Consider the following 54,936-nt stretch of genomic DNA (forward strand, 5'->3'; position numbering starts at 1 on the left):
GAGAAGCTTTGCGGGCACTGCTGGAACAAGAAAAGGCAGTACGCGAGCAGGAACGGACAACCCTTGAGCGCGAGGCCAAAGAGCTGGATCGGGAGCTCCTCGCAATTCGGGAGCGCATCGCCAGGGCATCGGGAGAGCTGGGCCAGCAGGATGAGGTCTCACTGGCAAAAGTACGCGGGGATTACGAGGAGGCGGTCGAGGGGCTGCGCCAACTGCAATTGAACCGGGAAGCGCTCACTCTCGCCAGGGATACGCTGCAGCAGACTTTACACGAATGGAACAAAGAGCTGTCACCCGCGGTCAATCGGATTGCCTCCGACATCATGGCCCAAATGACCGGAGGCAAATATGAGGAAGTCAGGCTGGACCCCCAGGAGAAATTTGGCATAAAGGTCTGGGACAAGCCGCACCAGCGAATTGTCGAGCATGATTTTTGCTCTTCGGGAACGCAGGACCAGCTTTACTTTGCCCAGCGACTGGCGCTTCACAGGCATGTCAGCCAACAGACGGAGCCGCTGCCCCTGTTTTTGGACGACCATTTTGTCCATTACGATCCGGAAAGGCTGGAGCGAGCCCTCCATACGGTCATGCGGCTGGCTGAGGAATATCAGATTTTTTTGTTTACCTGCACAGATCGGGAGAGCAAGCTGTTGCAGCCGCTTCTGCAGGGATCAGACCGCCACTGCCTGCATTCCTTGAGGGAAACGGCCAGCAGCGAGACGCAAATATAGGAAAGATACAAAAAGCCTCCAGACAGGAAAAGGTCCTTTCTGGAGGCTTTTACATGTATTACATTTTTTTACTTCAGTTTAATTCCTTGTCCAGCATCGTCAGGAACAAGCCGACATCGGTTACGACGCCGACGGTTTGGGCGGAACCGCGGTCCATCAGCTTGGTGACAACGGCAGGGTTGATATCCACACAGACGGTTTTGATCCAGCTCGGCATCATATTGCCTGTTCCGATCGCATGCAGCATCGTAGACAGCATGACGACCATTTCCGCGTCGGCGACCTGATCCGCGTATCGGGCCTGCGCTTCGATCAGGTCCATCAAGGTGTCCGGAAGCGGACCGTCATCGCGGATGGAACCGGCCAGCACGAAGGGCACCTGGTGTTTGACACACTCGTACATGATTCCGCTTTTCAAGGTTTGATCCGCTACCGCTTCCGCGATGGAGCCGGAACGATTGATCGCATTGATCGCCCGCATGTGGTTTTTGTGCCCGCCGCGGACCACTGATCCGGTGTCCAGGTTGACGCCGAGGGACGTCCCGAACAGCGCTCTTTCAATATCGTGCACGGCGAGTGCATTCCCCGAGAGCAGTGCATTTACATAGCCTTTGCGAATCATGTTCTGAAAAGCTTCCTGCCCGCCAGTGTGAATGACGACGGGACCGGCGACGAACACAATGCGACCGTTGCGTTTGCGAATGTCCCGCATTTCTTCTGCCAACTGCTTGACGATGACTTCGACACGGCGCTCCGAGCTTACTTCATTGTTCATGAAAGAAAATTCGGAGGAGCGTTCCTCTGTCGGTTGCAGGACGAGACGAACTCCGTTGCTGCCGCAAATGACATGATCGTCCTTTTTAATATCGCGCAGCTTGACGCACTGAACCTCTTCGCCCTTGACCACAAGACAGGCATCCATCCGCTGATGCTTGGCCCGGACCCATTTGCCGTTCAGAAACACTTCGGTGGCATGATTGGTGGTAGAGTAAAAATCGTCAGGCACCACCTTGTCCTTTTCCGCCAGTTTGATCGTTGGAGCCTCTTCCCCGGTAGGAATCGTACAGCCGAGGTTGATCAGCTCGTTTAAAATCAGCTCGAGCTTGTCTTCCGGCAGGTTAAGAGCGATCTTAGCGACTGATTCGTCGTCTACCTGATCGCCTACGGATAATTCCAAAACGCGGTAACGCCCGTTGTACTGTACGACAGAAGCGTCGATTTGCTTGAGAATGTTATCGCGGATAATGTGTCCGCGCACCTCGATGACACGTTCCATGGTTGCTCCCTCCCCATTGTTGTCAGTATTGGTTCTTCTTAGTATATCGGTTGGAGGGACCGGCTAAAAGAGGATGCTGATAAACGGATAATTATACAGGTGTTGCCCCATTCCAGAGCAAACTCTATAATGAATGGAGAGACCCAAGTCCAATGAGGAGTGAGCCCTAATGTCGCAACGCAAGCCGGAGTGGCTCAAGATCAACCTTGTATCAGGAAAAGAACTGGCCAACTTCAGAGAATTAAAGCAAACGATGCGCAGTCAGACGCTACATACAGTATGTGAAGAGGCGAAATGCCCCAACATCCACGAGTGCTGGGCCAATCGAACCGCCACTTTTATGATTTTGGGCGATATATGTACGCGTGCTTGTCGATTCTGTGCGGTAAAAACGGGGCTGCCCACTGAGCTTGATCTGGCAGAACCGGAACGCGTTGCGGAGGCCTCGGAGCAAATGGGCTTGAAGCATGTCGTCGTAACTTCTGTTGCCCGTGACGACCTGGCAGACGGAGGAGCAACTGTTTTTGCAGAAACGATTCGCGCTATTCGCCGGCGCTTGCCACTTGCTACCGTAGAAGTGCTGATCCCTGATTTTATGGGGAACTGGGATGCGCTCAAGGTAGTGATGGATGCCCGTCCGGACGTCCTGAACCACAACATTGAGGCAGTTCGCCGCATGTCCGACCGAGTCAGAGCCCGGGCGAAGTACGACCGTACGCTGGAGCTTTTGAAAAAGGCAAAGGAATTTCAGCCTGACATTCCGACCAAGTCCAGCCTGATGATCGGTGTAGGCGAAACGTTCGAAGAAATCATAGAGACGATGGATGACCTGCGCAGCGTCGATGTCAACATCATGACGATCGGTCAATACCTGCAGCCGACTAAAAAGCACCTTTCTGTTGAAAAGTACTACCACCCTGACGAGTTCGTCCGCTTGAAAGAGGAGGGCATGCGTCGCGGATTTTCCCATGTGGAAGCAGGGCCGCTGGTACGCAGCTCCTACCATGCTCATGAACAGGCGAATGCAGCCAAAGCGACAATTGCACAAGCGCAATGATAAAAGAACCCCTATGCGAGCATAGGGGTTTTACGCATTTATCGGGAGGAGGTTCCCATACCTTGTTTTGCTTTGTTGGTACGATTGTTTTCGGTCGTCATCGTTGACCCTTTTGTGCGCATTTCTTCGCCGTCCACTGTTCCGCCCATCCGCTTGATCAAGGCGTCGATTTGACGAGTGTCTTCAGCCCTCGTAACCGGGCCGTTGGAAGTGCGGCTCGCAATTCGGGAAATCTCGTCAATGTCTTGTTGGTTGTCCGTTACGTACACTTTGTAGTAACGAGGAGAAACCGACATCGCGTTCATTCTCGCCTGATCCTTTGCTGTCCGTCCATCCGGGCCTTGCGTATTGAGACCGACGAATACTTCTTCGTCTGTCACCAGGACGGTGGAACGATCTACCCCAGGGCAGCTGACAGTCACATTGCCCACTGCACGGGCCAGTGCATCGCGATCCACGAAGACGTTATTGGCACCACCGCCAAAGCCTGTGCCATTCGCACCGCCAACACCGGCAGCTTGCATGTCAGCGCGATGTGCCTGGGCATAACCCATGTGCGGCATCGTGTTGGTCGCCATTGTACCAGCACCTTGATTGGTACGGTAAATCGACTGGTTGTTGGTACCGGCGCGATTCAGAGGGCGCATGCCATTGTCCGTAAAGGCGTTGTAGCTGTTGATGCCGCCGTTGTAGCCTGTATCCCCAAAGACAGTGCCTCGGGTTGTCCCGGCGGTCCCGTTCATGGTACCGAATCCAGTTCCGGTTCCGGCAGCCCCGAACCCGGTTCCGGCAGTACCGTTTCCGGTTCCGGCCGTGCCGAACCCGGTCCCGGCAATACCAGCAGGACGGTTGGCGTTAGTATACGGAAAGTTTGTTCTGGCATTGTCCGGCAACCCGGGTGCATTGTTGTAGACACCCGCTTTGTCAGCATTGAAAAGACGCGGAGCGGCTTGATTGACCGTAGTGCCGTTAGGACGATTGGCGTCAGGCGCAGCGTTGTTCGCACATGCGGAAGTCAACAGAGCAATACCTGCAACTGCTTGAAGCAACCAAGTTTTTTTATTCAATGGTTCCACCCCCTACAGCTAGGGTGTCCTCGGAGCTGGTCTCGTTTTCGTGGGAATTTTATCTCTCTCTGCAAAAAATGTGGTAAGATGGACGTAGTATGCATTGGTAAGGAGGAAGCGGCCTTGATTCGCACCCAAGCAGGCACTTATGAGGTCATGGAAGACAATCGCGACGGTTGGAATTCGGAAGCGTTTAAAGAGCGCTACAGCGACATTCTTGACAAGTACGATTATATTGTGGGCGATTGGGGTTACGGCCAGCTCCGCTTACGTGGTTTTTACGAAAGCACCAACCGGAAAGTGCCGTTTGAGCAGCGAATTTCCGCTCTGGACGAGTATTTGCATGAGTTTTGTAATTTCGGCTGTCCCTATTTTGTCCTGAAAAAGGTGAAAGCTACTCCATATACATCTGATCAGCAAGCAGATGATCGCGATGACCTCAGCGGGGATACCGCGAGGGAAAGTCAAGTGGACGATGAGATCTTTGTAGAGCGCAAAGAGCGCAAGCGCGTTCATCCCAGGCAGCACCGCGCAGAGCGAAATGACCGCAATCAGGGGCAGGGAGCGGGAGAGCGCAAAGAACGGGGAGACAAGCCTAAATACAGATCGGATAAGAACGCACGAGACGGTGGAAAGGATCGCCAAAAGCAAAGTCAAGGTCGCCCAAATCGGGAGCGGGACAAAGTCCCAACCGGGCAGGGCCAGCCTAAAAAAGAATAATGCGTGAAAAAGAAGAAAAAGGCACTGCCTCCTGAAAAGGGCAGATGCCTTTTTTACGTTTTCCATCAGTTATTTCAGACCGCTTTTTTGTTTCTATGTCATTGAGATTCTTCCACTCCGGAAACCGGCCAGTAGCCATACGGATAATAGTACGGGTAGGGGGAAGGAAACGGAGGATAGTATGGATAGAAGGGCTGGCGGAATCCAAAATGAAACGGAAAGACAAACGGAAAAACAAAGTCTATTCGAGGTCTCCTGCGTCTTCTCCATTGAACAGGATAAGCATACTCCTCCAGATACGCTTGATAATTGTGGGAGGGATAACCGGCAGAGGGATAGCCGGCAGAGGGATAACCGGCAGAAGGATAACCGGTCGAAGGATCAATTGGCTGCTGGTAATACGGTTGCATGGTGCGAATGACACTCCTCTCAAGGTTTCTATCTGTTTTCCAGTAGCAGTATACGGGGTATTCGCCCTGTCGGAGCATTGTCCGACAGAAATGGGCGGAAAAAACCCCAGTGCCGAAAGGACTGGGGATCAATAAGTATCGAATGTTAAGGGAATCTATCGTGGATGTGATTTCGCTGCTCGTCTAAAAACTGTTCCTTGTAAACGATATTTGCACGTCCCTCATGTTTTACGCTCTCCGACAGACGTTCGCTTCTCCGCTTCTTGTTTATTGTCAGCTCATAAACAATCCCGAAAACCATGAATCCTGCAAAAAGATACAGCAAAAAGGCCCACATTGGCAAGAGAGATTCCTCCTTTACCGGTCTGTATAGAATAAGACGAAAAAGTCGGAAAAATGTTTCCAGCTTCGTAAATAAAAGGGAGTAGATACGGAAACTGCTTTACTTATCTACCATAATTATATACTTACTTTTAGTAACGTAAAAACGCATTCAAAATCCCAGGGACATAGTCAGTAGTGCTGATTACATTTCGTACATAGTTCGTCTTCGGGGAAAAGCAGAGGAGAGAGAACGATGAAGTACCTGGTTTCGGTTATAAAGGAACGACGCTCTGCCAGCAAATTTATAAAAGGGCAGGAGATTTCAAAAAGGAGAACTGGATGACATTTTTGCTCTTGTAAAGTATGCTCCTTCCGCATTCAACCTGCAGCATGCCCATTACATTGTGGTAACGGACCCGCATTTGAAGGAAAAGGTCTATGAGGCCGCTTACCGGCAGTACAAGGTTCAAACCGCATCAGCGGCAATTGTCGTTCTGGGAGATACGCTGGCTTATGAGCAGGCGGGGCGGATTTATGAAGGACTTCTGCATCTCGGCGTATACAACCAACAGGAGTATGATCAAATGGTCAGGGAAACTGTTCAGTTTTATCTGGATCGCGGAGAGGTATTCGCGAGAGAAGAGGCCATCCGCAATGCCAGCTTGTCTGCCATGCAATTGATGCTGGTCGCCAAGGAAAAAGGCTGGGATACCTGCCCGATGATCGGTTTTGACCCCGAGGCGCTCCGAGAGGCCCTCGACATTCCCGAACGCTACGTGCCGGTCATGCTGATTGCACTCGGAAAAGAGGATACTTCCAGCCAGAGACCGAGGGGCTATCGCAAGCCGGTAGGAGAGTTTGTCACCTACGACGAAAGCCCGAAGTAAAATGCAGCCACAGAAAACGTTCATTCATAGAAAAACTGCACCCCATATGTTCGCAATCGCTGACAAATGGGTGCAGTTTCTTTTTTTGCGTTTTTTCAATCGTTCTGAAATAGCTCATCCAGCCAGCTTTACGCTGCTTTGGACTTGCTCAATCCGTCTGTAATGACTGCAATTGCGCCGTCTCCTGTCACGTTGCAGGCTGTACCGAAGCTGTCCTGAGCGATGTACAGGGCTATCATCAAGGACGTGAGCGTGGTGCTGAAGCCGAGCATCGATTCCAGGAGACCGAGCGCTGCCATGACCGCACCGCCGGGAACGCCCGGGGCGGCAACCATCGTGATACCGAGCATGAGAATAAACGGAAACATGACTGAGAAAGATGTGGACATGCCGTTCAGCATCATGACTGCCATAGAACAGGAAACCAGGGTAATGGTGCTGCCCGACAGGTGAATGGTCGCACACAGCGGGATTACGAAGTCGGCAATTTTATCCGTGACTTTGTTTTCCTTTGTTTGACGCAGGGTTACCGGGATGGTGGCTGCAGAAGACTGTGTCCCGATCGCGGTAAAGTAAGCCGGCATCATGTTCTTCAAAAGAACAAACGGATTTTTCCGTCCGAACTGTCCGGCTACAATGTACTGGATGACCAGGTAAAGCAAATGCATCGCGATAATAATCACAAACACCTTGGCGAATACAGACAGGATCATACTGACCTGCCCGCCATAAGTGAGGTTCGCAAAAACGGACAAGATGTGGTAAGGCAGCAGCGGAATGATCACCGAAGAGATCATTTTCTCCACGATCTCCCTCAAGTCAACCATGACCCGCTGGAGCGAGTCTCCCTTGATCACGGAAGCGCCCAAGCCAAGGGTAAATGCCAGCAAAAGTGCGGTCATAACGCCCATGATCGGAGGCATATCCACGGAAAAGTAAGGCTGGACAAGCGCTTCTTCCGGATTGGCAAACGTTTTGGTCAATCCTCCAACCTCCAGAATGTTGGGGAACAGCCCGGAACTTACAAGATAGGCGATTGTGCCGGCAATAATGGTGGAACCGTACGCGACAGCGGTCGTCAATCCGAGGAGCTTCCCGGCTCCTTTGCCGAGCTCGCCAATACCCGGCGCGATGAAACCAATGATGATCAACGGGATGGCAAAACCAAGAAAATTGCCAAAAAGCCCGCTGTATGTAGCCAATGCCTTAATGACTGCCTCCGGTGAAATGGAGCCGATCAGAATCCCCAAAATAATTGCGATAATAACCTTGGGCAACAGGCCCAACCTTTTCATGGCGTAAACCCCCTGTAGAACTGTTTGTTTAAGGTGAACACATATCCGCGTGGAATGGATTAAAGCAAAAGTAACATAAACAGATGTTGATGTCAGTATAAACAGGAAAAATAATAATATTTAAAATATTTAGTGCAAATAAAAAGAACATGCTTTTTTTTGCATGCTCTTTTGGATCATTGACCGTTTTCTTGTGTTTCTTTTCGCAAAGGGTCTTTAGTCGCTGTCGCCCGCCCCTGCTGTGTAGATGATCTGTTCCAGAAACGCCTTCAATTCTGCTGCCTCTGTTTCATTCAAATTAAAGGCGAACTCCAAGTAGCCCTCTTCCTCCAGGTCATCGCTGCCGATGATGGCGGAGCGGCCGTTTTGTATGTTTATGACCAGCTTTTTTCCGTAAAAGCGATTCGTCGTCATGATGGCCAGATCGAAGCGGGTCGACTCAGCCATAAAGCTGACGAACCGGGTCTTCGTTTCCTCTGACTCGTCGTATAGATAAAACAAATCGTTGGACATGTTCTTCCCTCTACCTCCCGATAAGATATTGTTTTTGGGTGAGATTGTGCAATGCCCGAACGAACCGGATGGTTTTCGTTTTGGCACGCATTACGATCGAATCGGTTTCTACCAGGTCATCACCCAGGTAGCGGACGCCCTTCAAGAGCTCGCCGTCCGAAACGCCCGTCGCAGCGAAGATCGCGTCGTCCCCCTTGACGAGATCGCTCAGGGTAAGCAGCTGCTCGGGGTCCTTGAGCCCCATTTTGATGCATCGCTGGCGTTCGGCCTCGTTTTGAGGCCGTAGCTGTGCTTGCATATCCCCATCCAGGCATTTGATCGCAGCCGCGCTGATAACGCCCTCCGGAGCACCGCCGATCCCGAGGAAGAGATCGATACCCGTTTGCGGCATGCAGGCTGCGATAGCCGCACCGACATCGCCGTCGCCAAACAGCTTGACGCGAGCCCCTTTTTCCCTTACAGCGTTGATGATTTCCTGATGCCGCTCCCGCTCCTGGATGATGACGGTAACATCCTGGATTCGTTTGCCGTTTGCCTGAGCGACGACTTCGATCATCTTTTCTACAGGGTCGTTGAGATGAATTTTGCCTGCGGCTCTTTTGCCTACGGCCATTTTCATCATGTACATGTCCGGCGCGTGCAGAAGCGTGCCTCTGTCTCCGATCGCAACGACCGACATCGCGTTGTTGTGGCCTTTGGCGACGATGGTCGTACCCTCCAGCGGGTCTACCGCCACGTCTACCTCTGGGCCCGTTGATTCGGCATGGCCCAGCTTTTCGCCGATGTACAGCATCGGGGCCTCATCCAGCTCGCCTTCGCCGATGACGACCGTTCCCCGCATATTGATGGTGTCAAACATCGTCCGCATGGCGTTGGTAGCTGCTCCGTCCGCTTCGTTTTTCTTGCCGCGTCCCAACCAATGGGAAGATGCCAGGGCTGCCATTTCCGTTACACGTACGACTTCCAATGCCAGTTCGCGTTCCACTGTTTCAAGCTCCTCCTTGTGCCGCAAAAAACTCAAAACTCATTGTAACACAAAAAACCACAGGTTTTCGTGACAGCACGTACAATTTTGGTATACTGTTGGATGAAAAGAGGTGAGTCGAATGAGCAATTCCTACTTGCAGGAAGGGGAATTGGTTCTGGTTGTTTTACTCCTTACTTTTGTCATTACGATATGGTACGCAAAGCGCAAAAAACGGAACAAATAACCATTCGCAGAAAATGATGCCTCTTCCTCACTAGTTATTCCCAGTTTACCCGGGTTGGCTTTGCGCAAATATCGGAAGAGAGGCAGTATCGCATGAGGGGGATTGTCATGTACGACGTAAATACAAAGCGGATCGATGAGGTATTGGGGCATATGTCGCAAATGCTCGCGCTCCTGGAAACATTGGCATCTCGCAGGCAAGATGCTTTGCTTGAAGACAGGGTGGCGGTTGCAGCGATGGAAAGAGCCCTGCATCTGTCCATTGAAGCGATCCTGGACGTCGGCAATGCGCTGATTGACGGATTTATTATGCGCGATCCGGGGAGCTATGCGGATATTGTAGAGATTCTGCGGGACGAGCAGGTCATCAGTGACGAGCAGGCGCGCGTTTTGACTGAGATAGTCGAATTCCGCAAGTTTTTGGTCAATGAATACGCAAAGATTCCACACGAAGCGATGATTCCACTGGCCGCAAATGGTTTGCCTGTGCTGCGGCAATTTGAGCCGGCAGTCCGGGCCTATTTGGAAAAAGAGCTGTTTTAAGGGCGCTCGTGGATTTTATATACAAAACGATTTCTTTTGTTTACTAAAGTGGCTAAGTTCGGTACAATGGAGGAAAGGGCGGTGATACAATGAGTACCGAAAACACATCTACCCGCGACCAGATTTTGAGTATGCTAAAGGTGAAGGGGTCGCTTTCTGTCAGTGACATGGCCGTAGATCTGGGGATTACGGAGATGGCCGTACGGCGCCACCTGAACACCCTAGAGCGGGATAACCTGATCAAGTCGACGTTGGTTCGGCAGGCTATGGGACGCCCGACGAATGTGTATTCCCTGTCGCAAGAGGCTGATGAGCTGTTTCCGCGCAATTATTCCCATCTTACCTTGGATTTCTTGCGCGATTTGCAGGATATAGATGGAAATGGAAAAGTAGAAATGCTGTTCCGCCGTCGTGAAAACCGACTGGAGGAGGCGTATCGCAACCACGTCCAGGGGAGCCTGGAAGAGAGAGTGGCCAAGCTGGCTGAGCTGCAAAACGAAAAAGGATACATGGTAGAATGGGAAAAGGCGGATGAGGAAGGGCATTATCGCATCCGCGAGTTCAACTGCCCCATTTCACAGGTAGCCCGTGAATTCAACCAGGCTTGCAGCTGTGAGCTCTCTTTGTTCCGCCGGGTTTTGAAGGCAGATGTCGAACAGACCACCTGCATGGCCAAAGGCGGGGAGAAATGCGTGTTTGAGATTCGCGAAGCGAACAAAGCATAATCTCGGAAAACAACAACGACAATCATCCACTCGGTTTCGGGTGGATTTTCTTGCATAGAGGAGGATATTTTGTGAAGACATACCGAGGCTACTTGCTTGATCTTGACGGAACCATTTACCGGGGCAAGGAAGTCATACCCGGTGCAGCAGAATTCATTTTGCATCTGCGTAAGGCGAAAGTGCCGTACCTTTTTCTGACCAACAACTCGGCTGCCACATCGGAGCATGTAGCTTCGCGTCTGCAGGCCATGGGAATTGCCGCAGCGGCAGATGATGTGTATACCTCTGCCATGGCAACGGCTCATTTTCTGGCAGAACATGCCTCACCGGGCACGCCGGTCTGCGTCATCGGCGAGGAAGGCTTGCGAACGGAGTTGACGCGTCAGGGCTTCGTCTTGACAGAGGAAAAGCCGCATTACGTCATCGTCGGAATTGACCGGGCCTTTACCTATGAAAAACTGACAGTCGCCGCACGTGCTATCCGCGACGGGGCTACATTTATTGCAACGAATAGAGATGCGGCCCTGCCTTCGGAAAATGGACTGTTTCCCGGGAACGGTTCACTGGTAGCCGCTGTTTCCGTCGCTTCCGGAAAGGAGCCGATTGTGATTGGGAAACCGGAGCCGATCATTGTCCGCCTTGCCCTGGAAAAGCTGGGAACAGCAGCGGAGGAGACCCTGATCGTCGGTGACAACCTCTTTACCGACATCGATGCAGGGGCCGGAAGCGGGATCGATACGCTTCACGTCCTGACCGGTTTTTCCAGTGCAGAGGATGCGCAGAACCATCCCAATCGTCCCACGCATTCGGCAGCCGATTTGTCGGAGTGGCTTCGCCGTATCTCCTCGTAGATCATTCGCAGAGTCGCAGCCTCATAGACAGGACTCTTCCTCCTGTTTTTGCCGATGGGCAATGCGGCTGGAGGCTGCCGCTGCGACTGCGCCTACCAGATCGTCTAAAAAGGTATGGACACCAAAGCTTTTGTCGTTTAACTGCTTCAGTTTCCCGTACTTCAGTTTGTCTACATAGCCGTAGTTGGTAAATCCGATGCTGCCGTACAGATTGACGATGGCCAGCGCCATCACCTCGTCGATGCCGTAGAGGGATTCATCAGTTTCGATAATTTCTTGAAGCGGGGAAAGAAGCTGCTTTTTTTCCGCAAGCATGTCCAATTGAATCCCGGTCATCAGCGCATTTTGCACCTCGCGTTTTCTCAGGACGGCGGCTACGCTTTCTCTGCAAGCTTCCAAGGTCAGATGAGGGAAGTAGTCCTTTTGCAGGAACAACACGATTTCTGCGATATCATCCACCTGTACTCCTCGCTGCTTCAACAGCTCCAGCGTGACTTCATAGCAGGTCATGCTGTTGAGCGGACTGTATTCTTTCATCAACCGGACCTCCTCGCACGCTTATTCGTGGCACGAAGGTAGTATTTACAAGGAAGTAGGCACCTATCCCGGTGTTCTGACATACCTTGCTTCATGAGAAGGTGTGCAGGGAGGGTTGTTCTGATGGAGTATCATACGATTTTGCAGGAGGCATACGGACTGTCTCTCGTCAACTACAGTCGAAGCGGAAACGCTGCGCGGTTGAAGACAGACCAGGGATTGTTCTATCTCTATGAAGCTCCAGCTGTTTACAAATACAAAAACAAGTTCATTGAAAAGGTAAGAAAACATCTCAGCGGGCAAAAAGTGCTGAAGCCTCTTGCGCTGATCAAGACGGTCAAAGGCCAGCAGCACGTCGTCCACGACGACCAGATTTTGTATGTGTACCGGGGACTTAGGGAAACGGTTCCGGAAAATCAAGCATTCCAGTGCGGGCAGGCACTCGCCCACTTCCATCAGGGGACGGGATCGCTCAAAGGGGATAAGCTGTTTTTGCCCTACAGCTCGCTTGGTACCTGGCCTGCGATGTGGCGGAAAAAGCTGCGCCAGTACGAAGGATATCGCGATGATATGGACGAAGTTGATGTGGAGATCACTGCTTTTGACGAGTACCTCTTGACCAGCTACACCTATGTTCATCAGCTCGGAGAGACAGCGGTCCAATATTTGTACCACGCCGATTACGACAAAGTGGTCAAGGAAACATCTGCCTGCGGGAAAGTGGCGTACCAGAATTTTGAACAGGACTTCATTCTCTGGGACGAGGAAAGAGGCGCCCATCTGACAGGAGAGTGGAACTGGGTCTTGGACATGCGCTCGCGCGACATCGGGCAGTGGATCAAGGCCGAGGTCAAGCGCAGCGGATGGGAAGAAGAGCGGATCGCGAGCTTTCTCGACGGGTACAACAGCGTGACGCCCCTTTTGGAAAGCGAGTACGCCGTCATTTACGGTTTGATGCTGTATCCGGGGAGATTTCTCAAAGTGGTGGAAGCCTACCGGGAGCTGTCCCCCGAAGAGAAGCAGGAAGTCGACTGCAGCGGATGGCAGGAGCAACTGGATGAGGAACTGATAAAAATGGAAGAGGCGCTGCTAGCATACCCGGTGTTCATTCACCGGCGGTACGGCGTTTCGATTCCGCAAATTGATTGGTTGTGGAGGCCAGAAGATGAAGAAACCGATCGTGTTCGTGACGAGGCAAGTAGCGAATGAAGCAATCGCGTATGTAAAAGAGATAGCTACGGTCGACGTATGGGAGGAGGACCGTCCCTGCCCGCGGGAGATTTTGCTCGAAAAAGCGGAGCGGGCTGACGGACTTCTTGCCATGCTGACTGACCGGGTCGATGAGGAACTGCTGTCCCGGGCCAAACGGTTAAAGGTTGTGGCCAATATGGCGGTAGGATACGACAATATCGATGTTACGGCAGCGAAAAAGCGCGGCATCCAGGTAACCAACACGCCTGATGTGCTGACCGAGGCAACCGCCGATTTGACCTTTGCCCTGTTGATGGCGGCAGCCAGACGAATCACGGAAGCAAACCGCTTTTTGTTGGCGGGTCAGTGGACGTCGTGGAGCCCGACATTGCTGGCGGGGCAAAATGTATTTAATGCGACGCTGGGGATTGTCGGCATGGGGCGGATCGGGGAGGCTGTAGCCAGACGAGCCAAGGGCTTTGGCATGAGTATTTTGTACTGCAACCGCCACCGGAAGCCGGAAGCAGAGCAAGCGGTCGGTGCCCAGTATCGCGAGCTGGATGATCTCTTGAAACAGGCGGACTACGTCGTCATGCTGACGCCGCTGACTCCGGATACGGCGAAAATGATCGGGGAGCGGGAGTTTTCCCTGATGAAGCCGACGTCGGTATTCGTCAACGTGTCCAGGGGCGGTACAGTTGACGAAGAGGCGCTTTACAAGGCACTGGCAGAGAAAAAAATCTGGGCCGCCGGATTGGATGTATTCCAGAAGGAGCCGGTTCCGTTGGATCATCCGCTGCTCACACTGCCCAATGTGGTCGCCCTGCCCCATATTGGCAGTGCTACATATCAGACACGCATGGAGATGGCAAAGCTGGCCGCGGTCAATATCCGGGCAGTTTTGGAGGGAAAGGAGCCTGTTACACCAGTATGAACATCATGATGATCGCAGTCGTGATCGCAGTGGCAGCAATCGCGGCTGCAGCAGCGGTAGCCCTGCGTGTTACCTGGAAGCTGACTCATCCCCGCCGAAAGCCGGTGGAAAGCAGACCGGAGGAGTATTCGCTGCAGGCCTATGAGTCCGTCTCCTTTCCGAGCAGAGAGAGCGGGATAACGATTCGCGGCTGGTATATTCCGGCAGAAGGAAACGGGTTTGAGAAAAGCGACAGGACGCTGATTTTTTCTCATGGCTATGGACAAAATCGCCTGGAGCCTCATCTTCCCGCCTTGTCGCTTGCCGCCGACCTCGTCTCGAAAGGATACAATGTGCTTCTGTTTGACTTTCGCAACAGCGGGGAATCCTCGCCGGCATTGACGACGATCGGTCTTAGGGAACAGCAGGATTTGCTGGGTGCAATTGACTTTGTCAAAGAGACGCGGCCCGAACAAAAAATCGGCCTGGTCGGCTTTTCCATGGGGGCAGCCACCTCCCTGATGGTGGGAGGACTGGACGAGCGGGTAGAGACGATCATTGCTGATTCGCCTTTCTACTCCCTGCAGGAGTATCTTGAGGAAAATTTGCCGCAGTGGACAGGCCTGCCCCGCTTCCCGTTCAACTGGCTGATTTTGACGCTAAGCCCGCTCATGCTTCGGGCCAACCCCAGGCACGTCAGGCCGTATGAAGCTGTGAGACAGGCGGATAAGCCGATTTTGTTCATCCACGGAACGAAAGATGCGACTGTGCCGTGCTCCAACAGCGAGCAATTGTATCGGCTTGCGACTCACGAAGCTTCCCGTCTCTGGCTCGTACCGGGAACGGGGCATGTGCGGAGCTATCCGCATGATCCGGAAGCGTATATAGACCATGTGATCGATTTTTTGCGGCACGCCTGGAATAGCGAGGCGGAGACGAAAAGCTTCGCACATGCAAAAAAGCCCTCGCCGATCGACTGACCGGAAAGGGCTTTTTCAGCTTAGAATACTTGTTGTACTTCCTTCACGCCTGGAATCTCTTCCAACAGTGCGCGCTCAATCCCTGCTTTCAGGGTGATGGTCGAAGAAGGGCAGCTGCCGCAAGCTCCCATCAGACGAAGCTTGACAATGCCATCTTCCACATCGACGAGCTGTACGTCGCCGCCGTCGCGTTGAAGATAAGGACGCAATTTATCGAGGACTTCTTCTACTTGGTCGAACATGTTATCCATGGGTACTCACTCCTTTCATTCCTACCTCTATTATAATCCTCGTGTCAAAAGAAATCCATGACCGGTTCCCCGGCCGCTGCACTTTGTATAAATTGGGCGGCTTGCGCTCCGCGCGTGGACTTTTTGTTATGGCCTCATGTTATAATAAAACGGAAACGAAACAAATACGATGAGGGGTCTGGTGCCGTGAACGTATATGGAAATATTAAAGAACTGATCGGAAATACGCCGATTGTCGAATTGACGAAGTTTTCGCTCCCGCAGGGCGTCCGCTTGTTTGCCAAGCTGGAGTATTTCAACCCTGGCGGAAGCGTCAAGGACAGGCTGGGTGTCGAGCTGATTCGTGCTGCTGAGGAAAGCGGCCAGCTTCAGCCGGGCGGCACGATTATCGAACCGACTGCGGGAAATACGGGGATTGGCCTGGCTCTGGCGGCCGTCGGGACTGAATACCGCGTGATCTTTTGCGTTCCGGAAAAATTTTCCGAGGAAAAGCAAGAGCTGATGCGCGCACTTGGCGCAGAGGTCGTCAATACGCCGACCGAGCTGGGCATCAAGGGTGCCATCGCGAAAGCGCAAGAGCTGGCCGCAAGCATCCCGGGCTCGTTCGTCCCGCAACAATTCGCCAATCCGGCCAATCCGGACGCACACTACAAAACAACGGGACCGGAAATTTGGGAACAAATGGAAGGGAATGTGGATGTGTTTGTAGCGGGAGCAGGCTCCGGCGGTACGTTTATGGGGGCAGCCCGGTACTTGAAAGAGAAGAATCCGCAGGTCAAAACCGTGATTGTCGAGCCGGAAGGGTCCATCCTGAACGGCGGCGAGCCCGGTCCGCACAAGACGGAAGGCATCGGCATGGAGTTTTTGCCGCCGTTTATGGATACCGGCTATTTCGACGCGATCCATACCATCCTGGATGTGGAGGCCTTCAAACTGGTGAAGGAGCTCGCTGCGAAAGAAGGGATTCTGGTCGGCAGCTCTGCAGGTGCGGCCATGGCAGCGGCACTGCGGGAAGCGCAAATCGCCAAGCCGGGGACGAATATCGTTACCTTGTTCGCGGATGGAAGCGAACGCTATCTGAGTAAAAAAATCTATCAAGGGGGCATATAAGATGCGCATCAAAACGCGCCTGATTCACGGAGGAATCGAGGGAGATCCACACACAGGAGCAGTTTCCGTCCCGATTTATCAAGTGAGCACATACAAGCAGGAAGCGATCGGCCAGCACAAAGGCTTTGAATATTCCCGGACGGGGAACCCGACCCGACATGCCCTGGAAACGTATATCGCCGAGCTGGAGGGCGGTGCGCGTGGACTGGCGTTTGGCTCCGGCATGGCGGCGCTTTCCACGATACTCTCCATGTTCAACAAAGGCGATCACGTGGTAGTCGGGGACGATGTGTACGGGGGAACATACCGCGTCATTACCCGCGTGTTCTCGCGTTTGGGCCTGGAAGCCACCTATGCGGATACGAGTGACGGAGCTGCTGTAGAAGCAGCCATTCGCCCGGAAACAAAGGCGATCATCATGGAGACGCCGACCAACCCGCTCCTGAAGGTAAGCGATATTGAGTCGCTGTCGAAGGTTGCGAAGAAGCATGGCATTCTGTTGATCGTCGACAATACGTTCATGACGCCGTATTGGCAAAATCCGCTCGACCTTGGAGCAGACATCGTCTATCACAGCGCAACCAAATACCTTGGCGGCCACAGTGATGTCGTCGCCGGTCTGGTCGTAACCAAGGATGCGAAACTCGGGGAAGAGCTTCATTTTCTGCAAAATGCGATTGGGGGCATTCTCGGTCCTCAGGACTCCTGGATTCTGCTGCGCGGCATGAAAACGCTCGGCATCCGGATGGAAGAGCACGAGCAAAATGCTCGTACACTGGCCGAATGGCTGGAAAAACGAAGCGATATTTCTCGGGTGATTTATCCTGGATTGGCCAGCCATCCGCAGCATGAGCTGGCGAAACGCCAAGGTCGCGGCTTTGGCGGCATGATCTCCTTTGACGTGGGAAGTGCGGCTCGTGCAGATGAAGTGCTGTCCCGAGTGAAATATTTTACGCTCGCCGAGTCTCTGGGTGCTGTCGAAAGCTTGATCAGTGTTCCGGCACGGATGACGCACGCCTCGATCCCGGCAGAACGCCGCGCCGAGCTCGGAATTACCGATGGCCTGGTCCGCATCTCTGTCGGAATCGAGGATGTACAGGATTTGATGGAGGATCTGGAACAAGCGCTCTCCAAGTGATAAGATGGAGAAAATGTGGAGGGGGCGGAAAGCGTGAGTGTGGAGATAAAGGTGTACGGTACAGAGCAGTTGTGTGCAAGCTGCGTCAATTTGCCTTCAGCCAAGGAAACGGCTGAATGGCTGCAGGCAGCGGTTGGCCGCAAGTACGGGAACGACAATGTCCGCATCACGTATAGCGACTTTCAACAGCCGGAGACAGAAGAAGACAAAAGCTGGGCGAAGCGCATACTGGAGGAAGATTTGTGGTATCCGCTTGTCGTAATTTCCGGGGAAATTGTCGGCGAGGGAAATCCCAAGTTGAAAAGTGTTTATGAAAAGCTGGAGAGCATGGGCTTGCAGCCTTTGGCTGCTCCTGTTGACAGCGATGAATAGATCAATGGTTTAAATAGCAGTAGGAAGCGGTCAGACGAGATTTACGGTCTGGCCGTTTTTTTGTTTATGGAAACGGAAACCGATCGTGCTGTTGAAATGTGAGAAGACGTTCGACAAATGGAAGGGATGCAGGAAATAAGGTAAAAGTAGAGGCAGAGATAGATGGAGATTGAGTTTTTCTTGCTTGCATCAATAGGTCCGGATGATTACATAGAGGAATACGCCTACGAAAGATTATTTGATTTCATCACGTTTGTTTTGCTAGGAAGGAAAACGGCCAATGGCTGGGAATACTACCGCCTCCAGCTCAAGCCGGAAATGGTTCCGATGCAATACCGGGATGTATTGTTCATCAACGGAAGAGCGTATCAGGAAGGCTCAGACCCGTGGCCATCCGATGATAGAACCTATACCATACGAAAAAAAGTAACGGAATTTGCTGTTCCGCGCTTTGACCAAATGCTTGCGCAGGCAAGAGCGGACGCGCTGAAGCCGCGGGCCTGGGACTGGAGCCGCGACCTGATCCACCATCCGAAGTTTACCAAGCAGGTAGCTGCCTATCGGAAAAACAAGACAAGCAAAAATTTGAATGCCGTCTATCAAGCGGTGCGCAAGCATTATAATCTGAACCGCAAGCAAGATTCGGTCGAAGTGATCAAAAGCGTGCTGAATCATGTGAAATAGCAGATTTTTACCTCTTTGTTTTTGTTTCGTCATCCGTTTGTAACGAAAGATAAGGGGTTTCGTCCTATAGTTATGAATGTAACCATCACCAAGGAGGAAATCACAATGAATAACAAATGGATGAAGCCCGTTACATTCCTGCTGCTTGCCGGCGTAATCGGAGGTACTGGTCTGACGGTGGCCCATACAAAAGTAGCTCATGCGGACGCAGAGAAAGGAAAGCCGTTTGCAGCAGCAGCAGAACTGAAGCTGGACAAGAACACCTATGTCATCGACCAAAAATCTGCTGATGTCAACGGCGATAAAGTAGCGGACACGGTATACCTGGTAGGAGTAAAGGAAAAGGCGGACGATATATACGCCGCCGATATGAACATCGTGGTTCAGGACGGAAAGACAAAAGCCTACAGCAAAACCGAGATGAAGGACCTTGGCGGCTATGAGGGCGAGCTGACTCTGCTCGACTTTACGGGAGATCACGTCGCCGATGCCTTTGTCAAAACGGCGACAGGCGGCAGCGGAGGCATCTACAACCATGTCATTGCGACATTTGCGGACAACAAGGGGAAAGTAATCTTTGGCGAAGAAGAAAACGAAGGAATCCGCTACGAGGGCAAATTCGCAAACGGTTTTAAGGTGGAAGGAAAGGGGACCCATCTGCAGCAGCCGTTGATTCTCGATGTACAGGCAAACAAAGAGCTTTATCAGATGGCCAAGCTGTACGACAAGGACGGCAAGCTGCTGAAAAAAGATGACGACTTGTCCGTCTATTCCTATCCGTTCGGCTCGCTGCAGCCGATTGATATCGACAACAACGGAACGTTTGAACTGATGGGCGAGCAGCGGATCGTCGGGTTGAACAATACGGATACCGTTTCCACACTCAAGTCGATCTGGGGCTTTGGCAGCGAAGGCAAATGGGCACCATGGGAAGTGGAATACTCCACCTTCCTCTTGAAGCATCCGAATGAAGCGATCAATGTCACGCCTGATGCAAACGAATAAGACAAGCTGCGACCTGCTCAAAAATCTGTAGCAGGCAAGGAAAAGACGCGGTGACTGCCGCGTCTTTATGCTGTTATCAAGTTGTTTTCTGAAACCAAGTTTTTTCTGTTACCAAGAATTTTTCCTGTCGCCAAATTGAATGAAGCCCGCTAAACCCATCTCTGTCTAACCCGAAATAAGCTGCCAGTCGCTGTTCTACCCCTCCTGTTTTGTTCATATATATCGACCGACATGGACAAAGGGGGAGACGATGGAATGGAAGCGCGGTTGGCACGCTATTATCAGCTAAAAGAAGAGCAGAAAAAAATCGAGGAAGAATTGCAGGGGATCAGACAGGAAATCCTTGAAGAATACCCTGACGCGGGGTCCGTAATCCTTGGTGATTACAGGTTGGCGATCAGCTTTCAGGAAAGGCGCGAATATTACGACGACAGACTGTACAACGCCCTGCCTGAGGCTTCTTTGTGGAGGCTGGTGTCGAGAGCGGATGCAGGAAAAATATCCAGCTTGCTAAAGCTGAACGTCATCCATGAAGGAATATTGGAAGGGACGTATGAACTGAAACGAGTCCCGGTCGTAAAGGTTCAAAAAAACTGAATAAATGAGGCTAACCACGGAACCACTGGTGGATTAAACATTTAGGCAACTTCCAAAGAAATCATTGTAGGGTGACGGATTATTGGTAAAACCAAGAAGGTATTTGTTCTATAACGAATAATAATATTTGTTATCGAAAGCTTCCTATGACACAAATAATAATGAAGGAGAAGATCGGATGGAAAAATTGATCGAGGATTATAGCCAAGACTATGCGCTGCTGCGAGAAGCCGTCGAAGGATTGTCTGAGGAAGAACTGCGTTTCCAACCTGGACCGGACAAATGGAGCATCCATCAGATTGTGATCCATGTGACGGATGACGAAATCCTGTCGACACATCGGCTAAGAAAAGTCTTGGCTGAGGAAGAACCGCTTCTGCTATCATTTGATCAGGAAGCCTGGACGGATAACCTGGGATATGGACGGTTGGACCGAGAGCAGCATCTGCTCCTGTTCCAAAATCTGCGGGCCAGCATGTTGCCACTTCTGGAAAATCTGACTCCCAAGCAGCTTGAGCGGGTCGGGAAATATCCCGATGGAATACGGTACACGTTCAAAGAGCTGCTTGAATTACGCGTCCAGCATGTCCGTGACCACCTCGCTCAGATCGAGCGAGTAAAGCAGGTATTTCGGAAAGATAGGGGATAACACGATACTAACAAAGAGCTCTCGTTTAACAACAAAAGCCGATCATTCTTCTTTATAAAGAAGACCGGCTTTTACTTTTTATCCATCCTTATGCCATTCAATTTTTGAAAATAGGTTTTTCTCGTCAGTCTGACCGGAGCGATGCTCCGGTTTTTGTGTCTTGCATGTCTGAAGCCAGTTTAAGAGAAAACGATGGCTGCAAGCAGTTGCTACTCTTTACTTCGCAGCGTATTTATTCGGTTTGTCCTTTCCCTTGCTGAAGAAAAGCATCCACCAAACCAGCAAATACAAGTAACCCGCGCTGACATACACAGACCAGACAGCACCTTCTTGCAGTTGACTGATCAAATGATTCAATTCATGGGTGCCCTCTGCTCTTCCGATGCTGTTGACCAAACTGACAAGAGGGACGGTGATTGCGAAGATGATAGCGACAATCGACGCGCTTTTCATTTTCTTTCGAGCAAGGCTCCACAGGCCCAAGGCTAATGTAGCAAACAAAAAAAGGTAATAAATCGCCCAAAACCAGGCAGGGAGGGTTACCATACTCATTTTTTTGCACCTCTTTCCATTCGACTCTCTTTACGATCGATGTCCGATACAAACAGGGAGCTATCCTGCACTGCAATTTCCTTGCATAGAGGATGGATCATTGCCCTTTCCTTTTCACATAGCTGAGATAAGCAATAAAAACAGCCGCAATGGAAACCAACAGTCCGATTATCCACACGTTTTCTTGCTTTTCCCAAAAATCGCTTGGTTGGCTATTTTCTAATGGTGGCGGGTACGCGGTTACAGGCGTTCCCGGGCCGATGGCAAGCAAATCACCCGAGGCATCGGAGAGAAGCGCCGTTCTAGTGCAGATATTGGTCGCCAGCCCGCCTGATTCACTGTAGTACGTATCCGGGTGGGCGTACACAAGATAATCATTGCCTGCTTGGAAGGCGATGCCGCAGTCGCCGTCACCGCTGCCCGTTGCAACGAGTACCTGGGATTGACTCACTCCTTTCCACGTAGTATTGACCTGAAATTGCACCTCATGTCCATACTCTGCGGAATTGACTGCTGTAACCGTACCTGCAAAGACGGCTTCGGCCTGTTCAAGCGCTTTTTTCGGAGTCGGAGGCTCGGCGCAGGTACAGGCATAAACGTTTGAAGGAGTGAAGACAAACGACAGGAGCAGCAGGAGAGGAAGCAATCCGAATGCAAACCACCTTGCCATACAATCACCTCGACGTAAAGACGCAGCAGCAGCAATGCACGTTACATAGGCGAGGAAAAAATGTCATGAAATCCCTAAAAGTCAGTAATCGGGGGAGTTTTCCTTGCAGCTCGGCGAGAGAACACGAAGAAGACAACTGAAGAACAGAGACGTGAACTACATGTTGAGAATAATAATCTCGATTTTGCCTATTTACAGAAGTCGAATAAAAAGTCATAATTTGATTATGTGATCAATAATTTGGTTAATCGATCAAATCATTTCATCCACTTGTCTCGCTCCTCAGACCTGAGAGTTAGGGAGATGTAATATTGGGTGTCTGTTGCACTCCCATTCTCTAGATTCAAAGACGTTTCTTATGAAAAGGGGTAAGGTAGTTTATGTTCAAATCTCAACAGAGCAACAAGCATATGACAGTTATTGGACTTGCGCCAGTCGAGCGCGTTCTTGTGATGCTTACTCCACCCGTTTTGGGAATGATTCTAGGGTATTTCTTGCCGTCAATTGCTGATTGGGTTGCCGGATTGCCTTGGTTCCCACTTCAAGGTCCTTTGCAGTTGGTCGCTTCCTTTGATGAGAAGTGGGTGGCGATTGTAACGACTTTTTTAGGTTTGATTGCAGGTGTATGGCTCTCTGCTGTGGCGATAAAAGAAAGCCTTGTAATCGCTGTTTCCGATGATGAAGTAACAATGAAAATCAATGATGGTACTCAACGGTATTCCAAATCCGAAATTGCGTCGGTGTTTATTGACGGCAAGGAGCTTGTCCTGCTTGGAAATACCGGTCAAGAGTTAGCGCGCGAAGCTTATGAATCAACGCCTGCCACTATCGCTGATGCGTTTGTCAAGCACCGTTATCCATGGTCGGTAGAGGGGGACCCCTATGAGGCAGAATATCGCCTTTGGGTGGATCAAACGCCAGATTTGTCCCCAGCCTTAAACGCTCTTTTGAAGGGCCGCGAGCAAGCATTGCAAGAGAAAGACGTGGAATCGGCCAAAGAGATGCAACGCGAAGCTTGTAAATTTGGCATAATGGTAAAAGACAGAGGGAAGTTTCAGTACTGGAGAAACCTAAGCAAATAAACGAGGTCGATCAGGATGAGAACGAAAAAAACGGATGAAAAAAAATCTTTTATTTCCGAGGCCAGGCGCGCGCAAATCGTTGATGCGGCGATTAAGACCCTGGATGAGATCGGGTACATCCACGCCAGCATGGCCCAAATAGCAAAAAAGGCTGAAATTAGCACGGCATTGATCTCATACCATTTTAAGGACAAAAATGATTTGATGGACTATACATTAACGCAGCTTTTATCTGACATGTCCTCTTATGTTTTGGAACGTACGCAAACAGCAACCACTCCCCGCGACAAGCTCCGCGCCTACATCGAAGCCAGTATTGCCTATCATGCCAATAAGCCTGAATACAATATAGCTTTGATTGAGATCGTCTTTCATGCGCGGACGGCTAATAATGTCCCCTATTATAAGCTGGACGACGATGAAGAGAATCCTCTGGAGAGCGAGCTGCAGCAAATTCTGGTTGCGGGACAGGAGAAAAAGGAATTCGGCAAGTTCAACGTTTTGGCAATGGCAAGCGCAATTCGAGGAGCGATTGACGAATATATATTCAACAGGAAGCTGAACGGCAGTATCGATCCGCAGTCGTATAGTACCGAACTTGTGAATCTTTTCTACCGTGCGGTTTTAAGAGAATGAAGGAAAATTTCTTTGAACACTTACTGCACGAACCAGCGGCATCGGTTTTTATATTCGTCCTCGGAAAGATTCCGCTGCTTTTCAATTCCGGTCAGGCTTACGAGGTCCGGACGATCCCGTACGGTTAGGGAGACGAGACCATACGGGGGCTGTCCAAATGCCTCGCCGAATGTAACGACTTCGATGACTACCTCGAAGGCCGGGAGTCTGGGGTCGCCCAAACGCTTGATGCCGGCGATTTTTCCGCAGCCAAAAGGCCTTTGAAGAGTGCTGCCGATCAACTCCAGGTAGCGGTTTAGCAGGGCGCCTTCGAGAAGCTGCTCGCGGCCAGGTGCGGGAGATGCAAATGAAAGCCGTACTTTCTCCGACGCGGCGGCGGCAGCTTGTAGCTGTTCTTGCCCAAATGCCGCGGCGGTAGTGTGAAGTGGCACTCGCTCAGATTCCGAAGCAGAAGTGTAATGCGGCACTCGCCCGGCTATTGAAGCGTCAATGTATCTGTAAGTAAATGTTACAGGGACCAACAAAAGGAAAAGGAGTGCATGTTTCATTGACTCACCTATACGGGGGAAGACTTTGCGTACGAATATGCCGTTAGTATGAGGAGACCATCAACAAACCATGCAGCAGAGCAAACAAAAAAGCCCTCGGCTTACGAGAACCGATAGGCTTTCTATTGCCGGGCTAGCCCAGATGTTTCTTGTACATCCAGAGAATGCCGCTTTTTATGACACGAGGCATCTGGCCGACCAGGGATACTTTTCCGAGGACGCCGAAGCCTTCTTTTTTACCCAGAGAGCCGAACATTCCCTTGTGCTTGATAACAGGCAGCGAGGCAGGATAATCTTCGCCTTTCATATCCTTTTTCAGCATGAGTGCAATTTGCTCTCCCTGCAGTTCCGCTGTTTGTGCGCTCGGCGCATAAGGAAGGCTCGCACAGTCGCCCACTACGTATACATTGGGGTAGTTGGGAACCTGGTGGTAGGCGTTCAGCTTGGCTCGTCCAATGTTATCCGTTTCGATCGGCAGCCCGCGGACGATCCGGTTTGCTTGAATACCTGCGGTCCAGACGATGACATCGCTCTCAACCGGTTCGTTATGGTTGTACACCACACCCGGTTCGACGCGATTCACATTCGCCATCGAGACCAGTTGGACATCGTGCTCAATAAACCATTGGGAAGCGTATTCTTGCAGCTTTTTGGAGAACGGGCTGAGAATGCTCTCGCCGCGGTCCACGATGCGAATGTTCAGATCGGCACGGCTTTCCCGCAGTTCGGAGGCAAGCTCAACGCCGCTAAGTCCTCCACCGACGATGGTAACCATACTATATGGGTTGAGGTTATTGATTGCCGCATACGTATTTCTTGTTGCGGCCATGGTCTGGATCGAATTGGTGAACTCTTCGGCTCCGGGAATATCGTGATAACGGTCTTCACAACCCAGTGCCAACACCAGCCAGTCATAGGAAAGCGTATCGCCGTTGTCAAAATTGACGATTTGTTCGTCCAGGTTCACTCCTGCTACTTCTCCGTACTTGATTGTTAAACGAGGATCGCTGGGAAAAGCGACGCGTACGGCCATTTCCGGCTCCGTACCTGCAGCCAGAGCGTAATACTCCGTCTTCAATCCGTGAAACGGCATCCGGTCCACAAGCGTGACAAAGACGTCATCTGGTAAATCAGGGGACAGGATGCGCTCAATAATTCGCAGACCCCCGTATCCTCCGCCAAGGATAACAAGTCGTTTCATAGAAGGTCTATCCTTTCTTCTGTCCGTTATTTTACAGCACCCACTCTATTGTTGTTCTCTTTCGCTTAAATTGCAAGCAGAATCTTTTTCCCAGATAACGGTGCACTTGTGTACTGAATTTTTCCTTGATAAGCGGTACAATAAAGAACGAAATACGAAGCCAATAACTATGGCAGGTGAGAAATAGATGAAGCCCTTAGTAGAATTTTGCGCGAGTAACGTTTCTTCCTATACAAAGCCAGTAATGGAAGCGCTCGAAAATGACCCGGAGCTGGATGTCGACGTGCTGGAATACGGCTGCCTCGGATACTGCGGCGAATGCTACATGCAGCCCTTTGCCTTGGTAAACGGGGACCTGGTGCAAGCGGAAACGGCCGATGAGCTGTTGGAAAAAATCAAAGCGAAGCTCAAGGCAGATGAAGAAGAGCAGGAGGACTTTCCCTTTTGAGCAATCGGGAAGGGAAATGAGCAGCTTCGTTTGACCTGTTGCGATAGTGAAGGGCTGTCCCCTCGTAAGTCTTTACGAGCGGGACAGCCCTTTTTCATTGCATGCGAGTGCTTTTTATAGGAAACGGCTACTCGCTGCCTGCGCTTGCTTCGGCTGCCCTGTCGCGAAAGAACAGCCTGGCGAACGGCAGATGGGTGACCAGCATAAATCCGAGGCACACTAGCAGTACAGAGAATATCGGCAGTGTAGTGAGGAGCGCACCCGATAACATGATGCCAGCCGCATAGCATGTATCCAGTACCGGCAAGGTCATGCTATTGAACAAACCTTGCTGCTCATACGGAATCCGCGTCTGTATCACTGAAAAGTAAATGATCGTCGCCACGATTTCAAACACAGCAGCCAGGACGAGGACGAAAAGGGTCCAGGTAAGCCCGAGCGGAAAGGCAAGGCCGGTCAAAAGGACAGCTTCCCCCAGTCCAAACAGGAAATAGACCCAGGTCAGGGAGTACGTCCGTGTCAGCCGGTTTACAACCCTGTCGCAGACAAGTGCTCCTGCGAGCGACCCCAACCCCTGTGCTGCCAGAAGCAGCCCCCAGTATTGCTGGGGATCTCCGTACAAGCCGGCAAGTGACAGCAGAAAGATCTTCAGCATTCCCAACAAAAGGGAATACCCGATGGCTGTCACGACAAAAGCAGCGATCATCCGGTCACGAGAAAGCAATCCGAAAAAGGCAGGGAGCGCCGAGAAAATCGCTTTTGTAAAGCCATTTTCGTTCTCTGCCTGCTTTTGGCTTTCCGCTGCCGGAAGCATGTAAAACAGGGCAAATGCAGCAAGTCCGGCAAAGGAGCAGAGCAGAAGCATCGTTCCGATGCCAAAAACGAGGATGGCCATGCTTGCGGCCAAGGGCCCGATGATTTTGCAGAGGCGCTCGATACCCATGATTGCTGCGTTTCCCTGAATCTCCAGCCCTTTTGGGATGACCCTGGCCCGCAAGGTGAGCGAAGCGGGAGACCCTGCTGTTTTCGCGATGCCGATGCCGAGCAGAATGAGCTGCACCTGCCACAGCGAGGATGACAGGGGCAAGAGCGTGACCAGGATGCTGTAAGCCGCGATATCCAGGGTCGTCACTCTTTTTGCGCCCCAGCGGTCAATCCAGGAGCCGATGATTGGACCGAGCAGGATGCCGGGCAGCAGTTCAATGACAATACTGAAGACAAATTCTTTCCCCAGTCCGTAGCGTTGGTGCAGAAACAGCGGGATAGCGGTAACCAGCATCCACTGCGTCCACTCCCACAGAAACAAGGCAGCGAGATAGCGTCGGAACATCTTTTCATTTTTTGCTATTTTCCAGAAAATCAATTGAGATCCCCCCAAGTTATGAATTGCCTAACCGGGGGGCTGCAACAATTAAGAGCGGCACGGTTCACACCTCCTGAACATTTGAAAATGTCTTACAATCAGTAACGTAACAAAAATGGCTGATAAAAACAAATAAAAAGACAGGACACCGGTTAAGGCGTCCCGTCTGCAGACTTCAACAGCGTATTCGTTTAGTGTTCTTTGACAACATTGTAGAAGGTGTCGCGTTCCAGCGCGCGTTTGCCGGCGCCCTTGATCAGCCAGACCAGCTCATCGACAGTGAGCGCTTGCTGTGTAAGCGCCCCGGCGGAGTGGCTGATGCGCTCCTCGATCAGCGTTCCGTGCACATCGGACATCCCCATGGTCAGGGACAACTGGGTCAGCTGGGTGCCGATGTTGATGAAGTAAGCCTTGATGTGCGGGAAGTTGTCCAGCATCAAGCGGCTGATCGCCATTGTTTTCAGGTCGTCGATAGCAGAGTTGCGGCGTTTGATGCCGGCTGTCGCTTTGATCGGCTGGACCGCCAGCGGGATGAATACCAAAAATCCGTTGGTTTCATCCTGCAATTCACGCAGGCGGAGCATGTGGATCACGCGTTCTTCCAATGTTTCGATCGATCCGTACAGCATGGTGGAGTGAGTTTTCATACCCATTTGATGGGCAGTACGGTGCACTTCCAGATACATATCTGTCGATGCCTTTTCCGGACTCATTTTCATGCGGTACCGCTCGGTCAGGATTTCCGCGCCGCCTCCCGTCAAGCTTTCCACTCCGGCCTTGCGCAGCTCCTCGAGCACTTCACGGATGGACAGGCCAGAGATGCGGGAAAAGAACTCGATCTCGGCACCGGTGTACGCCTTCATCGTGACATGCGGATACGCTTTTTTCAGCGTGCGGATGTTGTCGAGATAGTAATCAAACGGCACATGCTGGTTGTGGCCGCCGACGATGTGAAACTCGCGGATGCCTTCGTGGTAGCGAGTCTCTACATAGTGAAGCAGCTCTTCGGTGTTCATCGTATAAGCGCCGTCTTCGCCCAAGTCGCGGCGGAACCCGCAGAATTTGCAATGAGCCTCGCAGACGTTGGTCGGATTAATGTAGAGGTTTTGAATAAAGTAAACATTGTCTCCGTTTTTCCGTTGGTTGACCAGATTGGCAAGCTGGCCGATCGTCAGCAAATCATTAGAATTAAAAAGGGTGAGACCGTCCTCCAATGTAAGTCGTTCACCGGCAATTACCTTGTTGGCCACTGTGGACAAATTTTTGTCCTGAAGAACAAGGGTGTCGAGTGCCATCATAAACACTTCCCTTCAGCTAGAATTACTCGCAATCCTGTGATGTTGTTCGAAAGGGTATCAGTCTCTGCCGGGCACTAAAAGCCAAGGAACACTCCTCCAGATGAAGCCTTCCGTTCAGCGAGAGCGTCCACAATCAGCGCCCCGTAAGCAACGACAATAGTTCTACTCTTCACATGAGCAGTCTGGTGATCTGTAATCAATGATTACCCTTTTCCTCACGATAACAAAAGCACCTATATTATAAACCTCTTCAGGAAGGGGAACAATATGAGAAGTTTTGAGAAGTATTGTTTGTAAAAATATAACAAATGTCGCCAAATTTCCAGATCTTTCATGGTTATAAAAGGAAAATTTGTTTGCCTAATGTCTTATCATCTTGTAAAATAAAGGTACGAAAGCCTTAATGATCTTTAGGAGGAGCTTCAGCAATGCGGGACGTTTTGCTTGAAAAAATTGAACTCCTTCGACAGCGTATGGTTAGTATGGGGTTAGAGTTTGGGTTGGATCATCCAGAAGTACTGGAATACAGCAAGAAGATTGATCAACTTCACAACGAGCTGAACCAAATGGATCATAATCTGTCCAAGGTAGGTAAAAAGAAGCAGTCCTACTGCTTTTATATTTTGGATAAAAAGGCCTATTTTGCATAAGAGGGGGCAACCCTCTTTTTTTGCTGCCTTTTTAGGCCCGCCAAAGTGCAGCGCAGTCTTGAGAGCACAGGTGCTTCTTCGGTATACTGTAAGGAGAACGCCGCATCATAGTAACAACGGCTGACAAGGAGGGAAACGAATGATTACCATGTCCGAGCAAGCCGCCCTGAAGGTAAAAGAAATGCTGGCGGCAGAGAACAACCCTAACCTGTTTTTGCGCGTAGGTGTCCGCCCGGGTGGGTGCAGTGGCTTTACCTACGGGATGGGTTGGGATCAGGAAATCAAAGAAGGCGACCAAACCTTTGAACAAAATGGAGTCAAGATTGTTGTCGACAAAGACAGCTACCTATATATCAAAGGCACGGAAATCGACTACAAGGAATCGATGATGGGCGGAGGGTTTTCCATTCATAATCCGAACGCGGTCGCTTCCTGCGGCTGCGGTTCTTCTTTCAAGACCGCGCTGGCTGAGGGGAAAGCGGAGAAGTGCGACGACTAAGGAAAGACAAAAGCTGAAACGAGAGACCTCCTTGGGCATATGCAGAAGCTGGATGCATAGCCCAGGGAGTTTTTTTTGTACCAATCATGCAGATCTATCTCTACGACATGTCCGGTTGGCAAAAGGAAAAGATCGGTCTTGCAGGGGAGGGGAATCTGAATCTTATGATCTACATGATCACAATGCTGAGTGTGGCGATTGTTTTTGTTATCTGGAGCTATGTGCTTTCGCATAAGTACAAATGGAACAGAATCACCTTGGTTCCAACCATCGTTACACTTGTTTTGCTATTTTACTTGCTGGGAAATTTTTTAAGAATGTAAAGGTTTCACGCGAGTCCGTTTTTTGTAGAATATCGTTTTGCTCCTGCAGTCTTATAACCTCTAAACGAAGACCTTACGGGACCCCTTGACTCTCATTGAATGTAGTGTTTGCGTTCTCCCGCAATACCAAGGAAAAGGCTACGGCCATGATATGCTTGCGCGTGTAGGGAAACTCCTGGCAGAGCGCTGCAAACAGGTTCGTCTGGGAGTGGTCACTCATCACAGGCGTGCTTTGAACCTCTATCAGTCGATAGGTTTTGAAGCTGTTGCCGAGTTTCACTATTACGTCATCGATCTCAAAGACATATAGAGAAAGGGTAGGGCGCGAATACCCGCCTTTTCCTGTTTCAGCAAGCCACCCCACGAGCTGCGATCAGCCTTTCGGCGGGGGCGCAGCAGCATGTAGATACTCCATCACCTCTCGATCTGCAACATAGCTGTCCACCAGCTTCACCTGTTTCTCTGTTACCTCGTAGGTCCAGTAGCTAGGGATCGTCATTTGGCGATTGTCGCCACCCTGAATCGTCCACATCCGTTCAAATGTAACGAGATAGCTGTCTCTCGTCTGCAGCTTGACCTTCGTTCGCAGGCTGGTGGTTGCCAGTGTCTCGGGTATTCCTTCGACACGGACTTGCCTGGTTTCACCTGTGCGGGCAGGAAACTCCGGCTGCTCCGACAGCGCCCGCTCAATCGCTTCCTGGACGGTAAACTCTCGATCCCGGTATAGCTCCTCCAATGCCTCTTCACCTCCTTGCAGCCCCCAGATGAGGATGTAGCGGCCGTCCCAGTTTTTCGTCAGACCGAGCCCAAAGAAGGGGCTCCATGCCGAACTCGTTCCCGATTCAAGCGCTTCTTCTTTTGGCGAGCCAAAATCGCTTGCATAGAACGTCTCCAGCTCGGCTTTTTTCTGCATGATCCTCTGTTCGTCTTTGCTTTCGATCTGGTATCGGGCAGCATAGAGGAAGCCGTGTTCAAAAGAGAGCGTCAGCTGTACCTGCTCGTCTCCCAAGGTGACGGGCATGAAGGCTTCTTGCAAGCCGTCCGCACCCAGGCTTTCAATTCCCCCAAGCGGCTGCAATTCTCCCAATTCGGGGAAGAGCGCCTTTGCTTCGTCATAGGTCATGCCGAGCGAAAATACGCGGTAAAAAGCCAGTTTATCCGCTTCTGTCTGCCAGGCGACAGTCTGTTTGGGTGCTTCGGGCAGTGCAGGGGCTGGCGTCTGCTGGTGATTGGGCGTCGTCACAGGAGGAGAAACCAACTGGCTTGGATTTTCTTCCGGAAGCTGAGCGAGCGGACCGGCCCAAAGAAGGATGGCGGCCACTGCCGCGACGCCAGCTATGGCACATGTGCGGACAAGGAATCGTTTTTTTCCACTTTTAGCCATTGCTTGGGAAGCGAGCGTTCTTTGCTCCAGCCGGGACACTTCCTCCTGGGTCAGTCTGAGCGAGTCGTGTACCAGTTCCTTTCGTTGTTTCAGCTGTCGGTCAAGGATGTCCAATCCTGATCTCCTCCTTTCAGCAATTGCCTCAGCTTTTCCAAGCCTCGCGAAAGCCTGACCCGCACTGTTGAATCCTTCAGTCCCAAAAGCTCGGCAATGTCGGGCGTTCGCATCTCTTCAAAGTAGTAGAGCACAATGACTTCCCTGTATTTGGTCGGAAGCCCCATGACGTTTTGGACCAGCTCGTCATTTTGAAACTGCTGCATAACCTGCTCCTCGATAGACTGAGAGGAGCTCCTTTCAAAAAAAACGGAAGTAAAAAAAAGATGCCGATGATTCCATGATCGCAAATAATCCTTGGCGGTGTTTATGGCAATCCGGTAAAGCCAGGTCTTCGGATTGGCGTCTTCCCGAAAGGAATCAAATTTTTGAAAGGCTTTCACGAACACCTCCTGGGTCAAATCCTCGGCGATTGCTCTATTTTTTACATAGTAATAGGCTGTTCGAAAGATCAGGGCATGGTGCGTGGCCACCCACTCCTTGATGACCTGCTCTCTTCTCTTGGCTAGCGGTTCGAAGGGAATCACCTCCTTGCTCATTGCTTATTTGACGAAGCTGGAGGCAAGAGCGCTACAAAATCCTCCATTTGCATATTCGCAAAAAAGGAGTAGAATAAGAACAAATGTTCCTGTTGGAGGGTACCGGAATGGCTAAGAACATCGAAGACTTTTCAGAAAGTATGGAGATGGCAGTTTTGAAACACGCGTTGTCGCTGACGAAAGGCGGCGAGGAAAGCCCGGCGCTGCCTCTTGTTGGACGCCCGGTCGTGGACGAAGACGATTTTGGCGAAATGTGCTTCCGCGTCTACGATTCGACGCAGTACGACTACGCGATCACCGTTTCCTGGTTTCGCGAAACAGCCGGGGGACTGGGAGTGGTCGAGACAGCCTGGGGGGTCGTGCGGAATATCGATGTGGGACAAAAGAAATTCAAGCTGGTCAACGACTGGGAGGCGCAGTGGATCGGGGTTGAAGATCTGGTGCGCGTCGTTAAAACAAAAAGGGCGAGCTTTTAGGATGTACAGCTCAGTGCGTGGTTTGCTATAATAAGGAAGAAACTCGTGAAGTTGTGTCGAACTTGATTTGCGATCAAATCTTGAGGCTCACTCTCTTCTTTCGGCTCAGGGACAGCCCTTTCGCTGGAAGTGCTTTCCCGAAATGACCGTCTTCTATATCTCTCCTGTCGCAGAGCAGGGAAACATAGTAAAAGGTAAGGGCTTTCCTAGTTTTTGCCAAAGTTCACCAATCGTTCTCAGGTTCGTCAAGATTCATTCACAGACTCCCAGATTTTGGACGGCCTTCTTTCGTTATAATGAAATTGTAGAACTTGCAGAAATTGCATGAAAGAAGGGTGCCTTATGAAAAAAACGTGGGGTTTACTGATTTCGGCAGTGGCCATTTCCGCTATGCTTGCGGGCTGCGGAGGAGACAAAAAAGAAGCAGCGGCAGGAGGCGAACAAGCGCCTGCAGCAGCCACTGAAAACGCAATCAACATCGAAGCTAGCAACTGGAAGTTTAACCAGGAATCTTTCGAGGTGAAAGCAGGAGAGCCGTTCACGATCAACTTCAAATCGACTGAGGGCTTCCATGGGATCGGCATCGAAGGCCTGGATGTAGATATCCAAAACGAGGGCAGCAAAACGATGACCATCGACAAAGCAGGAGAGTACAAGATCTTCTGTAACGTGATTTGCGGACCTGACCACGGCAAAATGATCGCCAAGCTTGTCGTGAAGTAACAACTGGCCAAAGCGCCGGCAACGATTTGAATAACAAAACCCAAACACTCCGGCCGCTTTCGGTCGGGGTGTTTTTTGTTGATACAGCGCATTTGGCCTGGACGGTTGCTCGCAAAATAGTTTCAAAGATGCATAGAGAATACAGTCCCAACTGGAAAGGCTTATTTGTCCCGAAAAGACGAGCCTTTCTTTTTTTGCGAAAAAAAGGGTGACAGAATGCTATTGAGTAAATATAATCAAAACAGAAACTATTTTCACAATTCGGAAAAGTATATGTATGCGTTTTCATGATTTGATTATTCACCACGAATTACCGGAAGGGGGGCAAGCACAAAAATGATTGAAGTGAAAAATTTGTACAAGTCGTTTGGCTCGCTTACCGTCTTGAAAGGCGTAGATCTGCAGGTGGGCGAGAGAGAAGTGGTAGTTTTGCTGGGGGCCAGCGGCTCGGGAAAAAGTACCTTGCTGCGATGTCTGAACTTTTTGGAAATGCATGATCAGGGGGAGATTCACGTCAACGGCCAGAGGATCGACCCGAAGACGACGGATTTGAACAAATTCCGGACAGAAGTCGGGATGGTCTTTCAGCACTTCAACCTGTTTCCGCACAAGACGGTCCTGGAAAACGTGATCGAAGCGCCTGTCCACGTAAAAAAGACTCCCCCCGACAGGGCGCGGGAAGAAGCGTACGCCCTGCTGGAAAAAGTGGGAATGAGGGACAAGGCCGACGTTTATCCGGACATGCTCTCCGGCGGACAAAAGCAGCGCGTCGCCATCGCGCGGGCACTGGCGATGAAGCCGAAAATCATGTTGTTTGACGAGCCGACCTCGGCGCTCGATCCCGAACTCGTCGGGGAGGTACTGCAGGTGATGAAGCAGCTGGCGAAGGAAGGCATGACGATGGTCGTGGTCACGCACGAGATGGGCTTCGCCCGCGAAGTGGCCGACCGGGCTGTTTTCATGGACAACGGGCAGATCCTGGAGCAAGGGGAGCCGGAGCATTTCTTTACCAACCCGCAGCAGGAAAGAACCCGACAGTTTTTAAACAGCATTTTGTAAAGCAAGGAAAGACAACGATAAAAGGGGGCATCACGATGAAAATGAAAAAGAAATGGACGATGGGGGTACTCTCCACCTTGCTTTTTGGCTCGCTCGTATTGTCGGCCTGTGGAACGTCCCAGAGCACGGGGGGAACAGCCGGGGAACAGGGGGCCAAAGACCCGAACAAGAAAGACTTTACGTACGCGATGAGCGGTGTGTACAAGCCGTTTAACTTTAAAGAAAACGGGGAGCTGATGGGCTTCGACGTGGAGATCGGGCAGGCGCTGGCAGAAAAAATGGGGATGAACCCCGTGCCGATCACCAACCCGTTTGAAACGATCATCCAGGGGCTGCAAGCGAAGAAATACGATACGGTCATCGGCAGCTTGACGATTACGCCTGAGCGGGAAAAAGCCGTTGCGTTCTCCAACGTATACTATCGCTCCGGCGCTCAAATTTTCGTCGCGGCCGGCAACGACTCGATCAAGTCAGCCGACGATTTGAAAGGCAAGCGAATCGGTGTCCAAAAGTCATCCAGCTATGAACAGCAGGCGCTGAAATTGACAGACAAAAGCAACATCACGACGTATGACAGCGATGTCACGGCATTGATGGATCTGCCGACAGGCCGCCTGGACGCGGTGATCACGGATCAGATGGTCGGCTTCCGTTACATGAAGGAAGTGCCGGACAAGATCAAGGATGTCGGGGAGCCGCTCAGCCATGACAATCAGGGGATTGCGCTGCGCAAGGACGATAAAGAGCTGCTGGAGAAGGTGAACAAGGCTCTGGACGAGATCATCAAGGACGGCACCTATCAGAAGATCAGCGAGAAATGGTTTGGACGCAACATTTTGGGAAGTGAATAACCCTTTCCGCGGCCAGTGGGCGTCTGTTACGGGCGCCCCTATTTTTAAAAATGGGGTGAACCAATATGTTTGACATCCTTTTGTCCAGCTATCCCATGTTTTTGGAGGCGACATTCTTAACACTCCGGTTAACGGCGATCTCCCTGATCATGGGGTGTGGCGTCGGTCTGCTGATTGCCTTTTTCCGCATCTCTCATTCCAAGGCGCTGCAAACGATTGCCCACGTGTATATAACGGTCATCCGCGGAACGCCCCTGATCGTACAAATCATGGTGCTCTACTTCGGGATAACCGAGATCGTCACGCTCTCTTCCTTTTGGGCCGGCGCTTTTGCGCTCGCCATCCACAACGGGGCCTACATTGCCGAGATTTTTCGCGGCTCTATCCAGTCCATCGACCGCGGACAGATGGAGGCAGCCAAATCGCTGGGGATGTCCTATCCGCTGGCGATGCGCCGGATCATCCTGCCGCAGGCATTCAAACGGGCCATCCCTCCGCTCGGCAACCAGTTTATCATCGGGTTGAAGGATTCGTCGCTTGTCGCTTACGTCGGGATGCAGGAGCTCTGGGGTACCGGGCTGGGCGAAGCGGCATCAAACTACCGGCAGCTCGATACGTATTTGGTAGTCGGTCTCTACTACCTTGTGCTGGTCCTCATTTTCACCTACGTGGTAAATCGACTGGAAAACCGCTTGAACACGGGGGCGGCAAAGAAAAAGAGCAAAGGCTATGATTCGGCATCTCAATCCGTGTGAGGAATGTCGGTACAATCGGGGTAAGGATGGGGAGTTTAGCCAATGGTACAGTCAATTGACAGGGCAATGGAACTTATCAATGTGCTTGTCTCCGATGAAACGAAGTCGGATTGGTCCATCTCGGAGCTAGCACACGCCACCTCTCTGCCGCTCAGTACGATTCATCGCATCCTCGGGACGCTGAGTTCACATGGATTGATCAGTCAGGACCCGGTGACCAAGCACTACCGGATCGGTTACACCTGGATGACCATCGGCATGCGCATGCTGGACAAGATCGATATTCGCGTCGTCGCAAAGCCGGTGATGGAGCGCCTCGCCCGGGAAGTGGAGGAGAGCATCTGCCTGAACATTCCGAGCGGCCTGGATGCCATTTTGATCGAAAAGGTGGAGAGTCCGCTCAAGCTGCGCGTGGCGGAGGATTTGGGCGACCGGATTCCGCTCACGATCGGTGCTCCCAACAAGACGATGCTGGCTCATATGCCGCAGGCGGACATGGAGCGGATCGTCAGCCAGCTGCTTCCTCGCCATCAGCAAAGCGAGTTTATCGAACAGTTGGCAAAGATCCGGGAAAACGGCTATGCCATCAGCTCTGGAGAACGGACGGAGGGAACGACGGCGATCGGCGCTGTGATCATGGGACGGAACCAGAAGGTAGCCGGCGCCCTCTCGATTAATGCCGTTGCTTTTCGCATCACCGACGAAAGGCTTCCCATGCTGATCGGGAAAGTCAAAGAGGCGGCGGAGGAAATCTCGCTGCTGAGCGGGAATAGATGACCCGAGCGGCAATATTGTGACTCGAACGGGGACTGCATGGCGGAACGGACTTCAAGACCGGAACAAGTCTACACGACCGGGGCGGGACTGTATGGCGGAACAGGTCTGCAAGATCGGAGCAGCACAATATGACCGAAGCCAGTGGCCATATTTGGCCGCCTATTTTTTCACCATCGTTCAGAAAATGATTCCATGATACGGAAAGTAGAGGGGTTCCATTATGGGAAATGCATGGAAATGGCAAACAAAAGAACAACTGATCGAGCTTTTGGGCAAGCTGGTAAGCTATCCGTCCGTCACGGGCTCTAAAGCTGAAATCGAGCTGGCCCGATTTGTCGCCGGAGAAATTGCAGCGCTTCCCTATTTCCAGGCCAATCCGGGCCATGTGCAGCTTCATCCGACAGGCGACGGCCGGTTTTTCGTCACGGCGCTGGCGAAAAAAGCGGAAGGGGTTCAGCCTACCGTTGTCCTGGTCAGCCACTTCGACGTGGTAGATGTACAGGACTTTGGCGAGTGGAAGCCGCTTGCTTTTGATCTCACCGCATTGACCGATGAGTATTTGCGGCACCGGGATGAGCTACCGCAGCATGTCCAGCAGGACCTGGCTAAAGGTCAATGGCTGTTTGGACGCGGCTCGATGGATATGAAAGCAGGACTGGCCCTGCAGATGTCGATGCTGGAGCGGGCTTGTGCCGGCGAGTTTGACGGGAACGTGCTGCTTTTGACAGTACCGGATGAAGAGGTGAACTCACTCGGCATGCGTGCGGCTGTGCCGGTATTGCTGCAGCTTGCCGAGCAGCACGATCTCGACTATCGCGCCTGCCTCAACTCCGAGCCCGTCTTCTCCACGTATCCGGGGGATGAGAACACGTACATCTACAGCGGATCGCTGGGAAAAGTGCTGCCCGGCTTCTACTGCTACGGCAAGGAAACCCATGTGGGCGAGCCGTTCTCGGGATTGAATGCCAACGCGATGGTATCCCGGCTTACATGCGAACTGGAGCTCAACACCGATTTTTGCGAGGTGGTGGAAGGAGAGGTCACGCCGCCGCCAACGAGTCTGCTGCAAAAGGATTTGAAGAAAGAGTACTCGGTGCAAATCCCCGACCGTGCCGTCGCCTTGTACAACATGTTCGTGATGGAAAAACCGATCGACGAGGTGACAAAACAGCTCCGTCAGCTTGCGGAGAGGACCGCAGACAAAATCGAGCGGGAGTACGCAGAGCGGGCGGCAATTTTCGCCAGTCTGAACCAGTCGCAGCCAATCTCGATGAAAGTAAAGGTATTGCAATACGAGGAGCTGCTTGCCTATCTCATCGGGAAAGTCGGACGGGAGCAGGTGGAGAGCATCCAGGAGCAGGTCATGGCAGGCCGAGGCGAGCTGGACGACCGCGAAGTGACGATCCGCCTGATCGACGAGCTCGGTCTGTTGTGCAAAGAGCTGGCGCCGATGATCGTGCTGTTTTATGCGCCTCCGTACTATCCGCCGGTCAGTTCGCGGAACGATCCGCTCATCCAGCACGTGATCGGGGAGGTCAGCGCCCGAGCCGCTGCAAGCCACCAGTTGGAGCTGAAGCACCAGCACTACTTTCCGGGTCTCTCCGATCTGAGCTACACCGGTCTCCCGGAAGCTGCTCAGGCCATCCAGCCATTGGTGGACAACATGCCGCTCTGGGAAAAAGGGTACGCGCTGCCGATCAAGGAGCTGGTCGCCCTGAATATGCCTGTGATGAATCTCGGACCGTTTGGCAAGGATGCCCACAAATGGACAGAGCGGCTGGATGTTCACAGTGCGTTTGAGGTGCTGACCGACCTGCTGCCGTTTGCGATCGAGCAGCTTTTGCAAAAAGGAAGCGACGTAAAAACAGGCTGACGCTTACAACTATGCTGCCGTCAAGAACAACGCTTCAAGCATCATACATGCTGGCAAAGAGGCAGGCTCCCGCAGACACCTCAGCGGAGAGTGATGTCCATCCCGCTACCTGCAAAAGGAAGAATGGGAAGGATCGCGGAGAAAAGCAAGTGCTCCAGGTTCGTTGAACAGGCGGGGAGCTCCGAGCCCTCCAAAAGGCAAAGAGCAAAAAGGGAGAAAAATGCGAGGGCCGGAAGAAGCCCATGCGTTTTTCTCCCCTTTTCGATGGAAGGAAGTCTGTTGGTCAGATTACTTTTAAAATTATTGCCCGGTCGGCAATATACGAGGGTTCAATGGCAAGTAAACAAGCGAGGGAGCAGGAGTTCCTTTGGGCCAAACGTAAACAAGTGAAGCCGGATGCTTGCTCACAAATTCCCGCGCGGCTTCCCCGGCCGACTGCAGGCTTGCATCAGCCCTACGCTCACGGTTTTTTCGGGAAAAGTCTCCTTTAAACCCGGTTACCTTTCCGGATGAAGGATCGACATCTACCGAGTAGGTGTCATCCCATATAGGAAGCTCCCGGTAAACCCCGGTGAACGTAATCCGGGTAAATGACGGTTCTTTTTCCACCTTGGCTATCTGCAGCATTTTCGTATCGGAATCAAGGTATGTTTCAAGAAAGGAGGCGGCAATTTCGGCAGCTTTTTCTGCGGTCGTTTTGGTATCTCCGACAGGGTGATGATTCACGTATTCGATTTCAACAATTTCTCCCGATGATTCCTTTGTCACGACTGTGACTGCGCTGTCATTCCCTACGGCCCAGCGATACTCTTTTACATGATTGATCCCATCGTTTAAGCGCTGCGGCTTGCCCCCAACCGCAATGCCAAAATCCGTTTCCAGCACGGCAGCAGCCTCCTCTGCTGTTCGGGCAATCAAGGGCTTTTCGGCAGGCACGATTTCCATCCGCTTTCCGAGCAGCCGGGAATGTTCCTGTCCGGACCCGGCTGGTTGGCCGTCCAGTGCATGTACATAGCCCATCAGGCCGGGATCGTAAACCATGGCCGAAGCGCCCGCCGGCGATTGTTCTCCGGTTTGACCGGCGTAGAAGAGCCTGAGTTTGTCAGCGATAAGCTGCTCGGCTTTTTCCCTGGGAATCGCCTTGGCCGGATCGGGAAACACGCGCTCGTCCGTCCATTTGCGGTTGCTGCTCGACTGCAGCTTTTGACCCTGATTGGAATTATCCAGGGTTACGACAAAGCAATCATCAAGAAACGGAACGCCATTCACCATTCGGGTGAAGACATATTGCCGCTTTGCCGGATCGGATAATGCCTCGATGAGCCGGTAATGCCGGCTCTCCCGGCCGATCATTTGCTGGAGGTACGCTGCCGCCGGATGATTGTCAGTCACTGCGCTGTCGGTACCGTCTCCGGGAGAATCTGGCAGGCTTGGTGCTGTTGCCGAAGGTGTGTTCCCGGATGCATTGCCCAAAGGAGAGATGGATGGTCTGCGGCTTTGGGGTGGCTGCGGATTTGCTGTTTTCCTTGAGGCGTCATCCAGCTCTTTTGTCTCAGTCTGCGAATGCTTCTGATCAGCCTGCTGCTTCTTGGGAGCCGCAACGGAGAATTCGGGCCCCTGCTTGTCATGTACTGAGGAGTGAGGAGTGGCCATCGGTATTTGTTCCGCAGAGGGAAAGGCGAGTACAGTCCCCAATGCGGCGACAAACAGAAAGCAGGCTGCTTTCAAGGCGAAGACAGCATACGCTTCGCTGCCTTTTGCCTGATCCATCCTTCTGGCTTTTTCGGCCAGCATCGTCTGCAGCTGCTCTTTGGCCTCTATTCTGGGGGCTGGAACGCGGCTGTTCAGTTCCCTTAATTGCTGGTGCAAGCTGTCGTTATTTTCCCAGTGCATTTACGACCCTCCCTCCGTGGCATTCCGGGCCGAGCTTCTTTTGAATGAGCTTGATGGCTCGGTGAAAATCGACCTTTACTTTCGCTTCGGAGATTCCCAATATTTCAGCCGTTTCCTTTACGCTGCATCCTTTGATGGAGCGAATGATAATGACCAGCCGGTACTTGGCCGGAAGCGCGAGGATCGCCTCTCGCAGTTCCCGCTCCTGTTCCTTTTCGGCAAACTCTTTTTCCGGCAGTCCGGTTTTGGCAGGCAGCCCGTGAAACCAGCTGTCGACGAATATTTGCTGAAATCGTTTCCGGCGGTATTGATCGATGGCGACGTGCTTGGCGATCGAGAATATCCACGTTTTGAGCGTCACGCGCCCGTCATAGCGAGGGAGCGCCTGCAGCACACGGGCGAATACCTCCTGCGTAATATCCTCCGCATCGCTTCGATTTCCCACAAAGTGATATAAAAAATAATAGATTTCCTGGTAATAAGCCTCGCAAATTTCGCGGATGCGCTGTTCGCAGCTTCCAGACATCCCGTTCCTCCTTTCAGAGACGGTGCTTGCCTCCAGGTAATGGAGAAGCAAGCACCGGCGCGGTTGCCTTTCTTAACGCGGAACGATCTTTCCTGTGACCGCATCCACAAATTCGAGCACGTCGGGATTGATCCGGGCTTTGTACACGAGAACGGGCTGATCTGCTTGCTTGGATTGGTTGATCGGATAAAAATACGTCAGCTCGAGCGGATGGTATTTGAGATATTCTTGCATGGCCTGTTCCGCGCTGATCGCGTTTTTGGGGTCGGGAAGAGTGAATTTGTCGCGAACGGAAGGGCCGATCAAACGAATGGGCTTGCCTGTATCGCTGTTGATGGTTACCTGAAACGCTTTCTCCACGAAAGGTATTCCGTTTGTCGCAGGATAAACCGCGAAGTTGAAATGCCCCTGTGGTTCAATGTACAAGCGAGTCTCCATCACAACGGTCTTGCTGTCTGGATCAAGGAATGGCTGAATCAACTGAACAGCAGCCTTTTTCGCGTCTTCCAGAGAAATTTTGCTGCTGGCTGGCGGCTGTACAGAATCTTCGCCGGTATCGAGTCCTGCGGAGAAGACCAGTCCGCTGGTTGGATCGACGGTTACGAAACGGTTCTCATTGTTTTTCGTCCACCTGTACTCTTTATAGCTTTTCCCCGCCGCAGAGCCGTTTTGTTCCGAAAAGGAAGCGCCAGCGAGTTCAAAGCCGAAAACGTTTTGCAAAATGGACGCAGCTTCTTCTTTGCTGCGGGCAGCCAGTGGCTGGCCAGGCGGAGCAACAGGTATATCATAAAAGAACTCTCCGGTGAAGCTCTTGAATTTTGCATGCTCAGTGTCCACCCAGGAGCCTGTCTTGGCATCCATGTACCCGGAGCCGACAACCTGATAGACCAGGCTGGGTGTTTTGTCAGGGCCGGTCAGACGGTAAAACGGCTTCATCATGTTGGTCATAGCTTGCTTGGCTTGTTCCGGGGACATGGCCTCAGACGGGCTCGGAAGCTTGGACGGATCAGGTGAGCCGTTCAGTGAGGCTTCGTTGGAAAACTCCACAACATTTCCTGCTCCATCCAAGGACACAAACACTTTTTTCTGTTCGACGGGGATGCGGTTGATCGATCTGGCGAACACGGCTCCATTCAGGCTCTTTGACGACGCTTCGTTGTATTGCAATTCCGCCAGGCTGCAGTCAACCAATCCCTTTTGATGAGCGGCAGTCAAAAACGCCTCCGCCTTTTTCTTTTGTTCGCCGAGTGAAAGCTCCTGGTCCATTTCATTAGCGCCGCTATCCAGCGAAAAGCTTTTGATCTCTCCGGTTTTCTGCATAAAGATGGTCATTTCCGGCAATTTTGCTTTTTCGGCTTTGCGGGTAATCACGACCGTGCTGCTGTCCGCAGCCATTTCCACTGTTTGAACGGGGAGCTCTTTCATGTAGGGCAGCAGCGTAGATAATTGCTCCAGGTTTTTTTGGATGACGTCATTCAAAGGGGCTGGGCTGCTGGCATAGACTGCCGATGTCCCGGCAGCCCAAAGAGGGCTTGCGCTTAAAAGGCTTGCTGCCGCGATTGTCAGCATTGCTTGATTCAGCTTTTTCATGCTTCGAACCTCCTAGGTTTTCTTTTCTCACCTGCGTTATTCGCATGAAACAGCAAAAGGTTACAAAATTTTTCCGGATTTGTTTGTTTTTATTCCAATTTTGCTGTTCGGGCAGACTGGCGCTCCATGAGCTGCTTCAGCTTTTCCTCCGTCGAGGAATCCGGAGCGGGGGTGTAGATGCTGCAGCGCAGATCGGCATCGCCCTGTACCTGCAGAGACGTCAGATGGAACAGCATTTTGCCTGCTTTGGCGTGCCTGAATTCAATCAAGACCTCCGGGGCAGAGCTCACCCGGCTTTGCTCCCACAGCGGATGGAAGTCGGGATGGGTCCTTTTCATCTCGTCGAGGAACTGCTCGTACCATTCGTCCTCTACGTACTGGCCGTAATACGCGCGGAAAATGGACAAAAAGCCGCTGACGAAGTGCTCCCAGTTCACCGCCAATCGGCGAAGCTCTCTTCTGGCAAACAGTAGACTGATGAGATTCCGTTCCTTGGCGGGAATTTGTTCAAAGTCGAGGAAGACATGGGAGGCCGCCTGATTCCAGCCGACGATCTGGCAGCGCCTGTCCGAGATAATCGTCGGGCAATAGCGCAGCTCCTGCAAAATCCTTTGCAGCGACGGACTGATTTTGGGCTGCTCCTCCTGTGAAAGAATGGGTCCTGTTCCGCTCTCGAACGCGAGGGCATACAAGTATTTGCGCTCATCGACGGTCAATTGCAGGGCGTTGGCGATCGCATCGAGCACGGATGCCGATACGCGAATGTCCCGCCCTTGTTCCAGCCATGTATACCAGGTAAGGCTGACTCCGGCCAGTTGTGCGACTTCTTCCCTGCGCAGTCCTGGCGTTCTTCTGCGCTTCCCGGCGGTCAACCCGACGGACTGGGGCTGCACCTTGGCTCTCTGCGTTTTTAAAAAAGCGGATAATGCCTGCAATCTGGTCTGGTGGTTCATCATCGATCCCTGCCTTGTTTTAGTCGGTAAGGTGGTAGTTGTTATACTAGTATAAACGACAACTTGTAATAGGATAACGGGTGTGACAAGATTACTTCCAGAAAGACATTTTCAGGGAGGAATCAAACGATGGAACGAGTTGTGATCACAGGTATGGGTGTCATCTCGCCGCTCGGCAATGACGTCCAGTCTTTTTGGAGCAAGCTGATCCGGGGAGAGTCGGGGATCACGCGGATCGATACGTTTGACACGGATGGACATAAAGCAAAAATAGCGGGCCTGGTCCGGGATTTTGATGCCGAAGCGCGATTCGGGCGCAAGGAAGCGCGGCGGATGGACCGTTTTTGCCAGTTCGCCCTGGCGGCGGCAGAGCAGGCCTTTGCGGATGCCGCACTTGATCCGGAAAAGGTGGATCGGGAGCGGATGGGCGTATACGTCGGCTCTGGCATCGGGGGGATTCAGACGCTGCTGGAGCAAGAAGCGCTGCTCCAAGAGCGGGGACCTGGACGGGTCAGCCCGACGCTCGTGCCGATGATGATCGCCAATATGGCGGCCGCGATGATCAGCATCCGGTTTGGCGCCCACGGTCCGACAATGGCTCCGGTGACGGCGTGCTCCATCGGAAACACGGCGATTGGCGAGGCATTCCGGCTGATCCGGGCCGGAGGGAGCGACGTCGTCCTGGCCGGGGGGACGGAAGCGGCGATTACCGATATTTCGCTCGCCAGCTTTGGCAATGCCACAGCGATTTCCACCCGCAATGACGAGCCTGCCAAAGCGAGCCGGCCGTTTGATCTGGAGCGTGACGGCTTTGTCATGGCCGAGGGAGCGGGCATAGTGGTGCTGGAGTCTCTCACGCACGCGCTCAAGCGAAATGCGAGGATTTATGCAGAGGTCATCGGCTATGGAGCCAGCTCGGACGCCTATCATATGGTAGCCACGCATCCGGAAGGCATCGGGGCGTATCTGGCCATGAAAGCGGCGCTGAAGGAAGCGGGAATAGAGCCGCAAGAGGTCGATTTGATCAGCGCCCACGCGACGAGCACGGAGATCGGCGACAAGACGGAGACAGCGGCGATCAAAAGACTGTTCGGGGAGGCCGCCTACAAAATCCCGGTAACGGCCAACAAATCGATGATCGGCCATATGCTCGGGGCGGCAGGCGGAGTGGAAGCGATCGCTCTGGTCAAGAGCCTCGGGGAGGGCGTCATTCCGCCGACAATCAACCTGGAGAACCCCGATCCCGCATGCGACCTCGACTACGTGCCCAATCGGGCGAGAAGGGCCGACCTTTCCATTGGCATTTCCAACTCCTTTGGCTTCGGCGGCCACAATGCGGTGATTGCGCTGAAAAACTTTGCCGAATAAATACATGTTTTTCCTCCGAAACGAGCATGGTAAAAAGGAGAAAAGCTGGAGGCAAAAGGAGGGATGTGCGTCCGTGGAAAAAAAACGGTACTACATCACGCTGCAGTCCGGCACGACAGTGGCCGAGATTCGGGATGTGAAAGGGGAATCCACCTACGATTTTGAAATCGAGGCATCCCCGATGGAAGCAGGAATGATGCGCGATTTGTTCGAACACTGCGCACATGGCGACTTTATGATGTGGATGCATGGCCACACGTTGTGGACCGACATGCCTGACAGGGACAATGACGAGTACGACGACAACCTCCGGGAGATTTATCGCATGATGTATCGTCTGGGGACGCCGAAGACGAAGCAGGATCTCGAACAGATGGGTCTGGTGAAGGCACTGGGGCTGAATCAGGACGAAATGCCGCAAGAGCTGAAAAATCCGGCTGCGGGCCAGGTGGAAGACCCGCCGCAAGGACCTTTGGAAGGCATTTTGGAGCGCTAGGACAAGACTTTACTGACAGCATGAAAAGGAGTGGTCCTCGATGAAATGTTGGAAAAGCAAGCTTTTGGCAGCAACACTTGTGATCGGGCTGGCGGTGCCGAGTGCAGCTCTGGCGATGGAAAGCCGCTCGGATGGATTGTCGCCCCAAACCAAACAGCAGCAGGAGCATGGTGAACACGGCGGGGGACATGGCGAGCATTATAAAATGAAGCGTCTGCATCATTCCCACATGGGGGTTCATCGCCAGATGTACTTGACGCTGCTCGCGGAAAAGTACACCCCGGAGAGCGCCGAAGAGTGGAAGGCTGCCCTGGCAGAACGCAAGCGGCTAAAAGAGGCCTACAGGGCGCAAAAAGCGAAGCAGCAAAACGATGCAGGGCAGCATCAGGAGCACAAAGAAGCGATGCACGCGTTAAAAGAGAAGTACAGGGACACTCATACAGAGTTTCACGCGGCGATCGAATCAGGGGATGCCGCGAAGATCAAGATCGTCCTGCCCAAGCTTTTGGCTGAGGTAAAAGAGGGAAACAAGCTGCTTGCAAAAAAACTGGAAGAAAAGAAAAACTAGCAGAGCCCGAACTCGCTTCGTACAATAAAATAGCGTATGGCAAAAAGGACGTGTCCCGTGCGCGTCCTTTTGCTTTTACCAGGAATTGCTTTTTACGAAGAAGATTGCCCTTGCAGAAGGCTGCGACATAGCTGAAAAAAGCCTTGCTAGCAAGCACAATACGTTCACATGGTCAGGCAAGGGGAGAGGAACATGAGCTACTTGATTTATCTGGTGGAGGATGAGGAGAATCTAAACCAGGTTCTGGCCTCCTACCTGGAAAAGGAAGGCTGGCAGGTGCGCTGCTTTTCCGACGGGAATGCAGCAAGGGCTGCGATCATGGAGGCGCCGCACCTCTGGATTTTGGACATTATGCTTCCTCATGTGGATGGATACCAGCTGATTCGCGAGATTAAAGCCCGCCAGCCACATACTCCCGTAATCTTTATTTCTGCACGCGATGCGGAGCTGGACCGTGTCATCGGTCTGGAAATGGGCAGCGACGATTATTTGCCCAAGCCTTTTTTGCCGAGGGAGCTGGTGATTCGGGCCGGAAAGCTGCTGCAGCGGATCTATGCGGCAACGAGCTCGCCAGCGGCCAATCAGACAGCAGCGGCTCTTGGCCGGTCTGTGCGGATGCTGCCGCCTTACGAAATCGACGAAGGCTCCCGAATGGCCCGAATCGACGGGCAAAAGATTGAGCTGACCACCAAGGAGTTTGATTTGCTCTTGCTGCTGTCCGCTCATCCGGGACAAGCGCTGTCGCGGGAACAGATTCTGCTGCGGATTTGGGGAGAAGAATATGATGGCAGTGACCGCGTCGTCGACGATTTGATGCGCCGGCTGCGCAAAAAGCTGCCCAAGCTGCGTGTGGAGAGCATTTACGGGTATGGATACAGGCTGGTGGAGCGATGAAAAACTATCCGTTGGCTGTTCAAATTTGGCTCATTTTTGCCAGTATTACGCTGGGGGTGACCTTGCTGCTCGCGCTGCTGTTTCCGTGGGCGCTGCGCAGCTTCTTTACCAAAGAAATTTATGCGCAGATCGAAGCCTCCCAAGACGTATTCCTTGCATATGCGACCTCCTCCGTGGACGGCTGGGAGGACAAGGGGCTCTTGAAGCGGGAGCTGGAACGCCAGAATGTTCGGGCCGTCACACATGTCATTTTTCGCGAAAATGGAAAGGTGATCGGCGGGAAGGCACTGCCCGAATCGCTTGTAAAGATGCTGAACGAGGATATCGGAGAACAACTGGCCGATGTCCAGCAATACGTTCGGCCTGTGGAGGACGAGTCGATCTACTACGTAATCCGGCGAGAGACGCTGGCCGGAAAGACAATCTATCTGGTCTCTTATGTTTGGAACTCGTATTTGAACGGATTGGTAAGTACCTTGTTGTGGCGGCTTATTCTCATCATGGCGGCGGTGCTGCTCATAAGCTGGCTTCCGTGCTTGTGGCTGGCCCGTTACTTGACCAGACCGCTGGTGGAGATGGAACAGCGGGTCAAGCGAATCGCCGACCGGGATTGGAGCGAGCCGTTCGTGCTGGAGCGTGCTGACGAGATCGGCCGTTTGGCGGGCTCCATCGAGCGGATGCGCGAACGGCTCGTATCGCAGAACGAGAAGCAGCAATCCTTTTTGCAGCAGGTTTCGCACGAGTTGAAAACGCCGGTTATGGTCATCCGCAGCTATGCCCAGTCCATCCTGGACGGCATCTTCCCAAAAGGAGATATACCGGGGAGCGTACGGGTGATCGACGAAGAGGCGGAAAGGCTGGAGGAGCGAATTCGGGGACTGCTGTACATAACGAAGCTGGAATATTTGGAGCAGCAGTCCTCCCGCAAGCTATTTCGCCTTGATGAACTGGTCGTAGAGGTGTGGGACCGGCTCAAGTGGAAGCGGACCGATGTCGACTGGAGCTGCTCTGCGGAAGCCGTGACCATATCAGGGGACCCGGAGCAGTGGAAGGTAGCAGTGGAGAACCTTCTGGACAACCAAATGAGGTATGCGCAGAACAAAATCACGCTTGCTTTGGGACAAAAGAACGGAAATGCCGAGCTTCGCATCGGCAATGACGGACCGCCGATCCCCGAGGAAAAAACGGAACACCTGTTTAACCGTTTCAGCAAAGGGGAATGAAGCGGTAGCGGCCGGGCTGGTAGTTCCGATGCCTAGTCGCTCGCAGCCTGCATATAGCGAAACAGGGTGTTTTCGTCCCATTCCTCTACGGCCAGGATGTGTTCCTCCGAACAGTTGGGGCACCAGCCGAGATGCAGGCAGCGATGTTGCAGGGCATCGGGCACGCCATTGCTCAGCTTTGAATCTTCGATCTCCCTGTACGGGCTGTAGTCCCCGTAGTAATCATAAAGCCGGCCGCTGTCATCCAGAGGATGGGAGCATAGCGGACATGCCTCGCGCAGATCGAGGAGACCGTTGCATACGGGACAGAGATGATCCATCAGGCGCATAACTCCTTTTACGTGTCTGGTTCTCTCCCTACTTTGCACAGGGGAAGCGGTGTCTATACAAAAATGCGAAAGGTCTGCTGCTTGCCGGGGAACCGGCAGCATAAAAAAGCTCTGCGGCCCTTCAACAGGGTGGCAGAGCTTTGATCTTGTCTACGCCTTGAAATTGTCCATGCTGGAGGAGTGGCCGGGCTGCAGCTTCGCATCCGGATTGATGTAGCCCACGGCGTTGTTCACCGCTGTCGGCGCTTCGCCGAATCCGACGGCGATCAGCTTTACTTTGCCCGGATAGGTCGAGACATCGCCTGCCGCGTAAATGCCGGGAATGTTGCTCTCCATCTTGGAATTTACGACGATCGCGCCCTTTTCCAGCTCGAGTCCCCAGTTTTTGATCGGGCCAAGCGATGAGATGAAGCCGAAGTTGACGATGACGGCGTCTACTTCCAGTTCCTTTTCTTCTTTTGTGGTGCTGTTTACGAGTGTGAGGCGTTCGATTTTCTCGTCTCCGTGGATGGCTGAGATTTCGTATGGTGTTGTTACGTTTACTTTGGAGGACATGAGCAGCTCGACGCTGTGCTCGTGTGCACGGAATTTATCCCGGCGGTGGATGAGTGTGACTTCCTTGGCGATCGGCTCGAGCATCAAGGACCAGTCAACAGCAGAATCCCCGCCTCCGATGACGGCAACGCGCTGCCCTTTGAAGGAGTTTAAGTCGGTAACGAAGTAATGCAGATTGGTTTTTTCGTATTTGACGGCGTCTGGATGCTCTAACTTTCGAGGTTCAAATGCGCCGACTCCGGCGGTAATAATGACGGCACGCGAATAGTGTATGCCTTTGTCTGTCGTAAGCTCGAAGATGTTGTCTGCTTTCTTTTCGACATTTTCCACCTTTTCCTCAAGGCAGATCGTCGGATTGAATCGGGACAATTGCTCTTTTAGATTGTTAATCAAATCTTGCGCAAGCACTTTCGGAAACCCGGCCACATCGTATATGTATTTCTCCGGGTAAAGAGCGGAAAGCTGTCCGCCCAGTTGGGGCATACTTTCAATAATTTTTACGCTTACCTGACGCATTCCGCCGTAAAATGCAGTGAACAGGCCAGCAGGGCCTCCACCGATAATCGTAATGTCGTATACCTGCTCGTCCTTTTGCAGAAGATTCAACCTAAGCACCTCCGAAATATTCTGAAAGCATCCTTTCCTATTATACCCATACTTGAAAATGAAAAAAAGCAAAGAAAAGAACAGCGTAGGCAAATATGGCTTGCAAAACTTGTCGATTCCCCTTAATATGATCTTGAATGTAAAGAAATTGACACATTTTTTTATCCCAGCGTTTGTGCCATTTTTCACAGATTGCCGCATAGGATGAGACATGGCAATAATTCCGTTTATTCATTGGCGATCAAAAAGGGAACCTTAAAGCGTAGCCAATCACGTGAAATTTCGCACAAACCTTCAGGGATTACTATCATTCATGAATGGAAGGGATATCCATGAGTACACCCAAAATCCTCATCCTCGGCGCCGGGTACGGGGGCCTGTTGACCACTCTGCACCTGCAAAAAAAGCTCAACTACAATGAAGCAGAAATCACGCTGGTCAACAAGCACAACTATCACTACATCACGACCTGGCTGCATGAGCCGGCTGCGGGAACAGCACCTGCGGATCATGCCCGCGTGCCTCTCGATCAAATTATTGACATGAACAAAATCAATTTTGTCAAAGATACCGTCCAATCGATCCAGCCGGAAGAGCGTACGGTTACACTGGATAGCGGAAACGTTTTGAGCTACGACTACCTCGTGATCGGCCTCGGAAGCGATCCGGAAACCTTCGGCATCGAGGGCCTGAAAGAGTATGCGTTCAGCATCCGCAGCATCAACGCTGTTCGTCAAATCCGCGAGCATATCGAGTACATGTTTGCGAAATATAAAAATGAACCGCATCGCACGGATTACCTGACATTCGTCGTGGGCGGAGCCGGATTTACGGGCATTGAGTTCAGCGGCGAGCTGGCTGACCGCATTCCTGAGCTGTGCCAGGAATTCGACGTTGACCCGAGTTTGGTAAAGATTTACAACATTGAAGCGGCTCCAACCGCACTGCCAGGATTCGATCCGGAACTGGTTTCCTACGCGGTCGATATTCTGCAGAAAAAAGGCGTCGAGTTCATGATCGGAACGGCGATCAAGCAATGCACGCCTGAGGGCGTAGTGCTCGCCAATGGAGAAGAAATCAAGGCTGCTACAGTTGTCTGGGCCGCAGGTGTTCGCGGCAACAGCATCGTGGAAAAATCCGGATTTGAAGTCATGCGCGGACGTGTCAAAGTAGACGAGTTCCTGCGTGCTCCAGGGTACGACAACGTATTCGTCGTCGGCGACTGCGCCCTGATTTTCAACGATGAAGGCCGTCCTTATCCGCCGACTGCTCAGATTGCCGTACAAGAAGGGGAAGCGCTCGGTGACAATCTGGCGGCTCTCATTCGCGGCGAAGTGATGATGCCGTTCAAGCCAGCTCTCCAAGGATCTCTTGCTTCGCTCGGAAAAGGCGAAGGAATCGGTATGGTCGGCACGAAAAAACTGTTCGGCACCTCGGCCGCACTGATGAAAAAAGCGAGCGATCTGCGCTACCTGTACAAAATCGGCGGCGTTGGTCTCGCTCTGAAAAAAGTGCGCCTGTAAAAGGAGAAACCTATGCGCCACGCCAGTATCCAGGTCAGAGGATTGATGACCCGCGAAGAGATGGAGCGCTACAACGCGCTGATGGACGTAGGCGCCTACCTGGAAGACCAGGGGCGCCACGATCTCGCCCATCATATTCAGCGGGAAGTGGACATACTCATCCTGCCAGCGATTGATCGTTTGAAGGAAAAGGGCCGCGAACGCGACCGGGAAAACCTTCGCTACATGATTGACAACGGACTTCTGGATGAGGACGACGATTGACCAAGCTAGCGAATAGATGACTCGAAGATGCCCTCGGCGAACCAGAAGCCGGGGGTTTTTCATTGGAGGAACGAGCCAAATGGGCCGGCTGTTACTTGAAATGCCTCACACGGAGCTTCCTTGTTTTGAAGACATCCGGGCTTGCGTTTCGGTGCCAAATCGTATGTTCCGAGCTGGCGCTGTACAACCGGTTTCGCTATACTGACGAAAGAAAGGTGGGAGACCGTGTGCGAAAGACGAATGTATGGCTGGGCGCCTGCGGAATTGTGATTCGCGGCGAAGAGGCGCTGGTCGTGAAGAAAACGTACGGGGGTCTCAAAGGACAGTGGTCCTTTCCGGCCGGATTTGTGGAGCCGGGGGAGACCGTAGATGAAGCCGCCGTGAGAGAAGTTTGGGAGGAGACTGGAATACGCGCGGAAATACGGCGGTTGGCAGCCGTCCGCTCCGGAGTCATCCGCGATACGATCAGCGACAATATGGTGGTCTTCTGGATGGATTATGTCAGCGGTGAACCGCGTCCGCAGGAAGGGGAAATCGAGGTGGCAGCCTTTGTGCCGATCCGGCAGCTTCTGGAAGATCCGCTTTCCTCGACCTATTTGAAAATCATCCTGCCCACGTACCAGAAGCGAGAACAGAGCTTGGCCGGAGACGAATACCCGATCGACCCCGTTTTTCAATACACACGCTATAAAATCTTCTCGCAATCGTGAGTATACGCTAGATAACAGCCATTGTTGCCGCTTACATAGCGGTTTTTTTCTGTTTTTCCTCGCTTTTTTCAGTTGAAGAATGCTGTCTTTTTCTGATATAGTTAGACACATCCAAAAAATCAGAATTTTAAAAAATGTCGGTTATGCGAACCCGGCGCCATGGGAAAGGAGCGATCATCATGAGAAAAGAACAGGAACAATGCCCATACTGCAATGGACAAGGCTATTTTCAATTGCTGCTGGGTGGGACAGAAAACTGTCCGGGATGCGAGGGCTCGGGTGCCCACTCGGAGGAGATGTCCGCAGCTGCCGGCAATCGATGAGGGAAGTCTTTGAGAAGCCGATGAAAGTCGGCTTTTTTTGTGCGCCGCCAAAAGCGAGGCAAGCCCCAGTTTCCCAATTGACCTTATGCTTTGATTTCGATAGACTAGAAGCGATAACGGGCCGTCGGCTGCCGCGGTCCCATTTCTGTCGGAAGAGAGCAGGAGGTCTAAAAGCTCATGAGCTTGCTGCAATTTGTGGTGTCTGTTGTCTTGTTTGCTGTGCTTGGATTCGGGATCGGCTTTATTATAAACATGATATTGCGTACCACCTGGATGCCCGTCATCCTCGTCTTCGGAGTGGTCGTGGGCGCATTGATCTACAAAAACATCGTTCCCGGCCTTTGGGACTCCATCATTCTCGGCGTCGGCCTGATCGGAGCGGTGGCCAGCGGCTGGACGATCCAGACACTTCGGAAAAAAGGATATCGGATGTTTTAACTGACTTAGAAAGCGGACCTTACTCGGGTTCGTTTTTTCTTTTTTTAAAAGCGCTTGGAAAGCGGCTGCGGGGGAGAGAAGCATATTTCCAGTCCTGCGCTCCGGTCTTCGTCCTGCGAGGAAGCGCAGACTGTCCGCTACACAACGATTCGCGGGGGAGCGTAAAAGTGGCAGCCGCTTCGTAGCGGAATCAGGTTACGCTCCTGATTCCCGCGAATCGTTGTTCCGCTGGGATGGACTTCGCTAGTCGCTTTGACTGGAAATATGCTTCTCTGTAGCGGTTGATTTACGAATGATCAGGAAGCGGGAAAGACAGGACAGACAGGTAATTTTTGATATTATTTATGTACATGAAACAAAACGAATAACCCATTTAAGAGGACGCGAATAAGGAGGAGTTATGAAAAGGGTTATATCGATTGTAACGTTAACTACCTTCACACTCCTGGCAACAGGATGCTCAAATGATAAATCTACAGTCGAACGTAAAGGTCTTACAGGATTCGTCGTAGAGGCAGATTACCAAAAAAACAGACTTCTTGTAGTTGAAAGTGATGAAACAAAACAGGGTGAGGATTATGAAGCTGAATGGTACTCGTTGAACAAGGATGCGATAATCCTTGACAATAATAGTAATCCAGCTTTGTTTACCGATGCTGAAGTAGGGTCTAAGGTCGAAACGTGGTCAACTTCACATTCTTTAGAATCGTATCCAGCGTCTACAGACCTGAGTAAATTGATAATTGCAGATGATGTGAAGCATCCTGATTCCCCCATGCTCCAAAAAACAGCCATACAAGCTGCTATCATTTATATAAAGAACCTTACAAATAGACCGGGAACGATCATTATCCAGAATGTGAGCACAAACGAAACAGAGTGGATCATTCAAATCTATCATTACATTTACAATGAAGAGAAGAGTTATAAGTTAGGAATTGATGCAACAACCGGAGAGGTCAGGGAGATCCAATAGTAGTAGTTCATCAATTCAGTGATGAGGGGCAGTTTTTCCTTACTTCTTAGACGAGACGATTCCCCACTTTTTTAACTTTCTAAGAAAAGCAACGAAAAACCCAACAGCTGTAGAGATGAAAAAGGAGAAAACCGCAAAGGTCTTTGGGACACCTGCCCAGGCTTGCGAGCAAAAGTGGAACGGCATTTGCGTCCAACCTGAGAGACTTCGAGGAATGGGCTGCTTTTGGACGCAGTTCCGCTTTTGCTCGCAAGCCGGACAGTATCCGCATCCAAGAAGTGTCCCACCGAACCTGCCGCGGTTTTCTCCTTTTTCATCTCCTCCACAACAGTCTGAACCAACCGTTTTTCCACCGATGAAAAGCCTCAAAAAAGAAACGCAAACCGCCCAAACTATCCCGAATATTTCAGCTTCTGGTTGAATTTGTGTATAGTTTCCTCCTCTCCGGGACAAGATTAGTAGCGAGAGGAGGTTTTTTACAGAATGAATGTGAAGCGATTGGTTAGTGTCATCGTTTTGGCTGTAACCGTCCTGACAGGCTTTGCGAGCGATGGATTGGGCTACAACGCGATCGGTGATCGATCTGTCCAGACCGCTTATGGAATCAGGGAAACCAGGGAAGGGCAGCAGGTCGTGAAAAAACGGGCTGTCTCCACCAGTTCATTTAGCCAGGTCATCGACAAAGCAGATGCGATGCTGGAGCAATATCCGAAAATCCGCGTTGTCGCTACCGGATACTACGCCGGATATGAATCAACGGGGAAACATCCGAGTCATCCATCCTACGGGATTACATATTCAGGCGTGAAGGTCCGTCGTGGCGAATACTCCACCATTGCTGCTG

General features: G+C 51.9%; 63 protein-coding genes and 1 pseudogene (2 of these 64 cut by a window edge). 42 read left to right on the forward strand and 22 right to left on the reverse strand.

Annotated features, from left to right (window positions below):
- On the forward strand, positions 1 to 731 hold the 3' portion of the coding sequence (locus EDM54_RS16225; protein ID WP_122958457.1) for an ATP-binding protein. Its footprint begins 1,489 nt before the window's first position; 731 of the gene's 2,220 nt are visible here — the last part of the coding sequence; the start codon falls outside the window, past its left edge; it ends in the stop codon at positions 729 to 731.
- 73 nt (positions 732 to 804) lie between these two features.
- Here EDM54_RS16225 and EDM54_RS16230 read toward each other — a convergent pair whose 3' ends face one another.
- The gene (locus tag EDM54_RS16230) at positions 805 to 2,007 is read right to left on the reverse strand and encodes an ornithine cyclodeaminase, nickel-pincer nucleotide-dependent (RefSeq protein WP_003392315.1); all 1,203 of its coding nucleotides are present in this window, start codon (positions 2,005 to 2,007) and stop codon (positions 805 to 807) included.
- 169 nt (positions 2,008 to 2,176) lie between these two features.
- On the opposite strand from EDM54_RS16230, the gene lipA reads away from it, so the two are divergent.
- Positions 2,177 to 3,064 (forward strand): lipoyl synthase, encoded by an 888-nt coding sequence (gene lipA / locus EDM54_RS16235; RefSeq protein WP_024983080.1) that lies wholly within the window; start codon positions 2,177 to 2,179, stop codon positions 3,062 to 3,064.
- Between the two features lie 38 nt (positions 3,065 to 3,102).
- Here lipA and EDM54_RS16240 read toward each other — a convergent pair whose 3' ends face one another.
- Complete coding sequence (locus tag EDM54_RS16240; protein WP_024983081.1) at positions 3,103 to 4,140, reverse strand: YhcN/YlaJ family sporulation lipoprotein; 1,038 nt, start codon at positions 4,138 to 4,140, stop codon at positions 3,103 to 3,105.
- A 114-nt stretch (positions 4,141 to 4,254) separates the two neighbouring features.
- Here EDM54_RS16240 and EDM54_RS16245 point away from each other — a divergent pair, with 114 nt between their 5' ends.
- On the forward strand, positions 4,255 to 4,851 hold the full coding sequence (locus EDM54_RS16245; protein WP_003392309.1) for a YutD family protein: 597 nt from the start codon (positions 4,255 to 4,257) through the stop codon (positions 4,849 to 4,851).
- A gap of 98 nt (positions 4,852 to 4,949) precedes the next feature.
- Here EDM54_RS16245 and EDM54_RS16250 read toward each other — a convergent pair whose 3' ends face one another.
- Positions 4,950 to 5,261, reverse strand: coding sequence for a hypothetical protein (locus EDM54_RS16250; protein ID WP_122958458.1), 312 nt, complete (start codon positions 5,259 to 5,261; stop codon positions 4,950 to 4,952).
- 577 nt (positions 5,262 to 5,838) lie between these two features.
- On the opposite strand from EDM54_RS16250, the pseudogene EDM54_RS16260 reads away from it, so the two are divergent.
- Positions 5,839 to 6,472, forward strand: a pseudogene (locus EDM54_RS16260) (nitroreductase family protein).
- A gap of 128 nt (positions 6,473 to 6,600) precedes the next feature.
- Here EDM54_RS16260 and EDM54_RS16265 read toward each other — a convergent pair.
- The 3 genes from EDM54_RS16265 to glpX all read right to left on the reverse strand — a co-directional run bounded on the left by EDM54_RS16265 (position 6,601) and on the right by glpX (position 9,265).
- Positions 6,601 to 7,767, reverse strand: coding sequence for a dicarboxylate/amino acid:cation symporter (locus tag EDM54_RS16265; RefSeq protein WP_003389731.1), 1,167 nt, complete (start codon positions 7,765 to 7,767; stop codon positions 6,601 to 6,603).
- A gap of 216 nt (positions 7,768 to 7,983) precedes the next feature.
- On the reverse strand, positions 7,984 to 8,280 hold the full coding sequence (locus EDM54_RS16270; RefSeq protein WP_003389730.1) for a DUF3055 domain-containing protein: 297 nt from the start codon (positions 8,278 to 8,280) through the stop codon (positions 7,984 to 7,986).
- A 10-nt stretch (positions 8,281 to 8,290) separates the two neighbouring features.
- Positions 8,291 to 9,265 (reverse strand): class II fructose-bisphosphatase, encoded by a 975-nt coding sequence (glpX, locus tag EDM54_RS16275; RefSeq protein ID WP_003389729.1) that lies wholly within the window; start codon positions 9,263 to 9,265, stop codon positions 8,291 to 8,293.
- Between the two features lie 333 nt (positions 9,266 to 9,598).
- Here glpX and hepT point away from each other — a divergent pair, with 333 nt between their 5' ends.
- The 3 genes from hepT to nucF all read left to right on the forward strand — a co-directional run bounded on the left by hepT (position 9,599) and on the right by nucF (position 11,609).
- A complete protein-coding gene (gene hepT, locus EDM54_RS16285) occupies positions 9,599 to 10,033 on the forward strand; it encodes a type VII toxin-antitoxin system HepT family RNase toxin (RefSeq protein ID WP_024983086.1) in 435 nt (144 codons plus the stop codon).
- A gap of 89 nt (positions 10,034 to 10,122) precedes the next feature.
- A complete protein-coding gene (locus EDM54_RS16290) occupies positions 10,123 to 10,758 on the forward strand; it encodes a helix-turn-helix transcriptional regulator (protein WP_003389726.1) in 636 nt (211 codons plus the stop codon).
- 71 nt (positions 10,759 to 10,829) lie between these two features.
- Positions 10,830 to 11,609: a 5' nucleotidase NucF gene (gene nucF / locus EDM54_RS16295; RefSeq protein ID WP_003389725.1), complete on the forward strand. Its 780-nt coding sequence runs from the start codon at positions 10,830 to 10,832 to the stop codon at positions 11,607 to 11,609.
- Between the two features lie 21 nt (positions 11,610 to 11,630).
- On the opposite strand, the gene EDM54_RS16300 is transcribed toward nucF, so the two are convergent.
- Complete coding sequence (locus tag EDM54_RS16300) at positions 11,631 to 12,146, reverse strand: phosphatidylglycerophosphatase A family protein (RefSeq protein WP_003389724.1); 516 nt, start codon at positions 12,144 to 12,146, stop codon at positions 11,631 to 11,633.
- Between the two features lie 123 nt (positions 12,147 to 12,269).
- Between EDM54_RS16300 and EDM54_RS16305 the strand changes: the two genes are divergently transcribed.
- Genes EDM54_RS16305 through EDM54_RS16315 form a run of 3 tightly spaced genes read left to right on the forward strand, consistent with a single transcriptional unit; the run spans position 12,270 to position 15,230 of the window.
- Positions 12,270 to 13,355 carry a YutH/CotS family kinase-like spore coat protein gene (locus tag EDM54_RS16305; protein WP_122958459.1) on the forward strand — a complete coding sequence of 362 codons (1,086 nt, stop codon included), beginning with the start codon at positions 12,270 to 12,272 and terminating at the stop codon, positions 13,353 to 13,355.
- Entirely contained in the window at positions 13,312 to 14,271 is a 960-nt protein-coding gene (locus EDM54_RS16310; protein WP_031932715.1) for a 2-hydroxyacid dehydrogenase, read from the forward strand. Before EDM54_RS16305 ends, EDM54_RS16310 begins: the two co-directional genes overlap by 44 nt.
- A complete protein-coding gene (locus tag EDM54_RS16315) occupies positions 14,268 to 15,230 on the forward strand; it encodes an alpha/beta hydrolase (protein WP_122958460.1) in 963 nt (320 codons plus the stop codon). Before EDM54_RS16310 ends, EDM54_RS16315 begins: the two co-directional genes overlap by 4 nt.
- Before the next feature lie 20 nt (positions 15,231 to 15,250).
- Here EDM54_RS16315 and EDM54_RS16320 read toward each other — a convergent pair whose 3' ends face one another.
- Positions 15,251 to 15,472, reverse strand: a complete 222-nt coding sequence (locus EDM54_RS16320; RefSeq protein ID WP_003389720.1) for a NifU family protein — start codon at positions 15,470 to 15,472, stop codon at positions 15,251 to 15,253.
- A 195-nt stretch (positions 15,473 to 15,667) separates the two neighbouring features.
- On the opposite strand from EDM54_RS16320, the gene cysK reads away from it, so the two are divergent.
- The 7 genes from cysK to EDM54_RS16355 all read left to right on the forward strand — a co-directional run bounded on the left by cysK (position 15,668) and on the right by EDM54_RS16355 (position 21,036).
- Positions 15,668 to 16,591: a cysteine synthase A gene (gene cysK / locus EDM54_RS16325; protein WP_003389719.1), complete on the forward strand. Its 924-nt coding sequence runs from the start codon at positions 15,668 to 15,670 to the stop codon at positions 16,589 to 16,591.
- A 1-nt stretch (position 16,592) separates the two neighbouring features.
- On the forward strand, positions 16,593 to 17,729 hold the full coding sequence (locus EDM54_RS16330; protein WP_024983091.1) for a bifunctional cystathionine gamma-lyase/homocysteine desulfhydrase: 1,137 nt from the start codon (positions 16,593 to 16,595) through the stop codon (positions 17,727 to 17,729).
- A gap of 33 nt (positions 17,730 to 17,762) precedes the next feature.
- Complete coding sequence (locus EDM54_RS16335) at positions 17,763 to 18,101, forward strand: YuzD family protein (RefSeq protein WP_003389717.1); 339 nt, start codon at positions 17,763 to 17,765, stop codon at positions 18,099 to 18,101.
- A 162-nt stretch (positions 18,102 to 18,263) separates the two neighbouring features.
- Complete coding sequence (locus EDM54_RS16340) at positions 18,264 to 18,785, forward strand: hypothetical protein (protein WP_003389716.1); 522 nt, start codon at positions 18,264 to 18,266, stop codon at positions 18,783 to 18,785.
- Positions 18,786 to 18,890: 105 nt separating this feature from the next.
- Entirely contained in the window at positions 18,891 to 19,790 is a 900-nt protein-coding gene (locus EDM54_RS16345; RefSeq protein WP_024983092.1) for a YybI family spore inner coat protein, read from the forward strand.
- A gap of 255 nt (positions 19,791 to 20,045) precedes the next feature.
- Positions 20,046 to 20,387 (forward strand): hypothetical protein, encoded by a 342-nt coding sequence (locus tag EDM54_RS16350; RefSeq protein ID WP_003389713.1) that lies wholly within the window; start codon positions 20,046 to 20,048, stop codon positions 20,385 to 20,387.
- 178 nt (positions 20,388 to 20,565) lie between these two features.
- A complete protein-coding gene (locus EDM54_RS16355; protein ID WP_122958461.1) occupies positions 20,566 to 21,036 on the forward strand; it encodes a DinB family protein in 471 nt (156 codons plus the stop codon).
- A gap of 216 nt (positions 21,037 to 21,252) precedes the next feature.
- Here EDM54_RS16355 and EDM54_RS16360 read toward each other — a convergent pair whose 3' ends face one another.
- Together EDM54_RS16360 and EDM54_RS16365 are read right to left on the reverse strand one after the other, a co-directional pair.
- On the reverse strand, positions 21,253 to 21,588 hold the full coding sequence (locus EDM54_RS16360; RefSeq protein ID WP_003389710.1) for a hypothetical protein: 336 nt from the start codon (positions 21,586 to 21,588) through the stop codon (positions 21,253 to 21,255).
- A gap of 97 nt (positions 21,589 to 21,685) precedes the next feature.
- A complete protein-coding gene (locus tag EDM54_RS16365) occupies positions 21,686 to 22,258 on the reverse strand; it encodes a hypothetical protein (RefSeq protein ID WP_122958462.1) in 573 nt (190 codons plus the stop codon).
- Positions 22,259 to 22,638: 380 nt separating this feature from the next.
- Between EDM54_RS16365 and EDM54_RS16370 the strand changes: the two genes are divergently transcribed.
- Together EDM54_RS16370 and EDM54_RS16375 are read left to right on the forward strand one after the other, a co-directional pair.
- Positions 22,639 to 23,340: a YqeB family protein gene (locus EDM54_RS16370; RefSeq protein ID WP_003389706.1), complete on the forward strand. Its 702-nt coding sequence runs from the start codon at positions 22,639 to 22,641 to the stop codon at positions 23,338 to 23,340.
- A 15-nt stretch (positions 23,341 to 23,355) separates the two neighbouring features.
- The gene (locus EDM54_RS16375) at positions 23,356 to 23,976 is read left to right on the forward strand and encodes a TetR family transcriptional regulator (RefSeq protein ID WP_170208332.1); all 621 of its coding nucleotides are present in this window, start codon (positions 23,356 to 23,358) and stop codon (positions 23,974 to 23,976) included.
- Between the two features lie 20 nt (positions 23,977 to 23,996).
- On the opposite strand, the gene EDM54_RS16380 is transcribed toward EDM54_RS16375, so the two are convergent.
- Both EDM54_RS16380 and EDM54_RS16385 read right to left on the reverse strand, forming a co-directional pair.
- Entirely contained in the window at positions 23,997 to 24,407 is a 411-nt protein-coding gene (locus tag EDM54_RS16380) for a hypothetical protein (RefSeq protein WP_003389704.1), read from the reverse strand.
- Positions 24,408 to 24,657: 250 nt separating this feature from the next.
- Positions 24,658 to 25,725: an NAD(P)/FAD-dependent oxidoreductase gene (locus EDM54_RS16385; RefSeq protein ID WP_024983099.1), complete on the reverse strand. Its 1,068-nt coding sequence runs from the start codon at positions 25,723 to 25,725 to the stop codon at positions 24,658 to 24,660.
- Positions 25,726 to 25,912: 187 nt separating this feature from the next.
- Between EDM54_RS16385 and EDM54_RS16390 the strand changes: the two genes are divergently transcribed.
- On the forward strand, positions 25,913 to 26,173 hold the full coding sequence (locus EDM54_RS16390; protein WP_003389702.1) for a DUF1450 domain-containing protein: 261 nt from the start codon (positions 25,913 to 25,915) through the stop codon (positions 26,171 to 26,173).
- 127 nt (positions 26,174 to 26,300) lie between these two features.
- Here the strand turns inward: EDM54_RS16390 and EDM54_RS16395 are convergent, their stop codons facing one another.
- A complete protein-coding gene (locus EDM54_RS16395; protein WP_122958463.1) occupies positions 26,301 to 27,536 on the reverse strand; it encodes an MFS transporter in 1,236 nt (411 codons plus the stop codon).
- A gap of 191 nt (positions 27,537 to 27,727) precedes the next feature.
- Positions 27,728 to 28,831, reverse strand: a complete 1,104-nt coding sequence (gene mqnE / locus EDM54_RS16400; RefSeq protein WP_003389698.1) for an aminofutalosine synthase MqnE — start codon at positions 28,829 to 28,831, stop codon at positions 27,728 to 27,730.
- A 431-nt stretch (positions 28,832 to 29,262) separates the two neighbouring features.
- Between mqnE and EDM54_RS16405 the strand changes: the two genes are divergently transcribed.
- The 3 genes from EDM54_RS16405 to EDM54_RS27400 all read left to right on the forward strand — a co-directional run bounded on the left by EDM54_RS16405 (position 29,263) and on the right by EDM54_RS27400 (position 30,616).
- Positions 29,263 to 29,484, forward strand: a complete 222-nt coding sequence (locus EDM54_RS16405; protein WP_003389697.1) for an aspartyl-phosphate phosphatase Spo0E family protein — start codon at positions 29,263 to 29,265, stop codon at positions 29,482 to 29,484.
- Between the two features lie 139 nt (positions 29,485 to 29,623).
- Positions 29,624 to 29,983, forward strand: a complete 360-nt coding sequence (erpA, locus tag EDM54_RS16410) for an iron-sulfur cluster insertion protein ErpA (protein WP_003389695.1) — start codon at positions 29,624 to 29,626, stop codon at positions 29,981 to 29,983.
- 408 nt (positions 29,984 to 30,391) lie between these two features.
- Entirely contained in the window at positions 30,392 to 30,616 is a 225-nt protein-coding gene (locus tag EDM54_RS27400; protein ID WP_081607788.1) for a GNAT family N-acetyltransferase, read from the forward strand.
- A gap of 63 nt (positions 30,617 to 30,679) precedes the next feature.
- Here the strand turns inward: EDM54_RS27400 and EDM54_RS16425 are convergent, their stop codons facing one another.
- Together EDM54_RS16425 and EDM54_RS16430 are read right to left on the reverse strand one after the other, a co-directional pair.
- Positions 30,680 to 31,804: a hypothetical protein gene (locus EDM54_RS16425; protein WP_024983102.1), complete on the reverse strand. Its 1,125-nt coding sequence runs from the start codon at positions 31,802 to 31,804 to the stop codon at positions 30,680 to 30,682.
- Complete coding sequence (locus EDM54_RS16430) at positions 31,780 to 32,331, reverse strand: sigma-70 family RNA polymerase sigma factor (RefSeq protein WP_227277500.1); 552 nt, start codon at positions 32,329 to 32,331, stop codon at positions 31,780 to 31,782. Before EDM54_RS16430 ends, EDM54_RS16425 begins: the two co-directional genes overlap by 25 nt.
- Positions 32,332 to 32,450: 119 nt before the next feature.
- Here EDM54_RS16430 and EDM54_RS16435 point away from each other — a divergent pair, with 119 nt between their 5' ends.
- The 7 genes from EDM54_RS16435 (at position 32,451) to EDM54_RS16465 (ending at position 38,857) form a co-directional block, all read left to right on the forward strand.
- Positions 32,451 to 32,819 carry a YolD-like family protein gene (locus EDM54_RS16435; RefSeq protein WP_227277499.1) on the forward strand — a complete coding sequence of 123 codons (369 nt, stop codon included), beginning with the start codon at positions 32,451 to 32,453 and terminating at the stop codon, positions 32,817 to 32,819.
- Between the two features lie 342 nt (positions 32,820 to 33,161).
- The gene (locus EDM54_RS16440) at positions 33,162 to 33,542 is read left to right on the forward strand and encodes a cupredoxin domain-containing protein (protein WP_003389687.1); all 381 of its coding nucleotides are present in this window, start codon (positions 33,162 to 33,164) and stop codon (positions 33,540 to 33,542) included.
- Positions 33,543 to 33,878: 336 nt separating this feature from the next.
- Positions 33,879 to 34,601, forward strand: a complete 723-nt coding sequence (locus EDM54_RS16445; RefSeq protein ID WP_024983106.1) for an amino acid ABC transporter ATP-binding protein — start codon at positions 33,879 to 33,881, stop codon at positions 34,599 to 34,601.
- Positions 34,602 to 34,642: 41 nt separating this feature from the next.
- A complete protein-coding gene (locus EDM54_RS16450; protein ID WP_024983107.1) occupies positions 34,643 to 35,452 on the forward strand; it encodes an ABC transporter substrate-binding protein in 810 nt (269 codons plus the stop codon).
- Between the two features lie 65 nt (positions 35,453 to 35,517).
- A complete protein-coding gene (locus EDM54_RS16455; RefSeq protein ID WP_003389683.1) occupies positions 35,518 to 36,207 on the forward strand; it encodes an amino acid ABC transporter permease in 690 nt (229 codons plus the stop codon).
- A gap of 42 nt (positions 36,208 to 36,249) precedes the next feature.
- Positions 36,250 to 36,984, forward strand: a complete 735-nt coding sequence (locus EDM54_RS16460; protein ID WP_003389681.1) for an IclR family transcriptional regulator — start codon at positions 36,250 to 36,252, stop codon at positions 36,982 to 36,984.
- Between the two features lie 220 nt (positions 36,985 to 37,204).
- Positions 37,205 to 38,857: a M20/M25/M40 family metallo-hydrolase gene (locus EDM54_RS16465; protein WP_003389680.1), complete on the forward strand. Its 1,653-nt coding sequence runs from the start codon at positions 37,205 to 37,207 to the stop codon at positions 38,855 to 38,857.
- A 300-nt stretch (positions 38,858 to 39,157) separates the two neighbouring features.
- Here the strand turns inward: EDM54_RS16465 and EDM54_RS16470 are convergent, their stop codons facing one another.
- The 4 genes from EDM54_RS16470 to EDM54_RS16485 all read right to left on the reverse strand — a co-directional run bounded on the left by EDM54_RS16470 (position 39,158) and on the right by EDM54_RS16485 (position 43,819).
- The gene (locus tag EDM54_RS16470) at positions 39,158 to 40,750 is read right to left on the reverse strand and encodes a YcdB/YcdC domain-containing protein (protein WP_122958465.1); all 1,593 of its coding nucleotides are present in this window, start codon (positions 40,748 to 40,750) and stop codon (positions 39,158 to 39,160) included.
- Positions 40,734 to 41,276, reverse strand: coding sequence for an RNA polymerase sigma factor (locus EDM54_RS16475; protein WP_122958466.1), 543 nt, complete (start codon positions 41,274 to 41,276; stop codon positions 40,734 to 40,736). The genes EDM54_RS16470 and EDM54_RS16475 overlap by 17 nt, the downstream gene beginning before the upstream one ends.
- A 72-nt stretch (positions 41,277 to 41,348) precedes the next feature.
- The gene (locus tag EDM54_RS16480) at positions 41,349 to 42,866 is read right to left on the reverse strand and encodes a PepSY domain-containing protein (protein WP_122958467.1); all 1,518 of its coding nucleotides are present in this window, start codon (positions 42,864 to 42,866) and stop codon (positions 41,349 to 41,351) included.
- Between the two features lie 89 nt (positions 42,867 to 42,955).
- Entirely contained in the window at positions 42,956 to 43,819 is an 864-nt protein-coding gene (locus tag EDM54_RS16485; protein ID WP_003389676.1) for a helix-turn-helix transcriptional regulator, read from the reverse strand.
- A gap of 129 nt (positions 43,820 to 43,948) precedes the next feature.
- On the opposite strand from EDM54_RS16485, the gene fabF reads away from it, so the two are divergent.
- The 5 genes from fabF to EDM54_RS16510 all read left to right on the forward strand — a co-directional run bounded on the left by fabF (position 43,949) and on the right by EDM54_RS16510 (position 48,368).
- A complete protein-coding gene (fabF, locus tag EDM54_RS16490; RefSeq protein ID WP_031931946.1) occupies positions 43,949 to 45,187 on the forward strand; it encodes a beta-ketoacyl-ACP synthase II in 1,239 nt (412 codons plus the stop codon).
- A gap of 73 nt (positions 45,188 to 45,260) precedes the next feature.
- Positions 45,261 to 45,683 (forward strand): hypothetical protein, encoded by a 423-nt coding sequence (locus tag EDM54_RS16495; RefSeq protein ID WP_003389674.1) that lies wholly within the window; start codon positions 45,261 to 45,263, stop codon positions 45,681 to 45,683.
- 40 nt (positions 45,684 to 45,723) lie between these two features.
- Positions 45,724 to 46,251: a hypothetical protein gene (locus EDM54_RS16500; RefSeq protein WP_031931945.1), complete on the forward strand. Its 528-nt coding sequence runs from the start codon at positions 45,724 to 45,726 to the stop codon at positions 46,249 to 46,251.
- Between the two features lie 192 nt (positions 46,252 to 46,443).
- Positions 46,444 to 47,145, forward strand: coding sequence for a response regulator transcription factor (locus EDM54_RS16505; RefSeq protein WP_122958468.1), 702 nt, complete (start codon positions 46,444 to 46,446; stop codon positions 47,143 to 47,145).
- Positions 47,142 to 48,368 (forward strand): sensor histidine kinase, encoded by a 1,227-nt coding sequence (locus EDM54_RS16510; protein ID WP_122958469.1) that lies wholly within the window; start codon positions 47,142 to 47,144, stop codon positions 48,366 to 48,368. Before EDM54_RS16505 ends, EDM54_RS16510 begins: the two co-directional genes overlap by 4 nt.
- A gap of 32 nt (positions 48,369 to 48,400) precedes the next feature.
- On the opposite strand, the gene EDM54_RS16515 is transcribed toward EDM54_RS16510, so the two are convergent.
- The gene (locus tag EDM54_RS16515; protein WP_003389669.1) at positions 48,401 to 48,688 is read right to left on the reverse strand and encodes a hypothetical protein; all 288 of its coding nucleotides are present in this window, start codon (positions 48,686 to 48,688) and stop codon (positions 48,401 to 48,403) included.
- Between the two features lie 159 nt (positions 48,689 to 48,847).
- Positions 48,848 to 49,858 carry an NAD(P)/FAD-dependent oxidoreductase gene (locus EDM54_RS16520; RefSeq protein WP_003389668.1) on the reverse strand — a complete coding sequence of 337 codons (1,011 nt, stop codon included), beginning with the start codon at positions 49,856 to 49,858 and terminating at the stop codon, positions 48,848 to 48,850.
- A gap of 332 nt (positions 49,859 to 50,190) precedes the next feature.
- Here EDM54_RS16520 and EDM54_RS16525 point away from each other — a divergent pair, with 332 nt between their 5' ends.
- From EDM54_RS16525 to EDM54_RS16560, 7 genes are all read left to right on the forward strand, one after another.
- Entirely contained in the window at positions 50,191 to 51,381 is a 1,191-nt protein-coding gene (locus EDM54_RS16525) for an NAD(P)/FAD-dependent oxidoreductase (RefSeq protein WP_003389667.1), read from the forward strand.
- 12 nt (positions 51,382 to 51,393) lie between these two features.
- A complete protein-coding gene (locus EDM54_RS16530) occupies positions 51,394 to 51,645 on the forward strand; it encodes a hypothetical protein (RefSeq protein ID WP_003389666.1) in 252 nt (83 codons plus the stop codon).
- Positions 51,646 to 51,872: 227 nt separating this feature from the next.
- On the forward strand, positions 51,873 to 52,355 hold the full coding sequence (locus EDM54_RS16535) for an NUDIX domain-containing protein (protein ID WP_024983115.1): 483 nt from the start codon (positions 51,873 to 51,875) through the stop codon (positions 52,353 to 52,355).
- A 179-nt stretch (positions 52,356 to 52,534) separates the two neighbouring features.
- Positions 52,535 to 52,678 (forward strand): YuiA family protein, encoded by a 144-nt coding sequence (locus tag EDM54_RS16540; RefSeq protein ID WP_003389663.1) that lies wholly within the window; start codon positions 52,535 to 52,537, stop codon positions 52,676 to 52,678.
- A gap of 177 nt (positions 52,679 to 52,855) precedes the next feature.
- Positions 52,856 to 53,116 carry a YuiB family protein gene (locus EDM54_RS16545; RefSeq protein WP_003389662.1) on the forward strand — a complete coding sequence of 87 codons (261 nt, stop codon included), beginning with the start codon at positions 52,856 to 52,858 and terminating at the stop codon, positions 53,114 to 53,116.
- A gap of 400 nt (positions 53,117 to 53,516) precedes the next feature.
- Positions 53,517 to 54,092 (forward strand): DUF3221 domain-containing protein, encoded by a 576-nt coding sequence (locus EDM54_RS16550; protein WP_024983116.1) that lies wholly within the window; start codon positions 53,517 to 53,519, stop codon positions 54,090 to 54,092.
- Between the two features lie 483 nt (positions 54,093 to 54,575).
- Positions 54,576 to 54,936, forward strand: partial view of a 3D domain-containing protein gene (locus EDM54_RS16560; RefSeq protein WP_003389661.1) — the 5' portion only. 257 nt of this gene lie beyond the right edge of the window; the window shows 361 of its 618 coding nt (coding positions 1-361); the start codon lies at positions 54,576 to 54,578; its stop codon lies off the right edge, out of view.

It is taken from the genome of Brevibacillus borstelensis (genome assembly GCF_003710865.1).
In the GTDB taxonomy this organism is placed as follows: Bacteria; Bacillota; Bacilli; order Brevibacillales; family Brevibacillaceae; genus Brevibacillus; species Brevibacillus borstelensis.

Excerpts from the sequence above, each read along its gene's own strand:
- EDM54_RS16230 (WP_003392315.1), bottom strand. The coding sequence starts at position 2,007 with ATGGAACGTGTCATCGAGGTGCGCGGACACATTATCCGCGATAACATT.
- lipA (WP_024983080.1), top strand. The coding sequence starts at position 2,177 with ATGTCGCAACGCAAGCCGGAGTGGCTCAAGATCAACCTTGTATCAGGA.
- EDM54_RS16250 (WP_122958458.1), bottom strand. The coding sequence starts at position 5,261 with ATGCAACCGTATTACCAGCAGCCAATTGATCCTTCGACCGGTTATCCT.
- EDM54_RS16265 (WP_003389731.1), bottom strand. The coding sequence starts at position 7,767 with ATGAAAAGGTTGGGCCTGTTGCCCAAGGTTATTATCGCAATTATTTTG.
- EDM54_RS16270 (WP_003389730.1), bottom strand. The coding sequence starts at position 8,280 with ATGTCCAACGATTTGTTTTATCTATACGACGAGTCAGAGGAAACGAAG.
- hepT (WP_024983086.1), top strand. The coding sequence starts at position 9,599 with ATGTACGACGTAAATACAAAGCGGATCGATGAGGTATTGGGGCATATG.
- EDM54_RS16290 (WP_003389726.1), top strand. The coding sequence starts at position 10,123 with ATGAGTACCGAAAACACATCTACCCGCGACCAGATTTTGAGTATGCTA.
- EDM54_RS16300 (WP_003389724.1), bottom strand. The coding sequence starts at position 12,146 with ATGAAAGAATACAGTCCGCTCAACAGCATGACCTGCTATGAAGTCACG.
- EDM54_RS16305 (WP_122958459.1), top strand. The coding sequence starts at position 12,270 with ATGGAGTATCATACGATTTTGCAGGAGGCATACGGACTGTCTCTCGTC.
- EDM54_RS16310 (WP_031932715.1), top strand. The coding sequence starts at position 13,312 with ATGAAGAAACCGATCGTGTTCGTGACGAGGCAAGTAGCGAATGAAGCA.
- EDM54_RS16315 (WP_122958460.1), top strand. The coding sequence starts at position 14,268 with ATGAACATCATGATGATCGCAGTCGTGATCGCAGTGGCAGCAATCGCG.
- EDM54_RS16320 (WP_003389720.1), bottom strand. The coding sequence starts at position 15,472 with ATGTTCGACCAAGTAGAAGAAGTCCTCGATAAATTGCGTCCTTATCTT.
- EDM54_RS16330 (WP_024983091.1), top strand. The coding sequence starts at position 16,593 with ATGCGCATCAAAACGCGCCTGATTCACGGAGGAATCGAGGGAGATCCA.
- EDM54_RS16340 (WP_003389716.1), top strand. The coding sequence starts at position 18,264 with ATGGAGATTGAGTTTTTCTTGCTTGCATCAATAGGTCCGGATGATTAC.
- EDM54_RS16345 (WP_024983092.1), top strand. The coding sequence starts at position 18,891 with ATGAATAACAAATGGATGAAGCCCGTTACATTCCTGCTGCTTGCCGGC.
- EDM54_RS16350 (WP_003389713.1), top strand. The coding sequence starts at position 20,046 with ATGGAAGCGCGGTTGGCACGCTATTATCAGCTAAAAGAAGAGCAGAAA.
- EDM54_RS16355 (WP_122958461.1), top strand. The coding sequence starts at position 20,566 with ATGGAAAAATTGATCGAGGATTATAGCCAAGACTATGCGCTGCTGCGA.
- EDM54_RS16360 (WP_003389710.1), bottom strand. The coding sequence starts at position 21,588 with ATGAGTATGGTAACCCTCCCTGCCTGGTTTTGGGCGATTTATTACCTT.
- EDM54_RS16365 (WP_122958462.1), bottom strand. The coding sequence starts at position 22,258 with ATGGCAAGGTGGTTTGCATTCGGATTGCTTCCTCTCCTGCTGCTCCTG.
- EDM54_RS16370 (WP_003389706.1), top strand. The coding sequence starts at position 22,639 with ATGTTCAAATCTCAACAGAGCAACAAGCATATGACAGTTATTGGACTT.
- EDM54_RS16375 (WP_170208332.1), top strand. The coding sequence starts at position 23,356 with ATGAGAACGAAAAAAACGGATGAAAAAAAATCTTTTATTTCCGAGGCC.
- EDM54_RS16385 (WP_024983099.1), bottom strand. The coding sequence starts at position 25,725 with ATGAAACGACTTGTTATCCTTGGCGGAGGATACGGGGGTCTGCGAATT.
- EDM54_RS16390 (WP_003389702.1), top strand. The coding sequence starts at position 25,913 with ATGAAGCCCTTAGTAGAATTTTGCGCGAGTAACGTTTCTTCCTATACA.
- mqnE (WP_003389698.1), bottom strand. The coding sequence starts at position 28,831 with ATGGCACTCGACACCCTTGTTCTTCAGGACAAAAATTTGTCCACAGTG.
- EDM54_RS16405 (WP_003389697.1), top strand. The coding sequence starts at position 29,263 with ATGCGGGACGTTTTGCTTGAAAAAATTGAACTCCTTCGACAGCGTATG.
- erpA (WP_003389695.1), top strand. The coding sequence starts at position 29,624 with ATGATTACCATGTCCGAGCAAGCCGCCCTGAAGGTAAAAGAAATGCTG.
- EDM54_RS16435 (WP_227277499.1), top strand. The coding sequence starts at position 32,451 with ATGGCTAAGAACATCGAAGACTTTTCAGAAAGTATGGAGATGGCAGTT.
- EDM54_RS16440 (WP_003389687.1), top strand. The coding sequence starts at position 33,162 with ATGAAAAAAACGTGGGGTTTACTGATTTCGGCAGTGGCCATTTCCGCT.
- EDM54_RS16445 (WP_024983106.1), top strand. The coding sequence starts at position 33,879 with ATGATTGAAGTGAAAAATTTGTACAAGTCGTTTGGCTCGCTTACCGTC.
- EDM54_RS16450 (WP_024983107.1), top strand. The coding sequence starts at position 34,643 with ATGAAAAAGAAATGGACGATGGGGGTACTCTCCACCTTGCTTTTTGGC.
- EDM54_RS16455 (WP_003389683.1), top strand. The coding sequence starts at position 35,518 with ATGTTTGACATCCTTTTGTCCAGCTATCCCATGTTTTTGGAGGCGACA.
- EDM54_RS16460 (WP_003389681.1), top strand. The coding sequence starts at position 36,250 with ATGGTACAGTCAATTGACAGGGCAATGGAACTTATCAATGTGCTTGTC.
- EDM54_RS16465 (WP_003389680.1), top strand. The coding sequence starts at position 37,205 with ATGGGAAATGCATGGAAATGGCAAACAAAAGAACAACTGATCGAGCTT.
- EDM54_RS16470 (WP_122958465.1), bottom strand. The coding sequence starts at position 40,750 with ATGCACTGGGAAAATAACGACAGCTTGCACCAGCAATTAAGGGAACTG.
- EDM54_RS16475 (WP_122958466.1), bottom strand. The coding sequence starts at position 41,276 with ATGTCTGGAAGCTGCGAACAGCGCATCCGCGAAATTTGCGAGGCTTAT.
- EDM54_RS16480 (WP_122958467.1), bottom strand. The coding sequence starts at position 42,866 with ATGAAAAAGCTGAATCAAGCAATGCTGACAATCGCGGCAGCAAGCCTT.
- EDM54_RS16485 (WP_003389676.1), bottom strand. The coding sequence starts at position 43,819 with ATGAACCACCAGACCAGATTGCAGGCATTATCCGCTTTTTTAAAAACG.
- fabF (WP_031931946.1), top strand. The coding sequence starts at position 43,949 with ATGGAACGAGTTGTGATCACAGGTATGGGTGTCATCTCGCCGCTCGGC.
- EDM54_RS16500 (WP_031931945.1), top strand. The coding sequence starts at position 45,724 with ATGAAATGTTGGAAAAGCAAGCTTTTGGCAGCAACACTTGTGATCGGG.
- EDM54_RS16505 (WP_122958468.1), top strand. The coding sequence starts at position 46,444 with ATGAGCTACTTGATTTATCTGGTGGAGGATGAGGAGAATCTAAACCAG.
- EDM54_RS16510 (WP_122958469.1), top strand. The coding sequence starts at position 47,142 with ATGAAAAACTATCCGTTGGCTGTTCAAATTTGGCTCATTTTTGCCAGT.
- EDM54_RS16515 (WP_003389669.1), bottom strand. The coding sequence starts at position 48,688 with ATGGATCATCTCTGTCCCGTATGCAACGGTCTCCTCGATCTGCGCGAG.
- EDM54_RS16525 (WP_003389667.1), top strand. The coding sequence starts at position 50,191 with ATGAGTACACCCAAAATCCTCATCCTCGGCGCCGGGTACGGGGGCCTG.
- EDM54_RS16530 (WP_003389666.1), top strand. The coding sequence starts at position 51,394 with ATGCGCCACGCCAGTATCCAGGTCAGAGGATTGATGACCCGCGAAGAG.
- EDM54_RS16540 (WP_003389663.1), top strand. The coding sequence starts at position 52,535 with ATGAGAAAAGAACAGGAACAATGCCCATACTGCAATGGACAAGGCTAT.
- EDM54_RS16545 (WP_003389662.1), top strand. The coding sequence starts at position 52,856 with ATGAGCTTGCTGCAATTTGTGGTGTCTGTTGTCTTGTTTGCTGTGCTT.
- EDM54_RS16550 (WP_024983116.1), top strand. The coding sequence starts at position 53,517 with ATGAAAAGGGTTATATCGATTGTAACGTTAACTACCTTCACACTCCTG.